Below are 57,671 nucleotides of genomic sequence, written 5' to 3' on the forward strand. Positions count from 1 at the left end.
TCCAGCCAGACTTTCAGCTGACCCAAGATCGGCAGGCTCTTTTCCTGGCGGGCGATAAACCTCTGTTCATCACTGGCTACCTTGAGTTCACGCTCGATTCCATACAGTTTGTTAATCATCGTCAGCGCGATATCCGCACGTCCCGTCTTGCCCTTGGGTTGCACTTTTTGCGCGTCCACGAACTTACGTCGTGCATGGGCCATGCACGCCAAGCGTTCCACGCCCGGCTGCAACGCCAAGGCGTTATAGCCAGCGTAATCATCGGTCATGACATAGCCACGATAACTTTCCAGCAAACGCAACGGCACCTCCTGCGCACGGCTGGACGTGTAATCAAATAGCACGACTTTTCGATCCGGCGGACCACTGGTTTGCACCCACATCCAGGATTGACTGGTCGGGTCTCGATCCGGCTCTTTCAACACCTGGACGCGGGTTTCATCGCAATGGATCACCGGACTTTCCAGTAATCGGTCGCGCATCAAATTCAACAGTGGCTGAAAGTGCTCGCTGCACTGGATGATCCAGCGCGCGAGAGTCTGGCGCGGAATATCAATGCCATGTCGGCTTAGCACCGTTTCAAACCGGTGCAACGGCAAGCCATCAACATATTTGGTGGTCAGCAACATCGCCAACACGCTGGGGCTGGCCATGCTTTTTTCGATCAACCGGGCCGGTTTGTCGACGGTGACCGGTGCAGTTTCGCAGCCTCGGCAAGCGTAGATCTTGCGGATATGTTTGATGACGCGGATCTGCATCGGCACGATATCCAGTTGCTCGCTGGTTTCCTCGCCAATGGCATGTTTGCGGCAACCACAGGCACAGGTCAGCTCGTGTTCGGGCAGTTCATGGATAACTTCGATACGCGGCAGCTCAGCCGACAACGGCTTGCGTTTGCCACGGCGAGGTGTCGGTGCAACGACTTCTTCATCAGCGTCGCCAACTAGCGGCATGGGTTCGCTTTCAGGCTCGTTGAACAAGGCCAATTGCGGCGTGTTGGGCTCAACGGTTTGCTCGGACTTGCGCCCAAATAGACGGTCGCGCAACAGCTTGATCTGTTCTTTCAGGTCGACAATGTGGGTCTGATAAGCTTGCGCCGATTCTTCCTGGCGGCTGAGTGCCTCAAGCAGCAATTGCTTGAGCAAAACAGGATCATCAGGAAGGTCGTCGGGTAGAGAAATCATGGCCCGGATTATACCGAGTCACGCCACGTAGCGCGGCGTCAAAACTTGATGAGGACGGTTGCGCCAGAGATCAAAACCGTCGAGCAGCCAGTTCAGCTCCTGGACGCTGAGGATAATCGCCTCGTCCGTGGCATCGGGCGACGTTTTGAAGCGCTCGGATTCCAAGCGCTTGAGCCAAAGACAGAAGCCGTTGCGCTCCCAGTACAAGATCTTCACGCGGTTGCGGGACTTGTTGAGAAAGACGAAAAGCACCGGATCGAACACGGCCACTTTTATATCCAGTTCGACCAATGCGGCTAGGCCGTCGATGGATTTTCGAAAGTCCACCGGCTTGGGGTAGAGGTACACTTTTTCGACTTTGGCGTCGGGTCGCATCATGGCGGGGCTGGCTCCAGAAAGAGATCGGGAGCGAAGCATCGGGGATCAAATGCGGGCTTGGAATGTGGGGATCATGGATCACTTACGAATAGCCTTGTAGCAATCCCCGGTATCACAGTTAGGCCATCGAGCACGCTGTAGGTACTGGGGTAGGGGCCAGTAAGAAGTGTAGCACGTCAACTCCCTGTTCCAGGCGGCATCTGTCTTTTGCTACATTCATTTGTTACTCCCCGGCACGCCCAGACAAAAGGTTAACGGATCGCCCCATGTTGCCGATCCGTTCAGAATGTCAGTCGACAGGATAAATCATTTGATGAACAACTTCGAGAAATGCAGAGTACATCTCATCAAATACCGGCGAGACTTCAGAGGCGCCTTCTAAGATCCGCTCATGCTCGTCTATGAGTACGTTTAGTCCGCGAAGTGAAAAGCAGCTCTCAATATTAGTAATTGTTGATATTATATTGGGTGAATAACTAATGTGTTCGATGAGGCGCCATTGAATACTGATTCCTTGTTCTTCAATCATTAGATAAACACCAGAGACCAAAGCGTTCTCAAAGCTGAGAAGGTCGCTGCCACAACCGCAGTGACACAATAGCGGGCGATATTCTTGGCCAAAAGTCTTGGTTTTTATAGTCTTTCTGAACAAGCTTTGATGTACGGAGAATGACACGTCCACCATGTTTTCAAAAATAGATAGTCCGTCAAAAATAATATATTCGACTCCATCCACCTCCAAGCTTTCAGAAAGAGACTCGCTTCCAGATGTTGAATAAAAGCCAATAAATTTCTGAGCTCCATGCTGTGTTAATCTGTCAAGGATTGAACACTCGTCTCCAGCATAAACCGGTCGCTGGGATCGGGAGAAATGCTTGCAACTAACTAAGTACGTTACATTATCTAATTGAGCGATCAGATCTTTTCCTTGATCTGGGCCCACTGATGGGTGCTCTAATACTGTGTACCCTTGACTGCTTAAGTAGTAGTTCGCGAAATATTCCCATTGGTGAGAACTAAGTTGGCTGAAGATATTCATCAAAATTCCTCAGCTTGTAGGAAGAAGCCAGCATTGACAGATCGCATACGCTGCAATATTCTCGAAGTGAAGAGTCGCTTGTGGTTATGATACTCACTCAAATCAAGACTTGGATTGTCAACTAGGTAGTTCTGGAGTTGAGCATTCCAGGAGTTGAACTGATCAGGGTGCAATATTTGATTGATTTCAAGCCAGCCGCACGAAGTGTTGTCTTCGCAAACTTTGAATATACAATCCTTGAATCCATATATGAAATACAGTTTGCCTTGCGCAAGATGGACAAAAGCAGCTGATCTGCCTATTGTATGAGGGCCTTCCAGTGTGTCCTTCTTACATCCACACATACAATGAAGTGGTTTATAGTCCGCTTTGGTCGATTTATTGAAGTAGTAATTCCAACTCCACTTCCAGTCAGGGTCTCTATCACCAAAGAATCGATCAATAAAGCAAGAGCTGGAATATGGCAGCAGTACTGATATTTGGACGCCGCTCACTAACACTGCGTGGCTGCTCAAAACCTTGATGCGCTCCTGCAGGCTGGTCGTAAAATCCCCGGAATAAAAACCAATAAATCCCTCTGCATCGGCACGTCGCATGCGCGAAACTAAATCTTTTTCAATACCAGTGCCAATGGGACCACTTTTAATGTTGTGCCTGAAACTTACGAGAAACCTTTTTCCCTCAATGCTGAATACATCAAAATCAGATACCCAATCACGATCCCATCCAGCCTGCTGAAGAAATTCCAGACCAAATTCACGCCATTTGTCATCAGACCAATACGCTATGCTTTGTAGATAATTCATCCCTGTGTCCCTTTCTTCATAGCCTACATAAAATTATGTCAGATGCTTCTGTCGTACTGCGTCCGGGCAGACGTTCATCGGCGTAATGCTAGCCTAGCCCCCGAATTTAGGAGTAGGGAGCTGAGCATGGGGCATGGCGTGCAATGCGCTTAGCGATGAATAATTGCTTACCTCGCCACCCTACCGAAGACTAACAGCTTGTTAGTGATTTCGGAATGACATCAGTTTCCAGGTTTGGCTTCCTCAGAGGTGGACCTGTCGCAGGGATCGTTGGGGGGAGCTAATCGAGTTGCTCTGGCATAACCCGCATGTCATCGCTGCATGGTTTAAACCAATCAAAGTGCTTTCAGGTGTTACAAGTCCTGTACCAACCAGTGTCACAAACCGTTAGCCAACGCCTGCTCACCTCGTTACGATGCAGCTACCTGACTCCTTGAAAATCTGTCACTGAAGGAAGCGGACGGCACGGGTTTCCCCCAGCAGCAACCCCTGATTCAACTCCGTCACTTCCCGAATGTAATCCCACAACACCGTAATCCGCTTGAGCTTCCTCAGATCCTCGCGGCAGTACATCCAGAACTGCCGAACAATCTCCACTTCCTCCACCAGCACCGGCACCAGCCGCGGATCCTGTGACGCCAGAAAGCACGGCAGAATTGCCAGTGCGCGGCCTTGCAGGGCGGCGGTGTATTGGGCGATGACGCTGGTGCTGCGCAGTTGCGCCTGGGCGTTGGGGAGCAGGTTGCTGAGGTAGAGCAGTTCGGAGCTGAAGGCCAGGTCGTCAACGTAGCTGATGAACGGATGCTGGCTCAGGTCTTCCTTGCGCTGGATCGGCGGGTGGTTGTCCAGATAGTCCTGGGTGGCGTACAGGCGCAGGCTGTAATCGCAGAGTTTGCAGCACACATATGGGCCGTGTTCCGGGCGTTCCAGGGCGATGACGATGTCGGCTTCGCGTTTGGACAGGCTGATGAAATGCGGCAGCGGCAGGATGTCGACCGAGATGTTGGGGTAGGCGTCGAGGAAGTGGCTCAGTTGCGGGGTGATGAAAAAGCTGCCGAAGCCTTCGGTGCAGCCCATGCGGATGTGCCCGGACAGCGCCACGCTGGAGCCGGAAACCTGTTCGCAGGCCAGGTGCAGCGTGCTTTCGATGGACTCGGCATAGCCCAGCAGGCGCTGCCCTTCGGCGGTCATGATGAAGCCGTTGTTGCGGGACTTTTCGAACAGCAGCGTGCCCAGCGAGTTTTCCAGCGAGGTGATGCGTCGCGACACGGTGGTGTAGTCCACCGCGAGACGTTTTGCAGCGCTGCTGACTTTTCGGGTGCGTGCCACTTCAAGGAAAAACTTCAGGTCATCCCAGTTCAACAGCCCCAGGGATGTGATGTTTTTTTGCATGTTGAGCCTGCTTTTATGTGCGTTCTTGTTAGAAGTTTGCACATCTATACTCCAAAGCACGCCCTCTGACCATCCGACAACAACGCTGTCAGGGAGGCCGTGACAGCCGCACATCGAGTGCCCGGCGAGTCCGGTTTGCCTGAAGGGAGAACGGTTGAAAATGAATGCCTCACTGAACAAGAACAATACGGCCGTGGCTCGCGTGAAACTGCTCATCGACGGTGAATGGGTCGATTCGCAAAGTAGCGAGTGGCAGGACATCGTCAATCCGGCGACGCAGGAAGTATTGGCTCAAGTGCCGTTCGCCACGCCGAGCGAAGTGAACGCGGCCGTGGCTGCCGCGCACAAGGCGTATCGCACCTGGCGAGACACGCCAATCGGCGCCCGCATGCGGATCATGCTCAAGTTGCAGGCGTTGATCCGCGAGCATTCCAAACGCATCGCGGCGGTGCTCAGTGCCGAGCAGGGCAAGACCGTAGCCGATGCTGAGGGCGATATCTTTCGTGGCCTGGAAGTGGTCGAGCATGCCTGTTCGATCGGCACATTGCAGATGGGCGAGTTTGCCGAGAATGTGGCCAGTGGCGTCGATACCTACACGCTGCGCCAGCCCATCGGTGTTTGCGCTGGCATCACCCCGTTCAACTTCCCGGCGATGATCCCGCTGTGGATGTTCCCGATGGCCATCGCCTGCGGCAATACTTTTGTACTCAAGCCTTCCGAGCAGGATCCGCTGTCGACCCTGCTGCTCGTGGAACTGGCGGTCGAGGCGGGCATTCCGGCCGGGGTGCTCAATGTCGTGCATGGCGGCAAGGAGGTCGTTGACGCCATCTGCACGCATCCGGACATCAAAGCCATTTCCTTCGTCGGCTCGACGGCGGTCGGCACCCATGTGTATGACTTGGCGGGGCGGCACGGCAAGCGCGTGCAGGCCATGATGGGCGCCAAGAACCACGCGGTCGTGCTGCCTGACGCCAACCGCGAGCAGACCCTCAATGCGCTGGTGGGCGCAGGCTTTGGGGCGGCCGGTCAGCGCTGCATGGCAACTTCGGTGGTGGTGCTGGTTGGCGCCTCGAAGCAATGGCTGCCGGACCTCAAGGCGCTGGCGCAGAAGCTTAAGGTCAATGCCGGTCATGAGCCTGACACTGACATCGGTCCGGTGATTTCCCGACGCGCCCGACAGCGCATCGTCGACCTGATCGAAAGCGGCGTGCGTGAAGGCGCGACGCTGGAACTGGACGGCCGGGACGTTTCGGTGCCGGGCTATGAGGGTGGCAATTTCATCGGGCCGACGCTGTTTTCCGGCGTCACCACCGACATGCAGATTTACACCCAGGAAATCTTCGGCCCAGTGCTGGTGGTGATCGAAGTGAATACGCTGGATGAGGCCATCGCGCTGGTGAACGCTAACCCGTTCGGCAACGGCACCGGCCTGTTCACCCAAAGCGGCGCGGCGGCGCGCAAGTTCCAGAGTGAAATCGACGTCGGTCAGGTGGGTATCAATATTCCGATTCCGGTGCCGGTGCCGTTTTTCAGCTTCACCGGATCAAGGGGGTCCAAGCTGGGCGACCTGGGGCCATACGGCAAACAAGTGGTGCAGTTCTACACTCAGACCAAGACCGTCACCAGCCGCTGGTTCGATGACGACAGCATGAACGACGGCGTCAACACCACCATTAATCTGCGCTGAGCCTGAAGCAGTCCCGCGAAGGAGAATAACAATGAATATCGCATTCATCGGTCTGGGCAACATGGGCGCACCGATGGCCCGCAACCTGATCAACGCCGGGCACTCGTTGCAGCTGTTTGATCTGAACAAAACCGTGCTGGCGGAATTTGCCGAACTGGGTGCGCACATCAGCGATTCACCTAGGCAAGCGGCTGAGGGCAGTGAGCTGGTCATCACCATGCTGCCTGCCGCAGCCCACGTGCGCAGCGTGTACCTGAATGACGACGGCGTGCTGAAAGGCATCGCACCGGGCACGCCTGCAGTGGATTGCAGCACCATTGATCCGCAGACCATCCGTGACATCGCCGCTGTCGCTGCGCAGCAAGGCGTGGTGCTGGGCGACGCGCCGGTATCCGGCGGTACGGGCGGCGCGCAGGCGGGCACCCTGACGTTCATGGTCGGCGGTTCACCTGAACATTTCGCAACGCTCAAGCCAGTATTGGAGCAGATGGGCCGCAACATCGTGCATTGCGGTGACGTCGGCACCGGGCAGATCGCCAAAATCTGCAATAACATGCTGTTGGCGATCTCGATGATCGGCGTGTCGGAATCGATGGCGTTGGGCAATGCGCTGGGTATCGACACGCAGGTCTTAGCCAATATCATCAACACCTCGACCGGCCGCTGCTGGAGCTCGGAAGCCTACAACCCGTGGCCCGGCGTGGTCGAAACCGCTCCGGCATCGCGCGGTTATACCGGCGGGTTCGGTGCCGAACTGATGCTCAAGGATTTGGGGCTTGCGACCGAGGCGGCGAGGTCGGTCCATCAGCCGGTGATTCTGGGGGCGGTTGCGCACCAGTTGTATGAGGCCATGAGCTTGCGTGGCGAGGGTGGCAAAGACTTCTCGGCGATCATTGAGGGGTATCGCAGAAAGGGGTGAGGTCAGCGCAGGCCAACGCACGTTCCCGCGCAAGGCGCTTTGGCGTGCGTTTGGTCTTTTGCGCTAGGTAAACGCGTCAGGACCCGCTACTTTGATCAGGTTCGACCACCGCAAGGACGCAGGTACGCCTTGGGGAGGTGGTGCAGCGCCAGGGCCCTTCACATGGGCAGTGGCTGTCAAACGTCCCGGATTCAGGAAGAAGAGACTGCTCATGAAGTTCGAACCCCTCGCCAGATCGCTGATTGCGACGGCACTGATTGTTGTGTATTCCCCCACATTCGCTGCATCACAAGCCCCGGTTGCCGCCGAAAACGGCATGGTCGTGACGGCCCAGCATCTGGCCACGCACGTGGGTGTCGATGTGCTCAAGGATGGCGGCAATGCCGTTGATGCTGCGGTTGCAGTCGGTTACGCGTTGGCGGTGGTATACCCCGCAGCCGGTAACCTGGGCGGCGGCGGTTTCATGACCGTCCAGCTGGCCGATGGCCGCAAGACCTTCATCGACTTCCGCGAAAAGGCGCCGCTGGCCGCCACGGCCAACATGTACCTGGACAAGGATGGCAATGTCATTCCCGACCTGAGCGCCAAGGGCCATTTGGCCGTCGGCGTGCCCGGCACCGTGTCCGGCATGGAGCTGGCGCTGAGCAAATACGGCACCCGCAAGCGCGAAGACGTGATCGCTCCGGCCATCAAACTGGCGGAAGACGGGTTCACCCTGCGCCAGGGCGACATCGACATGCTGCACACCGCAACCGACGTGTTCAAGGCGGACATGGCCGATTCCGGTTCGATCTTCCTCGACAAGGGCCAGCCGATGCAGGTTGGCCAGAAGCTGGTGCAGAAAGACCTGGCCAAAACCCTGCGTGAAGTGTCCGAAAAGGGCAGCGACGGTTTCTACAAAGGCTGGGTCGCCAAGGCGCTGGTCGATTCCAGTCAGGCGGGCAAGGGCATCATCACCCAAGCCGACCTCGACCATTACAAGACGCGCGAACTGACCCCCATCGAGTGCGACTACCGTGGCTACCACGTGGTGTCGGCACCGCCACCGAGCTCCGGCGGGGTGGTCATCTGCCAGATCCTGAACATCCTGCAAGGCTACCCGATGAAAGAGCTGGGCTTCCGCTCGGCGCAGGGCACGCACTATCAGATCGAAGCCATGCGCCACGCCTATGTGGACCGCAACAGCTATCTGGGCGACCCGGATTTCGTCAAGAACCCCACCGAACATTTGCTGGACCCTGCCTACGCCGACAAACTGCGTGCGGCCATTGATCCGCATAAAGCCGGTGATTCGAACAAAATCAAACCAGGCGTTGCGCCGCATGAAGGCAGCAACACCACGCATTACTCGATTGTCGACAAATGGGGCAATGCGGTGTCGGTGACTTACACCTTGAACAACTGGTTCGGTGCTGGCGTCATGGCCAGCAAGACCGGCGTCATCCTTAACGACGAGATGGACGATTTCACGGTCAAACCCGGCGTGCCGAACATGTACGGTCTGGTGCAGGGCGAAGCGAATGCCATCGCGCCGGGCAAGACGCCGCTGTCGTCGATGAGCCCGACCATCGTCACCAAGGACGGCAAAACCGTGATGGTCGTCGGCACGCCAGGCGGCAGCCGCATCATCACCGCAACCCTGCTGACCATGCTCAACGTCATCGACTACGGCATGAACATTCAGGAAGCGGTCGATGCACCTCGTTTCCACCAACAGTGGCAGCCGGACACGACCAATCTGGACACCTTCGCGGTCAGCCCGGACACGTTGAAGATCCTCGAAAGCTGGGGCCACAAGTTTGCAGGTCCGCAGCCCATGAACCATGTGGCGGCGATTCTGGTGGGCGCACCGTCGCTGGACGGCAAACCGGTCGGCAACAACCGTTTCTACGGTGCCAATGACCCGCGTCGTAACACAGGGTTGTCGTTGGGGTATTGAGTCCAGAGGGCTCGCGGCGAGCAGGTGATTGTGTCTGCGCATCCGACACAGCGCCTGCTACCCGCGATCACTTGATTGTTGGAGGCCCCAGCTAGCGCTGTCTCGCAGCAAACTTGGTGGGAGCGGGTTTGTCCGCGAATCCAGAATTGCAGCCGCTGCATCTGCGTCGGATGTACCGACCTTTCGCGGACAAGTCCGCTCCCACAAAATTGCGTTTCTTCAGTAGGTTCCGCGTATCTCTGGTGATCAGCCACGCACCCACCGCTGACGGCTCCAGCTGCTTAGTGCATCCACCGCAAACACCAGCACCAGCATCGCAAGGATGACGGTGCTCGCTTGGGCTTCCTGGAACAGGCTGAGGCTGACATACAGCATCTGTCCCAGACCGCCCGCGCCAACGAACCCAAGAATGCTCGCCATGCGAATGTTGTTCTCCCAGCGATACAGGGTGTACGCCAGCAGCTGCGGCCAAAGGTTGGGCAGCGTGCCGTAGTAGAACGCTTGCCACGCGCTGCCACCTTGCAGACGAATCGCAGCAGCAGGTTCAGGAGGCGTGTTTTCCAGTGCTTCGGCAAACAACCGACCCAACACGCCCGTGGTGTGCAACGCCAGCGCCAGCGTGCCGGCGTTCGGTCCAAGTCCGGCGGCCAACACCATCAGCACTGCCCATACCAACTCCGGAATGGCCCGTAGCGCATTGAGCAGCAGACGGCTCAGGCTGCGCAGCGGCCAGCCCAGGCGACCGGCAGCAGGCAGGGCGAGCAATAACCCGCCGATCACCGACAGCAGCGTGCCGAGCGCCGACATCGCCAGGGTTTCCAGCGCGCCCTTGCCGATGGCCTGCAAGTGATCGGCGCTCAAGTCCGGGCTCATGAAGCGCAAGGCGTAGCGGCCCATTTGCGTCAGGCTGTCCTGGCTGCTCAGGCTGAAAAGGTCCATGCCCAGATAAACGAAAGAGCCAATCACCGCCGCAACAATCGCGATCAGCAACAGCCAGTTGCCCGCCCGTTTCATGTGAACCTCCCGCGCAGCAGACGGCTCAACTGATCGGCGAGCAGCACCAGCACCAGAAAGGTCAGCAGCATGCTCGCCACTTCGGCCCCGGCGAACATGCGCATCGACAGGTCGATCTGTTGGCCCAGCCCACCCGCGCCGACGAAGCCCATCACCACCGACGCGCGCACCGCGCATTCCCAGCGGTACACCGTGTACGACGTCAGTTCGGCAGCGGCATTGGGCAGGATACCGTAGGCCAGCGCTGCGAATCGTCCAGCACCTGCCTGCATCAGGGCATGGGCCGGACGTTGATCGACGGACTCGAAGATCTCGGCGTAGACCTTGCCCAGCATGCCTGCGTAGGTAATGGCGATGGCCAGCACACCCGCCGTCGGCCCCAACCCGACGGCGCGCACGAACAGCAGCGCCCAGACGATCTCCGGGACGCTGCGCAGGAAGATCAGCAGGCCGCGCACCGGCCAGCGCACGCATTGACCCAGCCAGCCGGGCTGGCCTGCACGCGAGGCGGCCGACAGAGACAGCGCCGAGCTCGCCAACAGGCCTGCCGGTATCGCCAGCACCAACGCCAGCGCCATGCCCGCCGTGGCAATCGCCAGCGTTTGCAGGGTGGCCTCGATCAGCAGCGAGAGAAACTCGGGGTCGTGGGCGGGCGGCCAAAAACCGGCCACAAAGCTGCCCATCGTCCGGGCGTTTTCCGGTTGCAGTAAAACGGTGGGATCAAGCTCCGCCAGGCGGATGCCCGGCCAGAGCAGTGCGACGGCCAGCAGCGCCAATAACACACGCGGCAGGGCAGCCGGGTCGCGGCGATCGCGACTCAGCATCGCGGCGTCCAGGGTGCTGCGGCGGGTGCTTCGGTGCTGGGCGGTGTGCTCAACTGTTCGTTGGCGTACAGCGTCTCAAGGTGTTCACGGCTGACGTCAGTGGCGCTCAGGTCGAAATGAATCTGCCCGTCACGCACGCCGATGATGCGAGGGAAGTGCGTCAAGGCCAGCTCCACCGCATGCAGGCTGGCGACCAGCGTTACGCCATGCTCAACGGCATGCTGGCACAGCAAAGACAGCGTATGGTCCGCCAGACGCGGGTCCATCGCCGACACCGGCTCGTCCGCCAGCATCACCTCCGGTGCCTGATACAAGGCGCGGGCGATGCCGACCCGTTGCAGTTGCCCGCCCGACAATTGCTGACAGCGCACGAACAGCTTGTCCGCCAGGTCCAGGCGCGTCAGCACGTTGCGTGCGCCCGGCACGTCGAGTGGATGCAACAGGTTCAGCAACGACTTGCCCAATCCCCACTCACCGAGCTTGCCAGCCAGCACAGCCGTCACCACGCGCTGACGCGGCGGCAGAGGCGGGGCCTGATGGATCAGCGCAATACGACGGCGCAATTGCTGACGCTGCCGACTGGAAAGCTGCCAGGGACTGCTCCCCAGTATTTCCAGTTGCCCCGCGCTGGGCGGCAGGGCGCTGGCCAGCAGGTTGAGCAACGTGGTCTTGCCTGCCCCGGACGGACCGATGATCGCCACCCGCTCGCCTTGCGCAATGCTCAATTCCAGGCCGCGCAGTGCCAGCGTGCCGTTGCTGTGGCGCAGGTCTATCCCTGACAGGCGCAGCGTCATTTCAGCAGGTCGGCAGCGCGGGCAGCCTCTTCGATGCCCTTGTAGTTTTCCGGCTTGGTCTCGATGAAGCGGCTGGCGGCCTGCAGATCAAGAATCGCTTTCTGCTCCGGGTTGGCCGGGTCCAGGTCCAGGAATGCCTGCTTGATCTTCGCCGCCAGGCCTTTGTCCAGCGTGCCGCGCACGGTCCAGTTGTAATCGAAGTAGGTTGGCGTGGTCGCGAAGACGCGCACCTTGCTGGTGTCGACCTTGCCGTTGGCGACCAGCTTGTCCCACACGCTGGCATTCAACACACCCGCGTCGACCTTGCCCGCCTGAACCCAGGCAGCGGTGGCGTCATGCGCGCCCGAATAGGCCACACGGCTAAAGAAGGTTTCCGGCTTGATGTCTTCCTTGAGCATGAAGTAGCGCGGCATCAGGCTGCCGGACGTGGACGACACGGAGCCGAAGGCGAAGGTCTTGCCTTTCAGGTCGGCCAGGCTCTTCACGTTCGGGTCGGAAGTGATGAATTTGCTGGTGAACTGAGCGTCCTGCTCACGCTGCACCAAAGGCACGGCGTTGCCGGTCTTGAGGTTGACCTGCACGAAGGTGAAGCCGCCCAGCCAGGCCATGTCCAGACGGTCGGTCGCCAGTGCTTCGACCACGGCCGGGTAGTCAGCGACCGGAACGAACTCGACTTTCATGCCCAGTCGCTGCTCCAGGTAGGCACCCAGCGGCTTGAACTTGCGCAGCAGTTCGGTCGGTGCTTCGTCGGGAATGGCCGACACGCGCAGCACATCCGCCGCGTGGCTGGTCAGGGCGGAAAAGGACAGGGCAAGGCCGGCGGCGAGCGCCAGGGTACGCTTGAGCATGGGAGTTCTCCGGTTCAATGGCGGAAAAAACGATAAGGCAAAGCGACTCTGGACAAGCAGGCACGCCTCGATGGATTCGGTACTGGAGCGCGCGATTATAAGAGGCGCGGCGAGAAAGGCCAGTTCGGCGGGCGCATCGTTCTGATGGCATGACCGAACGGCGACGTCGTTTGCGCTCAAACCGCAACAGACCCTAGACTCCGCAGCCTGTTTCCCCGTTACCGAGAGTGTCGCGATGAGTGAGCCAATCCGCCTGACCCAGTACAGTCATGGAGCTGGGTGTGGCTGCAAGATTTCCCCCAAGGTGCTGGACGTGATCCTGGCCGGCAGCGGCGCGCAGAACCTGGACCCGAACCTTTGGGTCGGCAACGCCTCGCGTGACGATGCCGCTGTCTACGCGCTGGACGATGAGCGCGGTGTGGTATCGACCACCGACTTTTTCATGCCCATCGTCGACGATCCGTTCGATTTCGGCCGCATCGCGGCGACCAATGCGATCAGCGACATCTATGCGATGGGCGGCGATCCGCTGATGGCCATCGCCATCCTCGGCTGGCCGGTCAATGTGCTGCCGCCTGAAGTGGCCCGCGAAGTGATCCGTGGCGGCCGTGCGGTCTGCGATGCGGCGGGTATTCCGTTGGCGGGCGGACACTCCATTGACGCGCCGGAGCCGATCTTCGGTCTGGCCGTGACCGGTGTCGTACAAAAGAAACACATGAAGCGCAACGACACCGCCCAAGCCGGTTGCACGCTTTACCTGACCAAACCCTTGGGCATCGGCATCCTCACTACTGCCGAGAAGAAGGCCAAACTGCGCGAGCAGGACGTCGGTCTGGCGCGTGACTGGATGTGTACCCTGAACAAGCCCGGCAGCCGCTTCGGCAAGCTGGCGGGGGTGATGGCGATGACGGACGTCACCGGTTTCGGTCTGTTGGGCCATCTGGTCGAAATGGCCGATGGTGCAGGGCTGACGGCGCGTCTGGATTACGCTGCCGTGCCGCGTCTGCCGGGTGTCGAACATTACATCGCCGAAGGCTGCGTGCCGGGCGGTACGTTGCGCAACTTCGAAAGCTACGGTGACAAAATAGCCTCGCTGAGTGACGCCCAGCGCGACCTGTTATGCGACCCGCAGACCAGTGGAGGCTTGCTGGTAGCGGTCACCCCGGAAGGCGAAGCGGAGTTTCTGGCCGTGGCTGCCGAACTGAGGCTGCAACTGAACCCGATCGGTACATTGCTCGAGCGACAGACCCACGCCGTCGAGGTGTTCTGATGGCCGACAACAGCAGTGATTACCGCGCTCTGTTTCTCAACGATGTGCCGATGATGGACGCCCGGGCGCCGGTGGAGTTTTCCAAGGGCGCGTTTCCGGGCGTGATCAACCTGCCTTTGATGAACGACATCGAACGGCAGAAGGTCGGCACCTGCTACAAGCAGCATGGGCAGGAAGCGGCGATCAAGCTGGGCCACCAACTGGTCTGCGGGCCGGTCAAGGATGAGCGCGTCGAGGCCTGGCTGGCGTTCGCCAAAGCCAACCCGAATGGCTACCTGTATTGCTTCCGTGGCGGGCTGCGTTCGCAAACGGTGCAACGCTGGTTGCAGGAGGCGGGCGTCGATTATCCGCGCATCCTCGGCGGCTACAAGGCGATGCGTACTTTCCTGCTCGACACCCTGCACGACGCGGTGACCGGTTGTGATGTCGTGGTGCTCGGCGGGATGACCGGCACGGGGAAGACCGAGGTGCTGACCCAGCTTGCCAACAGCCTCGATCTGGAAGGCATCGCCAACCACCGGGGTTCCAGCTTCGGCAAACGGGCCACCGGCCAGCCAGCGCAGATCGATTTCGAGAACCGCTTGGCCATCGACCTGCTCAAGAAGCGCGCCGCCGGTATCGAGCAGTTCGTGCTGGAAGACGAAAGCCGTCTGGTCGGCAGCTGTAACGTGCCGCTGGAACTGCACCAGACCATGCAGGAGTGTTCGATGGTGTGGCTGGAGGACAGCTTCGACAACCGGGTCGAGCGTATTCTTCGCGATTACGTGACCGACCTGTGCGCCGAGTTCATCAGCCTTAATGGCGTGGAAACCGGTTTCGACCTGTTCGCCGAGCGTCTGCTGCAAAGCCTGAAAAACATCCACAAACGCCTGGGTGGCGAGCGGTTACAGCGGCTGCAAACCATCATGCAGGATGCGCTGGACGAACAGCGACGCAGCGGCAGCGTCGAACTGCACCGCGGCTGGATAGAAGGCCTGCTCGGCGAATACTACGACCCGATGTACGCCTACCAGCGCGAACACAAGGCCTCGCGTATCGAGTTTGCCGGGACCCAGGATGAAGTGGTTGCCTACCTGCGTGAGCGCAAGGCAAGAACGCTTTAGTTATCGCTCAAGGCACTTGATCGTTCCCTCACTCGGGACTGCCTCGAGAGCTCCACGCGGAGCAAGGGCACGATCGGCGTCCTTGAGATCCGCTCGTTCCCGCGCTCTAGCGTGGCAACGCCTCTGAGGACGCTCCGCGTCCGCTTTGGATGTGAAGCGGTAGCATCAGCGTTGCTGCCCCAGCGCATCCAGCAACGCCCTGGCATAACCGGGCAGGGCATTGAAGTCGGCGGCGCAGAGCAGCAGTTTACGGTCGGCCCAGGCATCGCTCAGGCGCACGGCGGCAATGCGCAGTGGGCGAGGTGCGCGGTCCACGGCTGCTTGCGGCACGATCCCCAAACCTGCGCCGTGGGCAACCATACGCAACACGCCGTCGAACCCTTCGGCGCGCACCCGGATGCGCAAGCGTCTACCGGCATGCAACGCCTGTTCTTCGATATGAATGCCCAACGCGCTGTTGACCGACAGTCCGACAAATTCTTCGTCCAGTGCCTGAGCGAGGCTGACACGGTTTAGCCCGCTTAACGGATGATCAAGTGGCATGACCAGGGTCAGCGGATCATCACGAAAGGGAAGGGTTTGCAGGTCGCTGGCGTCAACGGCGTCGGAAACGATCCCGATGTCCGCCGTCCCATGACGCAGCGCATGCAGGATGCGCAGGCTGGTCTGTTCTTGCAGGTCAACGTCGATGTTGGGGTGCGCCACCAGAAAATCAGCCAGTCGTTCCGGCAGGTGCTCGCTCAGGGTCGAGGTGTTGCACAGCAGCCGAACCTGACCTTTGAAACCCTTGGCGTAATCAGCCAGGTCGAACTGCATGCGCTCGACCTGTTGCAGGATCACCCTGGCATGCTGCGCCAGCGCCTTGCCCGCAGGCGTCGGTGTCACGCCGCGTCGGCCCCGTTCAAGCAGGGGCGCGTGCAACGACGCCTCCATTGCCCGAACGCGTGCGCTGGCCGATGCCAACGACAGGTGGCTGCGTGTTGCAGCGGCAGTGAGGCTGCCAGTCTCCATTACGTGTTGAAAAAGACGCAGGTCGATAAGGTCAAAATGCATGCACTCAACACCTTTAGATGATCAGCCTCTGCCTATGCCTGAGGCTGGCTCAGTATAAGCCAGATATTCACCCGGCCGCGTCAGGCCCAGAATGACGTCATGAACGCACTCTTCGATATACCTCAAACGCTCGGTATTGGCCTAATCTCTCTGGTATTCGGCACCTTTCTGCTGGCGGGTGCCGTCAAGGGCGTGATCGGCCTCGGCCTGCCAACCGTCGCAATGGGGCTGCTGGGTCTGGCTATGTTTCCGACACAGGCTGCCGCGTTGTTGATCGTCCCGTCCATCGTGACCAACTTCTGGCAACTGGCAACGGGTGGGCACCTGGGGCTGTTGATCCGGCGGCTTTGGCCAATGCTGGCGATGGTGTTCATTGGCACCTGCGCCGGGTCGTACTGGCTCGGCATGAACAGCGCTCACTCAATGACGCGAGCCTTGGGCGGGGCGCTGTTGCTCTATGCACTGAGCGGACTGTTTCTGCCATCGTTCACGGTGGCTTCAAGCACGGAGCGCTGGCTGGGCCCAGTGTGCGGCTTGATTACCGGTATCGTTACGTCGGCGACGGGCGTGTTCGTGATTCCTGCCGTGCCCTATCTGCAAGCGCTGGGGTTGGAGCGCCATCAACTGGTGCAGGCCTTGGGTCTGTCGTTCACGGTGTCGACATTGGCGCTGGCCATCGGTCTGTCCTCGACCGGCGCGCTTGGGCGCTTTGAGCTGGGCGCTTCGTTGCTGGCGCTGATTCCCGCTCTGCTGGGCATGCTGCTCGGGCAGTGGTTGCGAGCGCGGATCAGTGCCGTGGTCTTCAAGCGAACATTCTTTATCGGGATGGCGATGCTGGGGCTGCACTTGCTGATGAAGGGCTGAGCATGTCGATGCGGCGAATCTCGAAGTCGCTGACCAGGTAGTCCATACGTTTCTTGGCGAACGCCACCATGTGCGGTTGCGCGGAATGAACGTCCAGATCCTCTTTCGAGGCCCATATTTCGAAGAAGATGAACAGCGTCGGGTCCTCCTGGTCGCGCAGCATGTGGTACTCGATACAGCCGGGCTCGCTGCGGCTCTGCGCAACGTAGGAACTGAATAGCGCTTCGAATTCCGCTGACTTTTCCGGGCGGGTGTGGGCGTGAAGTATGAAGCCGTGTTGCTCGCTCATCTCGGTGGTCCTCTGTTGAAGGTGAGCGCATTCTAAATCAACAATGACGCGTTCATTCGTGATGTACAGGCAAAAGTGATTTGCCCATCATTGCCTTATTCACACGCCACTTCGTCTTTATTCTTGCTGCCAACGATTAACGATTAATGACTGGCCCAGCCGAACCATGAGGCAGGGCCGAGACATCCAGAGGTCTTGCATGAAAAAGGTAGTGTTTCTTAATGGCGGTAAACAGTTCGCTCACTCCGACGGCCGCTACAACGCGACGCTGCACGAAGCCGGAGTGGCGTTTATGGACCGCGCCGGTTACGACGTGAAGGAAACCTTCATCGACGGTGGCTACGACGTGGCTGAAGAAGTGCAGAAGTTTCTGTGGGCCGACGTCATCGTCTGGCAAATGCCGGGCTGGTGGATGGGTGCGCCCTGGACCGTGAAGAAGTACATCGACGAAGTGTTCACCGAAGGGCACGGCAGTCTGTACGCCAACGATGGCCGCACCCGTTCCGATGCCTCGCAGAAATACGGCAGCGGCGGTTTATTGCACGGTAAGCAGTACATGATTTCCGCGACCTGGAACGCACCGCAGCAAGCCTTCGATGATCCATCGGACTTCTTTGAAGCCAAAGGCGTCGATGCCGTGTACTTCCCGTTTCACAAGGCCAATCAGTTTCTGGGCATGACCGGCCTGCCGACCTTTCTGGCGGTGGACGTGATGAAGATGCCAAACATCGAAGGTGATGTGAAACGGTACGAAGCGCATCTGGCCAAGGTGTTTGGCGTTTGAAGTGATCGTCATACACAGGTCTGCCCCTAGGCAATGATCGTGTCCACTCATGCGCGTGGAAACGATCAGCAGCACTCACACCTTTGCTTGAAATAAAGCTAATATCCCCAGACTTTTGAGCAGGGGACAACAGTGAAGGCCAGGTCCGATGAGTTGCAGGTGTTCGTTTCGGTCATCGAATGCGGTTCCATTTCCGCTGCAGCCGAGAAGATGGGGCAGACGCCTTCCGGGATCAGCCGCACCTTGTCGCGGCTTGAAGCCAAGCTGGAAACCACCCTGATCAACCGCACCACCCGGCGCATGGACCTGACCGAAGAGGGCAAGTTCTTCCTGACTCGGGCGCGGGCTATCCTTGAGCAGATGGAAAGTCTGGAAGAACACCTGACGTCTTCGCGCCAGACACCGGCCGGGCGCCTGCGTGTCAATGCCGCATCGCCCTTCATGCTGCACTCGGTGGTGCCGCACGTGGCGGAGTTTCGACAGCGCTACCCGGCTATCCAGCTGGAGCTGGACAGCGATGACTGGTTCATCGACCTGCTGGAACAGAACACCGATATCGCGATCCGCATCGGTACATTGCCGGATTCAACCCTGCATGCCCGTTCGTTGGGCAGTTGCCTGCTGAATATCGTCGCCAGCCCTGCGTATCTGGAACGTCACGGCACGCCACAGACCGTCGAAGACCTGACGCATCACACGTTGGTGGGTTTCAATCAGGTAGAGGTGCTCAATCGCTGGCCGTTACGCCATGCCGGGGGGGATCGTTTTTTGATCAGGCCGGCGGTTGCAGCATCCAGTGGCGACACCTTGCGTCATCTGGCGCTGGAAGGGGTGGGGATTGCCTGTCTGTCCGACTTCATGACCCACGAAGACCTGCGTGACGGGCGATTGGTCGGGATCCTGCAAACCGCCAACAGCGGCTATCGTCAGCCGATCAATGCGGTGTACTACCGCAACTCGCAGCTGGCGCTGAGGATTCAGTGTTTTCTGGATTTCATGCAGGAAAAGCTGAAGGGGTATGCGCAGTGATCGTGTGGAGCGTTACACAATACTCACTGATAAACGCAGAACGTGCGGGAGCGAGCTTGCTCGCGAAGAGGCCATTACAGTAACCCTGAAGCAAGGCACCTGAACAATGGCTTTCGTGAGCAGGCTCACTCCTACAGAGGTCGCAGCTCGTAGCGGCGGCCGATCAATGATGCTCGCGGGTGGCGCGGAATTTCACGTCGGGCCAGCGCTCTTCCATCAGCGCCAGGTTTACGCGGGTCGGGGCCAGGTAGGTGAGGTGGCCGCCGCCGTCCAGCGCCAGGTTTTCCACCGCCTTGGTTTCAAACTCTTCGAGCTTCTTCTTGTCGGCGCATTCGATCCAGCGGGCTGACCACACGGTGATTGGCTCGTAGGCGCATTCGACCTTGTACTCCTCCTTCAAGCGGCTGGCGACCACGTCAAACTGCAGCACACCCACGGCGCCGAGAATGATGTCGTTGCTGCGCTGCGGGAAGAACACCTGCGTGGCGCCTTCTTCGGCCAATTGCTGCAGACCCTGACGCAGTTGCTTGGACTTGAGCGGATCCTTCAGGCGCACGCGGCGGAACAGTTCAGGTGCGAAGTGCGGGATGCCGGTAAAGCCCAGGCCTTCGCCTTCGGTGAAGGTGTCGCCGATCTGGATGGTGCCGTGGTTGTGCAGGCCGATGATGTCCCCTGCGTAGGCCTCTTCAAGCTGCTCGCGTTCCGAGGAGAAGAAGGTCAGGGCATCGCCGATCCGCACGTCCTTGCCCAAGCGTACATGGCGCATTTTCATGCCCTTGTCGTAGCGGCCCGAACAGATGCGCATAAACGCGATACGGTCGCGGTGCTTGGGGTCCATGTTTGCCTGGATCTTGAACACGAAGCCGCTAAATTTCTCTTCTTCCGGCTCCACCGTACGTTCGTTGGCGACACGGGCCAGCGGCATCGGTGCCCAGTTGACCACGGCATCTAGCACGTGATCGACACCGAAGTTGCCCAATGCGGTACCGAAGAACACCGGGGTCAGCTGACCGTCGATGAACTCCTGCTGGTTGAATTCATGGCAGGCACCCTGCACCAGTTCCAGTTGCTCGACGAAGCGGTCGTACTCGTCGCCCAGGTGGGCGCGGGCTTCGTCGGAGTCCAGGTGCTGGATGATCTTGGTTTCGGTGCGCTCATGCCCGTGGCCAGCGGTGTAGACGATGATGTAGTCGTCGGCCAGGTGGTACACACCCTTGAAGTCGCGGTAGCAACCGATCGGCCAGGTGATCGGCGCGGCTTTGATCTTGAGGACGGCTTCGATTTCGTCCAGCAGTTCGATCGGGTCGCGAATGTCACGGTCCAGCTTGTTGATGAAGCTCACGATCGGCGTGTCGCGCAGGCGGCAAACGTCCATCAGGGCGATGGTGCGCGGCTCGACACCCTTACCGCCGTCCAGAACCATCAGAGCCGAGTCGACTGCTGTCAGGGTGCGGTAGGTGTCTTCGGAGAAGTCCTCGTGGCCCGGGGTGTCCAGCAGGTTGATCATGTGATCGCGATACGGGAACTGCATGACGGACGTGGTGATGGAGATGCCGCGCTGTTTCTCCATCTCCATCCAGTCGGATGTGGCGTGACGGTCGGACTTGCGCGATTTGACCGTACCGGCGACGGAAATGGCCTTGCCCATCAGCAGCAGTTTTTCCGTGATGGTGGTTTTACCGGCGTCGGGGTGGGAAATAATGGCGAAAGTGCGGCGTTTCGCGACTTCGGCGGCCTGTTGGGTCATGGGAAATCGCCTGGACGGGATTGAAAAAGGGCGCAGATTATAGCTCAAATCTGGCCAATAACCGAACCGTTCAGTCAATAAGGAGTGGCCAGATAATGTCTCACAGGGGAACCTTTCAGGCCGTCGAGACGTCCACTCCCCCGTCAAGGCCAGTACCGAGGCCAACTTCAGGGGCTGAATCATCAGCATGTTGGCTTGACGAAGCTGCGCTCATGGCTTGTGTTATCGCCGAGGTCAAACCCTCTATGGCGACCCACCCGCTGCTCTTCGCGAACGTTATTGCTGGCGTCCTCACGGTCGTCCAAGTCAACGCGTTCGCCGACTGAAATAAGGAGTCCGCCCGTGGCAAATCGCTATGGCAAGGGGCTATTGGGAGGCGCGGTTGTTATTGCGCTCCTGGCCCTGCTGGTCCACTGGATCGGCATCAGTACTATCAAGCAATACCAGGATGACCTGCTGTTCTATCTTCAGGCTCACCTGATTCTGGTTCTGTTTTCAATGCTCGCGGCTTTGGTGGTCGGCATCCCGGCAGGTATCGCCCTCAGCCGCCCCGGCATGGTTGGCCGCGCTGAACGCTTCATGCAGATCTTCAACATCGGCAACACCGTCCCACCTCTCGCCGTTCTGGCCATCGCTCTCGGGATTCTCGGGATCGGCAGTGGTCCGGCCATCTTCGCGCTGTTCCTCGCCTCGCTGTTGCCCATCGTGCGCAACACCTACGAAGGCTTGAAGAATGTGCAGGGTTCTCTGAAGGAAGCTGCCGTCGGCATCGGCATGACGCCGCGTCAGGTGCTGTGGCGTGTCGAATTGCCCAACGCGGTGCCAATCATCGTCGGTGGTGTGCGGGTTGCGCTGGCGATCAACGTTGGTACTGCGCCGCTGGCTTTTCTCATCGGTGCCAACAGCCTCGGCAGCCTGATCTTCCCCGGCATCGCCTTGAACAATCAGCCGCAACTGGTGCTGGGCGCTGCCTGTACCGCTCTGCTGGCGTTGCTGCTCGATGGTCTGGTGATTCTCGCCAGTCGCCTGTGGCTTGAACGCGGCCTGACTCGCTGAGCGAAGGAAATACCATGAAGAAGTTATGTTTGTTTTTAGGCTTTGCCCTGCTGTTCCCGGCATTGGCCCAGGCGGCGGACAAGCCGTTGCTGCGCGTCGGCGCACGCGTGTTCACCGAGCAGACGCTGCTGGCTGAACTGACCGCGCAATACCTGCGTACCAAGAACTACGACGTACAGATCACTGGCGGTCTGGGCAGTAACCTGGCGCGCAGCGCTCAGGAAAGCGGCCAGTTGGACCTGTTATGGGAATACACCGGCGTGTCGCTGGTGGCTTACAACCATATCGATGAAAAACTCGACAGCGAGCAGACCTACGCCCGTGTGAAAGAAGTCGACGCCAAGAAGGGCCTGGTCTGGCTTTCACCGTCGAAATTCAACAACACCTACGCGTTGGCGCTGCCGCAGAAGGTTGCGGACAAGTACCCACAGGTCAACACCATGACCGACCTGACCAAGGTCCTCAAGGATGAAGCCAAAGAGGGTCATGTCGTAGCGCTGGACACCGAATTCGCCAACCGTTCCGACGGGTTGATCGGCATGGTCAAGCATTACGACATGAATCTCGGTCGTGAAAATACGCGGCAAATGGATGCTGGGCTGGTCTACACCGCGCTGCGCAACGGCCAGGTGTTTGCGGGCCTTGTCTACACCACCGACGGGCGCCTGAACGCGTTCAAGCTCAAGGTGCTGGAAGACGACAAGCGCTACTTCCCGGACTACACCGCCGCGCCGGTGATTCGTCAGGAGTTTCTGGATAAACATCCAGACATCGCCACGTTGCTCAAGCCGCTGGCTGACCTGCTGGACAACCAGACCATGATCGACCTCAACGCCCGCGTCGATGTCGGCCATGAAAGTCCATCCTCGGTTGCCGCAGATTTCCTGCGTCAGCACCCCCTGAATTAAGGAAGGAGACGATATGAGTTTCTTGAGCGCCTTCTCCCATCTGGACTGGGTTCAGGTCCTGCAACTGACCGGGCAGCACATCACGCTGGTCGGCATCGCCGTGACCCTGGCCATCGTTGTCGGTGTGCCGCTGGGCGTGCTGATGACGCGCTTTCCGGCGCTGGCAGGTCCCCTGCAGGCCAGCGCGACCGTGCTGCTGACTGTGCCATCGATTGCCCTGTTCGGCCTGCTGCTGCCGTTCTATTCCAAGTTCGGTCAGGGCCTTGGCCCGATGCCGGCCATCACGGCCGTGTTCCTCTATTCCCTGCTGCCGATCATGCGCAATACCTACCTGGCCCTGACGGGCGTTGAACCGGGTATTCGCGAAGCCGCCAAGGGCATCGGCATGACCTTCGGCCAGCGCCTGCGCATGGTCGAGCTGCCGATTGCCGTGCCCGTCATCCTCGCCGGTGTGCGCACCGCCGTGGTGATGAATATCGGTGTCATGACCATCGCCGCCACCATCGGCGCCGGTGGTCTGGGTGTACTCATTCTCGCTTCAATCAGCCGCAGCGATATGTCGATGCTGATCGTCGGCGCGGTACTGGTCAGCATTCTGGCCATCATCGCCGACCTTCTCCTGCAATGGCTGCAACGCACGCTGACTCCAAAAGGGCTCCTAAAATGATCGAACTCCAGAACCTCTCCAAGACTTTCCAGAGCAACGGCAAAGAAGTGAAGGCTGTCGACTCGGTCAGCCTTACCGTCAACGAAGGCGAGATCTGTGTCTTCCTCGGCCCGTCGGGCTGCGGCAAGAGCACCACGCTGAAAATGATCAACCGCCTGATCATGCCGACCTCCGGCAAGGTGCTGATCAACGGCGAAGACACCACGGGCCTGGACGAAGTGACCCTGCGTCGCAACATCGGTTACGTGATCCAGCAGATCGGCCTGTTCCCGAACATGACCATCGAAGAGAACATCGTGGTCGTGCCCAAGCTGTTGGGCTGGGACAAACAGCGTTGCCACGACCGCGCTCGCGAGTTGATGAGCATGATCAAGCTGGAACCCAAGCAGTACCTGCATCGCTACCCGCGTGAACTGTCCGGTGGTCAGCAGCAGCGTATCGGTGTGATCCGTGCCTTGGCGGCCGACGCGCCGTTGCTGCTGATGGACGAACCGTTCGGTGCGGTCGACCCGATCAACCGCGAAATGATCCAGAACGAGTTCTTCGAGATGCAGCGCGCGCTGAACAAGACCGTGATCATGGTCAGCCACGACATCGACGAGGCGATCAAGCTGGGCGACAAGATCGCGATCTTCCGTGGTGGCAAGCTGTTGCAGATCGATCACCCGGACACCTTGCTGGCGCACCCTGCGGACGACTTCGTCAGCAGTTTCGTTGGCCAGGACAGCACCCTCAAACGCCTGCTGTTGGTTAAAGCCGAAGACGCCGCCGACAACGCGCCATCGGTCAGCCCGGAAACACCGGTGGCCGATGCGCTGGAAGTGATGGACGAAAACGACCGTCGTTACATTGTCGTCACCGACAGCGAAAACAAGGCAATGGGCTATGTCCGCCGTCGCGACCTGCACCGCCAGCAGGGCACCTGCGCTCAGTTCCTGCGTGAATTCAACGGCACGGCTGCGTACGACGAACATTTGCGCATCCTGCTGTCGCGCATGTATGAGTTCAACCGCTCGTGGCTGCCGGTGCTGGATGCCGAAAACGTCTTCCTGGGTGAAGTGACCCAGGAGTCGATTGCTGCCTACCTGAGCTCGGGTCGTTCGCGTGGCATGAAGACCAGTATCGTGTCGCCCGCTGATCTAGTGGTCTGATTGTCGCTGCCGGCGAGGTTCATGCCTCGCCATTCGGGCGGCTTCGGCCGCCCGTTCCTTATGCGTTTGCCGACAGTGAAGCGCATCTCTGTTCCTGCCTCAATGAACATCAGCCTGTCATCAGGGTCGGTTATAACGGCGATCATTGCCAACCGTCTGCCGAGAACGTGCAAAAACGCGACATTTTTTGTTGATCTCAGCCCCCTCACGCCCTAAAGTTCGCGCCGAACGTCCATGCTGGAAACGATCCATCCGGCTCAAGTACTGACGACGAGACAGCAAGGCCAGGAAGGCAAGCCCTTCAGTGGCCTTTTTGCTTTCGGCGACATGCCTTGGGAAGTAGGCGAACCAAAGTGGGGATACGGAGGACGTTCATTTGCACCCATTTACCAATTCCGTTTGCCAGATAGGAGTTCCAGCAGTATGACGATCAATGTCGAAGACTACTACGCAGCCGAAACCTTCAAGAAAATGAAGGCGTTCGCTGACAAGCAAGAAACGCCTTTCGTGGTCATTGATACCGCAATCATCAGCAAGGCCTATGACGACCTGCGCGCGGGCTTTGAATTTGCCAAGGTCTACTACGCGGTCAAGGCCAACCCTGCCGTAGAAGTCATCAATCTGCTCAAGGACAAAGGTTCGAGCTTCGACATCGCATCGATCTATGAGCTGGACAAGGTTCTGAGCTGCGGCGTTACACCAGACCGCATGAGCTACGGCAACACCATCAAGAAGTCCAAAGACATTCGCTACTTCTACGACAAGGGCGTGCGACTGTTCGCAACCGACTCCGAAGCTGACCTGCGCAACATCGCAAAGGCGGCTCCTGGCTCGAAAGTTTATGTGCGCATCCTGACCGAAGGTTCGACCACGGCTGACTGGCCGCTGTCGCGCAAGTTCGGCTGCCAGACCGACATGGCGATGGACCTGCTGATTCTCGCCCGTGACCTGGGCCTGGTGCCTTATGGCATTTCGTTCCACGTGGGTTCTCAACAGCGCGACATCAGCGTCTGGGACGCGGCCATCGCTAAGGTCAAAGTGATCTTCGAGCGCCTGAAGGAAGAAGATGGCATCGTTCTCAAGCTGATCAACATGGGTGGCGGCTTCCCGGCCAACTACATCACCCGTACCAACAGCCTGGAAACCTACGCCGAGGAAATCATCCGCTTCCTGAAGGAAGATTTCGGTGATGATCTGCCGGAAATCATTCTGGAGCCAGGCCGTTCGCTGATTTCCAACGCCGGTATTCTGGTCAGCGAAGTGGTGCTGGTTGCGCGCAAGTCGCGTACCGCCGTCGAGCGTTGGGTGTATACCGATGTGGGCAAGTTCTCCGGCCTGATCGAAACAATGGACGAAGCCATCAAGTTTCCGATCTGGACTGAGAAGAAAGGCGAGATGGAAGAAGTCGTCATCGCGGGTCCCACCTGCGACAGCGCCGACATCATGTACGAAAACTACAAGTACGGCCTGCCGCTGAACCTGGCCATCGGTGATCGCATGTACTGGTTGTCGACCGGTGCCTACACCACCAGCTACAGCGCTGTGGAATTCAATGGCTTTCCGCCGCTGAAGTCGTTCTACCTGTAAACTGAGCGCGTCAAGAAAACCCATGAGCAATCATGGGTTTTTTTATGGGCGTTAAAAAATAATTAAATATACGTTCGGGCTCAGTTGATGTTGTAAGTCTGCGTTAAGTATTTATGTGCTCGCTATAAAGCGTACCGGTTTGCTGCTTATTCCTACATGTTCGATCCGCTTCGTTCGCTGTTTCAGCCGAGAAGGCCCTGTTAATTTTTAAAGCGTCTTCATGCGACGCTTCAGTTCGTACGGACAGCGAATATTAATAATAAGGAGTTAAACATGTCATCTGCAGCCGTCTCGAACCTTACGGATGGAAAACCGCATTCGGTCGAAGAGGTCAGTCAGGTCACCGGATCGCTTCTGGATATTGTGGCAGGACGTACCCCTGATGTCGGGCGTGCGCCCGGATTATTGATTACCAATGAGGATGTTCGTCGAATAAGACGTTACGTCAGCACAGGTCTGGCACTGCCCACGCAACTGGAGGAGGTCAGGCACCTGCTGGGTAATCAGAACATCGACATTCCCGGGCTGCAACCCCAGGCCATTGTCAGGCTGTACACCGATATCTTCGAGCATGCCAAAAGCTGGTCGGAGCTTGAAACCGACATGCGGAAGGTGGGCAGCGATCTGTACGTCTTCGCCGGTAATCTGATCACCATCGCAGAAAGCATGGTTGAGTTCATCAAGGGGATGGACGCGTACCAGACCCTGCAGATCAGCGACCTCACCGCAGAACAGCTGCTGGCCATGCCTCCTGTCGAACTGGTCGAGGGTGATCGCAAGAGAATTCCGGGCCTGCTGTCGCTGGTCGATGATCTGAAAGTTCACATTAAAGATCACAGTGCCAGCACCACGCGCACCCGAGTGGGTGTCAGCGCATTCAGCCGTAAGCTCAAGGATCAGGTTGCGCCTGCTGTTGCGTTGAAGATCAGGCTGGCCGGTTCGCTGAACACTGACGAAAAGAAAACGAAGCTCACGGAGGAAGTCAGCCGCCTCAATGAGCTGATCAATCAGAAGGTCGCCGAGTACGAAGAGTACTGCGACTACAAGTGGATCGGTTTCTGGTGGGGGGCGGTGGGCGGCGTGATCAGTTTGTCGATCTACGGACCCAAGGCCACGGCAGCGCTCGAGGAAAAAGACCGCTTGATTGCACAAAAACAGCAGGCAGAGAAAACGATTCAACAGCTCGACAAACTGTTGAGCGAATTCATGGCGTTTGAAACCAGTCTGCAGGATTTGAAAACGCGCATTGATGGGGCTTCCAGCAGCGTCAGCAATATTGAAAGTCTCTGGGTATTGCTGGAAGAACTGATCGACTCTTCTTACGACCGTATAAGGAACACCCACAACGGCCTGTATCTGGTCAGTCTGGTGTCTCGTTTTCAGACGCTCATTTCCAGTTGGCAGCAAGTCAGGACGCAAGCATTTGATTTGCTGACGGCCTTCAATAAAGCCCTGGAAGAGCCAGCGGCCTAATCATCACAACTTCAAGATTCACGGAAATCTTCTAATGAATGTTTATGTACTTGATGTACCTTTTTCACTGCCTCGCCCCGACCTGGAAGTTGTGGCCGACAGCCGCCTATCGATACAGCGGCAGGCTGAAGCCCTCGGCGACCTTTATCTGCCGGTGCTGACAGAATCGCTTGGCAGTCTGCTCAAAGAGTTGAGTCATGCCGACAGGCAGTTTCTGGATATCCTGACGCTTGTTCCACATGGTATGGACAGTGAGGATATTCAACCTTTCATGGACGCGATCACGCAGCTGAAGGCGAAGCCTGAAGACGCTGAAACCAGGGCGGCGCTTGCCGAGTTCAATGCGGAAATCGACACGCTTCTGCAAGGCAAGCTCATGTCTCTGTCCGAGGCCGTTAGCACGCTCGATAACGCTCTGGTCAATCTTGATGCCGTTCATTTCAACGACGTGGCCCATCTGGCAGGCTCGCTGGACAAGGAAGTGGTCGATGCGCGGGCACTGCTTTCCAGCGAAGAGACATCCCTGACCCATCTGCAGGAGAAAGAAGCGGCGGCGGGGGCCTTGATCACCGAGCTTGAAGGTCTCAGCTTTCTCGACAAGCTCAAGCCGCTGGTGGTGTCACTGGAAAAGCTGGCTGAGATCGATCCTGCGAGTCCCAGTCTTGGTTCAATCAAGGCAGGTATTGCAGGTGTGGCGAATATTCTGAACCTGATCGACGGCTCGCTCAAATACGACCAATTGCTCGATCACCGCAGCAAGCTTCACGCGCAAGTGGCCGAACAGCGTGAGAAGGTTGAGCAGGCAAATGCTCGGCTGAAGGCGCAAACCGACAATCAGGACCAGCTCGCCGTGCTTCAGTCCATTGATGGTTCAAGAGAGCGCTATGTGCTTGAAGCTGGCAAGTTGCGTCAGGCCCTGCAGCATTTTCTGGACACGGAACGTCAGGCCGCGGCGTCTGAAATCGAAGCCCGTGCAGAAGGTTTTGCCCGCCGTATTCGACAACTGATCGATTACCTGAATGACCTGCGTCGTCAATGGCGTAACTGAGGCTCAAGGTCCGCGCAATCCGCGCGCCAGCCAGCGTTTCATGAACGATGCTAATCCAGTCGAAGTTCCGCCCTGCTGGCGTTACGATGCGCCACCGAATACAGGCAGCCGTACTGCAATGCAGAGAAGGCGTTCGAGGGTTGCGAGTGGTGAAGAAGGTACTGTTTCAATTGCACTGGTTCTTCGGAATCACGGCAGGGCTTGTGCTGAGCCTGATGGGCATTACAGGCGCGCTGTATTCGTTCGAGAACGAAATTGTCGATGCGCTCGACCCACAGGTGATGCTGGTCGAACCGCGAGGTGCAACGCTGCCACCTGTCGACCTGGTGCGCAGGCTGGAAGCGGCGACCGGGCTGACGGTCGCCAACCTGCGTGTCGAAACTGTCGGCAATCGGGTCGCTCAGGTCTATTTCACACCTGAGCCCGGCGAACGTAAGGGTCCCAAGCGTAACTTCGATCCGTATACGGGCGAGCTGAAGGCTGATGGCCTTGGGGAGGACTTCTTCGAGTTCATCCTCAGACTGCACCGTTTTCTGACCATAGGCGAAGTGGGCAAGCAGATTACGGGAGCCTGTACGCTGATTCTGGTGTTCTTCTGCCTGTCGGGCCTTTATCTGCGCTGGCCTCGTAATGCATCGAACTGGCGAGCCTGGCTGACACTGGACTGGGCGAAGAAAGGCCGCAGCTTCAATTGGGATTTGCATTCGGTTTTCGGGACCTGGTGCCTGCTGTTCTATCTGCTGTTCGCGATTACCGGCCTGACCTGGTCTTATGACTGGGTCAGTAACGGCCTGGACAGACTGATCGGCGATACGCCTGCCGATCAGCGCAAAGGCGTGGCCGGGCGTGGCGTAAATGCCGACGGCAAGGTGCAGGCGCCAGCGCCTCTGGTGGTGGACTACGTGGCGATCTGGGACAGCTTGCAGAAGACCGCCGGGCCTGGCCTGAGCGCTTACAACCTGCGTCTGCCGCCAGCGGGCAATCAACAGGCCAGGGTGTCCTATCTGCTCATGGATTCGCCTCATCCGTGGGCGTTGAACAACATGACTCTGGATCCGGCCAACGGCAAGGTCAGCATGGTCTCGCGATATGCAGAGCACACGTTTGGCACGCAGTTGCTGATCAGTAACTATGCGCTGCATGTCGGCAGCTATTTCGGCATTGTGGGGCGTCTGCTCATGACTGCTGCGGCCTTGACGATGCCGTTGTTCTTCATCACGGGCTGGTTGCTGTATCTGGATCGGCGACGCAAGAAGCGCGACGTCAGGGCGGCACGTCTTGATGTATCGGCCAGCGCTGCGCCTGATGCGTCCTCATGGTTGATTGGCTTCGCCAGCCAGAGCGGTTTTGCCGAACAACTGGCGTGGCAGACAGCGGGGCAGTTGCAGGCTGCGGGTGTGTCGGTGCGGGTGCAGCGGCTTGGCGACCTGACCGAGCAGGACGTGAGTGAAAGCCGCAACGCCCTGTTCGTGGTCAGTACCTTCGGCGATGGTGAAGCGCCAGACAGTGCGCGTGGTTTCGAGCGCAAGCTGCTGGGCCGTCCGCTGTCGCTGGAGGCGCTCAATTATGCCGTGCTGGCCCTGGGTGACCGGCAGTATCCACATTTCTGTGGTTTTGCCCGTCGTCTGCATGACTGGCTGGCCGTATGTGGCGGCAGCACGTTGTTTACCCCGGTCGAGGTTGACCGTGCAGACCCGGTCGCGCTGCAACACTGGCAACACCATGTGGGGCTGCTGACCGGCAGTCAGCCGGCGGCGCTCTGGCAGGCCCCGGTGTTCGAGAACTGGACGCTGACCCGACGAGAACACCTGAACCCTGGCAGCAGTGGCTCGGGTGTCTATCTGCTGGATCTGGTCGGCGCTGGCGCGATGGCTTGGCAGGCAGGTGATCTGGTCGAGGTCTTGCCGCGCAACAGCGATGACACCGTACGGCACTTCCTGAGCGGGCTGGGGATCGATCCGGCTACTCAGGTCAACATAGAAGGTTTGCAGGAACCGATTGCGCAGGCGCTGGCGACTCGTCAATTGCCACAACATCGGGCGCATTTGGTGGGGCTGCATGCCCAGGCGCTGATCGATGCGCTGGTGCCACTGTCCGCGCGAGAATACTCCATCGCTTCCATTGCGGAAGACGGCTGTCTGCAACTCATCGTGCGTCAGGAAATTCATCCGGATGGCAGTCTTGGGCTGGGTTCCGGCTGGCTGACCCAGCATGCGGCATCAGGCGGTGCAATCAGCCTGCGTCTGCGCCGCAACAGCAGTTTCCACCTGCCTGCCGAGCCGGTCCCCCTGATCCTGTTGGGCAACGGCACCGGGCTCGCGGGGCTGCGCAGCCTATTGAAAGCGCGCATCGCCCAAGGCCGGACGCGCAACTGGCTGCTGTTCGGCGAGCGTAACCGAGCGCATGATTTCCACTGTGGCGCAGAGCTGCAAGGCTGGTTGGATTCGGGTGACCTGACACGACTGGATCTGGCGTTCTCGCGGGATCAGGCAGAGAAAGTCTACGTGCAGGACCTGCTACGCGAGTCTGCCCAAGCGCTGCGAGCATGGCTGGATGAAGGCGCAGCGATTTACATTTGCGGCAGCTTGCAAGGCATGGCGGCGGGCGTGGATCAGGTGTTGAACGATGTACTCGGCGAACGGGCCGTCAGCGAGCTGGTGGAGCAGGGGCGGTATCGGCGGGATGTGTATTGAGGTCTGCTGGTTGATACAGAACCTGTGGGAGGCACCACCACGTCTTCGACGTAGCCCGGTCCGCTCCCACAAAATCGCGTTCCTTCAGTGGTTACAGGTTGTTTGATAAGAGGCGGCTTGCCGGCGATAGCGCCAGGTCAGTCACTGACGGGGTGACTGAAATAACGCATCGCCGGCAAGCCGCCTCCCACAGGGCGTGTATTTATCCAGTGATACTTGGGTAAAACGATGGGCCCAGAGCATGGGCATCATCTTTACAAGGCAGAATCACGCTGCGACGAACTGCTCCGCGTAGTGGCAGGCCACTTGGCGGTTGTCCACCAGGCGCAGCTCCGGCACGTCTATGGCGCAGCGCTCGGTCGCGTACGGGCAGCGCTTGTGGAACGCGCAGCCGCTGGGTGGGTTGAGCGGATTGGGCAGCTCCCCGACGATCTTGATCTTGGGTTTCAGCGGATCAGGATGGATGGTCGGGGTCGCTGACAGCAACGCCTGGGTGTACGGGTGCAGCGGACGGTTGTAGATCTCTTCCTTGGGACCCATTTCCGCAGGCCGGCCCAGGTACATCACCAGCACGGTGTCGGCCACATGACGCACCACCGACAGGTTGTGCGAGATGAACACGTAGGCCGTGTTGAATTCCTGCTGCAGGTCCATGAACAGGTTCAGCACCTGTGCCTGAATCGACACGTCCAGCGCCGACGTCGGCTCATCCGCCACCAGCACCTTAGGCTGCAACATCATCGCCCGAGCCAGCGCGATACGCTGACGCTGACCACCGGAGAACATGTGCGGGTAGCGCTGATAATGCTCAGGACGCAAGCCGACCTGAGCCATCATCGCCTGCACTTTCTCGCGGCGTTCTGCGGCGGACAGTTTGGTGTTGATCAGCAGTGGTTCGCCGAGCTGATCACCCACCTTCTGCCGAGGGTTCAGCGACGCGTACGGACTTTGAAACACCATCTGCACATCTTTACGCAATTGCTTGCGCTCGGACTTGCTGGCGCCCGCCACTTCCTGGCCAGCGATTTTAAGGGATCCGGACGACGGCTCTTCGATCAGTGTCAGCGCGCGTGCCAACGTGGACTTGCCACAACCGGATTCGCCCACCACGGCCAGGGTCTTGCCCGCTTCGAGTTCGAACGACACGCCGTTGAGGGCGCGTACCAGTGCCGTGCCTTTGAACAGTCCGCGAGAGACTTCGTAGTGACGGGTAAGGTCACGGGCGGTAAGTACGACGCTCATCACGCCACCTCCTGATTCAAGGGATAGAAGCAACGCGCAAGGCTATGGGCCTTGGGGTCCAGCGCCGGACGCTGCACGCGGCAGTTGTCCTGCACGTAAGGGCAGCGTGGCGACAGCAGGCAGCCTTGCGGACGGTCATAACGGCCCGGAACCATGCCAGGCAGGGTCGCCAGACGCTCGGCACCCATGCTGTGCTCCGGAATCGCCGCCAGCAGCGCTTCGCTGTAAGGATGCGCCGGAACGTCGAACAGGCCAGGCACCTGACCCACTTCAACGGCCTGACCTGCGTACATCACGCAGACCCGCTGAGCGGTTTCAGCCACAACCGCCAAGTCGTGGGTGATCAGAACCAGTGCCATGTCCTGCTCTTTCTGCAGGCTCAGCAGCAATTCCATGATCTGCGCCTGGATGGTTACGTCCAGTGCCGTGGTCGGTTCGTCGGCGATCAGCAGTTTCGGCTCGCCGGCAATCGCCATCGCAATCGCGACGCGCTGGCTCATGCCGCCCGACAATTGATGCGGGTAGGCATTCAGGCGCGCAGCGGCGCCCGGGATCTCGACCTTTTCCAGCAGCTCCAGCGCACGCTGACGTGCAGCCTTGCCGGACATGCCCAAGTGCTGACGAAGCACTTCTTCGATCTGGAAACCCACGGTGTAGCTGGGGTTCAGTGCGGTCATCGGGTCCTGGAATACCATCGCCAGGTCTTTGCCGATGATGCGACGACGCTGGCGGGCACTGAGCTTGGTCAGGTCCTTGCCGTCGAAGTTGAGTGCGTCGGCCGTGATGATGCCAGGTGCGTCGATCAGGCCCATCAGCGCCATCATGGTCACGGATTTACCCGAACCCGACTCGCCTACGATGGCCAGCACTTCGCCTTTATCGACACTCAGGGACAGGCCATCCACGACGGGGACAGCCTTTTCGTCGCCGAAGCGGACGTTGAGATTCTTGATTTCAAGCAGTGACATACGAATCTCCTCAGGCGGCGTTCTTGAGTTTCGGGTCCAGCGCGTCGCGCAGGCCGTCGCCCATCAGGTTGATTGCCAGCACGCTGAGCAAAATGGTCAGGCCGGGCAGGCTCACGACCCACCAGGCACGTTCGATGTAGTCGCGAGCCGAAGCGAGCATGGTGCCCCACTCAGGCGTCGGTGGTTGTACGCCAAGGCCCAGGAAGCCCAGTGCCGCGGCATCGAGAATCGCCGACGAGAAGCTCAGGGTGGCCTGAACGATCAGCGGTGCCATGCAATTGGGCAGCACGGTGATGAACATCAGGCGCGGCAGGGTTGCACCGGCCAGGCGGGCAGCGGTCACGTAGTCGCGGTTCAGTTCGCCCATCACCGCAGCACGGGTCAGGCGGACATAGGACGGCAGCGACACGATCGCGATGGCGATCACGGTGTTGATCAGGCCAGGGCCGAGGATCGCCACAATGGCCACTGCCAGCAGCAGCGAGGGCAGGGCGAGCATGATGTCCATCAGGCGCATCACCGACGGGCCCAGAATGCGCGGGAAGAAACCCGCCAACAGGCCCAGCAGGATGCCTGGGATCAGCGACATCACCACCGAAGACAGGCCGATCAGCAGCGACAGGCGCGAGCCCTGAATCAGACGCGACAGCAGATCGCGGCCCAGTTCGTCGGTGCCGAGGATGAACTGCCACTGGCCGCCTTCCAGCCAGACTGGCGGGGTCAGCAGGAAGTCGCGGTATTGCTCGCTCGGATCATGCGGCGCAACCCAAGGGGCGAACAGCGCGCAGAACACGATGATGATCATGAAGATCAGGCCGGCAACGGCACCTTTGTTCTTGGAGAACGCTTGCCAGAACTCTTTGTACGGGGACGGATAAAGCAGGCTTTGATCGACTGCTACCGAAGGAGTAGGTGTGCTCATATCGATGATCTCAGCGCTGGTGACGGATGCGTGGGTTGGCAAAGCCGTAGAGGATGTCCACCACGAAATTGACCAGGATCACCAGGCAGGCGATCAGCAGGATGCCGTTCTGCACGACCGGATAATCCCGGGCGCCGATGGCTTCGATCAGCCACTTGCCGATACCCGGCCAGGAGAAAATCGTTTCGGTCAGAACCGCACCGGCCAGCAACGTACCGATCTGCAGGCCGAACACGGTCAGGACCGGAATCAGTGCGTTGCGCAGGCCGTGAACGAACACCACGCGTGCGGGCGACAGGCCCTTGGCCCTGGCGGTACGGACGTAGTCTTCACGCAGCACTTCGAGCATCGAGGAGCGGGTCATCCGGGCGATCACCGCCAGCGGAATGGTGCCCAGCACGATGGCCGGAAGAATCAGGTGATGCAGGGCATCGAGAAACGCGCCTTGCTCATCGCTAAGCAGGGTGTCAATCAGCATGAAGCCGGTCACTGGCGGAATGTCGTAGAGCAAATCGATCCGCCCCGACACTGGCGTCCAGCCCAGCGACACCGAGAAGAACATGATGAGGATCAGGCCCCACCAGAAGATCGGCATGGAATAACCCGCCAGGGAAATCCCCATGACCCCGTGGTCGAACAGGGACCCTCGTTTGAGTGCCGCGATCACCCCGGCCAGAAGCCCCAGGATGCCCGCGAAAATCAGCGCGGCCAGCGACAACTCCAGGGTTGCCGGGAACAGCGAGGTGAATTCGGTCCAGACACTGGTGCGCGTACGCAGCGATTCACCGAGGTCGCCCTGGGCGAGCTTGCCGATGTAATCGATGTACTGGGCATAGAGCGGCTTGTTCAGACCAAGGCGCTCCATTGCTTGGGCGTGCATTTCCGGGTCGACCCGGCGCTCGCCCATCATGACTTCTACAGGGTCGCCCGGAATCAGGCGAATCAGCGCAAACGTCAGCAGGGTAATGCCGAAGAAGGTAGGGATCAGTAACCCCACCCGGCGGGCAATAAAACTAAACATCTTGTGGTGTACCTCATCAGCCGGTCAGGCGTACCGCCCTTGCTCTTGTGGAGCGCAGGCGGTGGTTTTTTCTACTTCACCCCGGTCGTGGTGAAGTTGTTATTGGTCAGCGGGCTGATATGAAAGCCTTCGACATTTTTGCGCATTGCCACGAACAGCTTCGGATAAGCCAGGCTGATCCAGGGCTGTTCCTGATTGAACACTTTTTGAGCCTGCTTATAGAGGGCAGCCCGTTCGCTCGGTTCGGTAATTTTCCGAGCCTGGGTGATTGCCTCTTCAAACTCCTTGTTGCACCAGCGGGCATAGTTCTCGCCATTCTTCGCTGCGTCGCAGCTCAGGTTGGGGGTCAGGAAGTTGTCCGGGTCGCCGTTGTCGCCCGCCCATCCTGCGAAGACCATGTCATGTTCGCCTTTCTTGGCGCGCTTGAGCATTTCGCCCCATTCCATGATGCGAATGTCGATCTTGATGCCCACCTTGGCCAGATCCGATTGCAGCATCTGCGCCCCCACCATCGGGTTGGGGTTGGTGACTGCGCCGCCGTTGCGGGCGAATAGGGTAAACACTTGACCCTCGGGTACGCCAGCTTCCTTGAGCAGGGCGCGGGCCTTTTCCGGGTCGTAAGGCATGGCCTGGCTGTCGGTGTCATAGCCCATCATGGTCGGTGGGTAAGGACCCACGCCTTCAGTGGCTTTGCCTTCACCGAACAGTGCCCGGATGTAGGACTTCTTGTCGAAGGCCAGGTTGATCGCCTGCCGTACGCGCGCATCGCTCAGGTATTTGTGCGAGGTGTTGATCGCGACATAGCTGGTCATCATGGACTCCATCTCGTCGATCTTGAGATTGGGGTCCGCTTTAATGTTGGCAATATCGTCAGGTTTTGGGTAAAGCGCAACCTGGCATTCGTTGGCCTTGAGCTTTTGCAGACGCGTGTTGTTGTCCAGGGTGATCGCGAAAATCAGCGCTTCACTCGGGACTTTGCCCTTCCAGTAGTCCGGGTTGGCTTTATAACGGACCTGAGCATCTTTGGCATAGCGCGTCAGGATGAACGGCCCTGTGCCGATGGGCTTGCTGTTGAATTCGCCGGTCTTGTTGCTCTTGAGCAACTGGTCGGCATACTCGGCGGAATAGATCGAGGTGAACGGCATGGCCAGATCACGCAGGAATGGCGACTCGGGGCGCGTCAGGGTGAATTTCACCGTGGAATCGTCGACTTTCTCGACGCTCTTGAGCAGGTTCTGGAAGTCCATGCTCTCGAAATAAGGGTAACCGACCAGCGAGAGTGCGTGCCACGGGTGCTTGGGGTCCAGCTGGCGCTGGAAGCTCCAGACCACGTCGTCGGCGTTCATGTCGCGGGTGGGTTTGAAGTAGTCGGTGGTCTGGAACTTCACACCTTTGCGCAGCTTGAAGGTGTAAGTCAGGCCATCTTCGCTGATGTCCCAGCTCTCGGCGAGACCTGGAACGGTGTCGGTGGTGCCGGGAGTGAAGGCGACCAGGCGTTCGAGGATGGTTTCTGCCGAGGCGTCTGCCGTGACGGCGGTCGTGTACTGCGCGATATCGAAACCTTCAGGGCTGGCCTCTGTGCAAACCACCAGCGGCTTGGCCGAGACGGATGCAGCAGCGCTAAGCAGCGCAATGGCGATCGAAGCGCGGAGCGATAGCAGTTTCAATAGAAGCCTCCTTGATGCAATGCGAAAGGGCGGCAGACGTCAGGTCGGCCGCCCTTTCATCATCATTTACAGAATGTTGAACGGAATGGTGGTCACCAGACGGAACTCGTTGATGTTGCCATCAGCCTGGTTCTCGCTGGCGCGGTGAGTGGTGTAGGTCGCACGAATCGCGGTGGCCTTGAGTGGGCCGGATTGCACGGAGTACGAGGTGCCGATGCCGTACTCGTAGTGGGTTTCGCCGTCCATTGCCAGCACGTCGGTGTAGCCGGTGCCTTTGTAATGAGTACCGTCGATGTCCCAGCCGCGAGCCTGGTAGATGTTGAACTTCAGGCCCGGCACGCCGTAGCTGGCCATGTTCAGCACGTAGGCGATCTGGAGGGACTTCTCGTTCGGGCCGTTGAAGTCCGAAAGCAGCGAGTTGGCCAGGAAGATGGCGTTGGTGTCGTGTGCGTAGTCGAAGTATTCGTTACCGGCGACTTCCTGATAAGCGATGCTCACGCTGTGGGCATTGTGCGTACCGGTGAACGACAAGCTGTAGGTGTCGTTGTCGATCGCGCCCAGTTTGCTCTGGCCGGCATCTTTGGTCTTGTAGTAGTTCAGGTTGCTGCTCAAGGCAAACACCTTGCTGTCACCCAGTTCATGGGTCAGGCCCACGTAGTACTGATGCCAGAAGTCTTCCAGATTGGAGGCATAGAAACTGGCGGTCAGCGCTTCGGTCGGCTTGTAGTCGGCACCGAACATGTCCAGACGATCAGCGGTCTTGGTGCGATCACCGTACTCGGAGCGGAACTTGTCCAGGCTCTGTTCCATACGGGGCGAGACGCGGTCGAAGCTGCCAGCCTGCAAGGACAGGTTGTTGAACTCATCGCTCTGTACGGCAAAACCCTGGAAGCTGGAAGGCAGCGCACGGTTACCGATGAAGGCGATGACCGGGGTGTTCACCGATTGGCGACCCATCGTCAGTACTGTGTTGGACACACGAGCCTTGACGTTGCCCAGACCCATTTTGCTCCACTGGCCTACCGCATCGCCATCGCTATCAGCCAGGGTGCGGTTGGATCTCGGGACGAAATCGTCGATGTCACGCTCCAGCGCGACGGCGTTGTACAGCGCCAGTTCGGTGGAGAAGCCAACCGTGCCCTGAGTGAACCCCGAGGTGTAATTGACGATAGTGCCCTGCTGCCAGTTGATACGACGTGGCGTCTGCTTAGCCACACCGTCTTTGGTGTAGGAGAACGTGCTGTCGCGGCGACGCAGTTCATTGGCGTACCAGTTACGTGTCGTACCGGTCAGGTGTTGGTCTTCAAGAAAGCCATTGGCTTCGGCCTGTGCATTCTTGGTGCTCAGCCCGGTAGGCACAAAGGCTTGACTGACAGGCTCCGCCTGAACCATCGCGCCGAACGACGAGAGGGATAGAGCCAGTAATGCAGTGCTGGTTGTTTTCACGATGTACAGCTCCCTTTACTACTTTTATAAATGCCAGTTTTTTGAGTTCTGGCTTTGGTGATGCAGGGTTTAAGGCCCCGCCTTGTTATATGTTCTGGGCACAGACGGATCGCTCGCCGCCAGAGTTGGCGGTGAGCGATATCGCTGTTTACGGGTTACTCGGCGACGCTGACGCCCGAGAAGTTGTTACGGCCGAACGGGCTGACGTGGAACCCTTCCACTTCCTTGCGCAACGGTTGATTGACCGTCGAGTGGGCTATGGGGGTAATCGGCACCTGTTCTTTCAGGTAGCGCTGAGCCTGCTTGTAGAGGTCGGTGCGCTGTTCACGGTCGGTGGTGGCGATGGCCGCCTTGATGAGCGCGTCATATTTCTCGTCGCACCACATGGAGTAGTTGTTGCCACCGATGGCTGCGCAGCTGTACAGCGTGCCGAGCCAGTTGTCCGGGTCACCGTTGTCGCCGGTCCAGCCAATCAGCGAAATATCGTGTTCGCCGTTCTTGGTGCGCTTGAGGTATTCGCCCCACTCATAGCTGACGATCCGAACCTTGATGCCGACCTTCGCCCAGTCGGACTGAAGCATCTCGGCCATCAGCTTGGCGTTGGGGTTGTAAGGGCGCTGCACGGGCATGGCCCACAGCGTCAGCTCGGTGCCTTCCTTGATGCCCGCATCGCGCAGCATCTGCTTCGCTTTCTCCGGGTCGTAGGCGGCGTCCTTGATGGTGTCGTCATAGGACCACTGGGTCGGCGGCATGGCGTTGACGGCCAGTTGCCCTGCGCCCTGATACACCGCGCTGATGATGGCTTTCTTGTTGACGGCCATGTCCAGTGCCTTGCGCACCTGAAGGTTGCCCAGCGGTTCGTGGCGGACGTTGTAAGAGATGTAGCCCAGGTTGAAGCCCGGACGCTCCATGACGGTCAACTGCTTGTCGCTCCTGAGTGCTTCCAGGTCGGCCGGGCGTGGGTTCAGCGTCACTTGGCATTCGTTCTTGCGCAGCTTTTGCACACGCACCGAGGCGTCGGTGTTGATGGCGAAAATCAGTTGATCGATTTTCACCCGGCTCGGGTCCCAGTATTCCTTGTTGCCGCGATAACGAATCTGCGAGTCCTTCTGGTAACGCTGGAACACGAACGGCCCCGTTCCGATGGGCTGCTGGTTGATGTCGCGTGCATTGCCGCTGGCCATCAATTGTTCGGCGTATTCGGCGGACAGAATGCCGGCGAAGTTCATCGCGATGTTCTGGATGAATGCCGCGTCGACGGTATTCAGGGTAAAGACCACGGTCAGCGGATCGGTCTTCTCGACCGACTTGATCTTCTTGTTCAACCCCATCCCGGTGAAGTACGGGAACTCGGTGGGGTAGGCCACGCGAAACGGGTGATCGGCCTTGAGCATGCGGTTGAACGTGAACAGCACGTCATCGGCATTGAAGTCGCGGCTGGGCTTGAAATCCTTGTTGCTGTGAAACTTCACACCTTGGCGCAGATGGAAGGTGTAGACCAGGCCATCCGGGGAGACATCCCACGAGGTTGCCAGCCCTGGCACCACGGTAGTGTCGCCCTGTTTGAATTCGGTGAGGCGGTTGTAAATAGGCTCGGAGGCATCGTTATCGGTGGCCGAGGTGTACTGAGCACTGTCGAAACCCGCAGGGCTCGCTTCGGAGCAGAACACCAGGTTGCTCGCCACGCTGGTCATCGGAGTCAGTGCAAGCAGACCCAGACTCAGGCATGACGTCATCGCAAGAGTTTTACGCATGATGATGATCCCTATCCTTCAAGGACGAGCACTCAGGCTCGATAACAGACTCGTAGGCAATAACGTGAATACACACAATGCTTGCAGTTCCCGGGCCAGTTGATGGCGGGCTTCCTGCCTAAGCCATCACCTTGCGACGGTATGTCGCTGAAGGCATCTGGTAAATAGGCAAATAGGCTGCAAGATGCGTAGGAAAACTCTTCCGGAAAGCTGGCTAAGTGCCTTTAGTTGCACTTGTTCAACTAACCGGACGAGTTTTTTCATTCCGCTAGAGCGATGACTGCGCCGCGTGAACAGCACAGTCGTGTCGCGTTACTTCACGCTTACACCATAGAAGGAATTCAGGCCGAACGGGCTGATCTTGAAGTCCTGTACGTTGGTGCGCATGGGCTGATAGACCGTCGAGTGCGCGATAGGCGTCATCGGCACTGCATCCTTGAGGAGGTGTTGCGCCTGTTTGTACAGTTCGGTGCGCTTGGCCTGATCAGGTGTCGCCTTGGCCTGCTTGATGATGGCGTCGTAAGGCTTGTCGCACCATTTGGCAAAGTTGTTGCCATTAAGGGCGTCGCAGCCAAACAGGGTGCCGAGCCAGTTGTCCGGGTCACCATTGTCACCGCTCCAGCCAATCAGCATGGCGCCGTTTTCACCATTCTTGGCGCGCTTGATGTACTCGCCCCACTCATAGCTGACGATGCGCGCGTTGATACCGATCTTCTTCCAGTCGGACTGGAGCATCTCGGCCATCAGTTTGGCGTTCGGGTTATACGGACGCTGAACCGGCATGGCCCACAGCGTAATCTCGGTGCCTTCCTTGATGCCGGCTTCCTTGAGCAGGGCCTTGGCTTTCTCGGGATCGTACTTGGCATCCTTGATCGTGGTGTCGTAAGACCACTGGGTCGGCGGCATGGCATTGACGGCCAGTTGGCCTGCGCCCTGGTAAACCGAATCGATGATTTGCTGCTTGTTGACCGCCATGTCCAGAGCCTGACGAACCTTGAGCTGGGACAGCGGGTTTTCGCGGTCTTCGCCCTTGATCTTGTCCATTACGTTGTAGGCGATGTAACCCAGGTTGAAGCCAGCCTGATCAGGCATTTTCAGATTCTTGTCGGCCTTGAGCGGCTCGAGATCCGCCGGACGTGGATAGGCCGTGATCTGACATTCGTTCTTCTTGAGCTTCTGCATGCGCACCGACGGATCGGTGGTGATGGCGAAGATCAGGTTGTCGATCTTGACGTCTTCAGGCTTCCAGTAATCCTTGTTGCCGGTGAAGCGGATGTTGGAGTCCTTCTGGTAGCTCTTGAACACGAACGGGCCAGTACCGACAGGCTTCTGGTTGATGTCGGCAGCTTTGCCTTCCTTAAGAAGCTGGTCGGCGTATTCGGCAGACTGGATCGAGGCAAAGCTCATGGCCAGGTTCTGGATGAAGGCCGCATCGACCGTGTTCAGCACGAACTTGACGGTGTAATCGTCGACCTTCTCGATCTTGGCGATGTTGGTGTCCATCGCCATGTCGGTGAAGTAAGGGAATTCGGTCGGAGCCGCTTTGCGGAACGGCATGTCCTTGTCGATCATGCGGTTGAACGTGAACAGCACGTCATCGGCATTGAATTCGCGGGTTGGCTTGAAGTACGAGGTGGTGTGGAACTTGACGCCCTTGCGCAGATGGAAGGTGTACGTCAGCACGTCGTCGGAGATATCCCAGCTGGTGGCCAGGCCCGGCTGCACGGCGGTGCCGCCACGTTCGAACTGGGCCAGACGGTTGAACATGGTTTCTGCCGATGCGTCGAAATCGGTACCGGTGGTGTACTGGGCAGGGTCAAAGCCCGCGGGGCTGCCTTCGGAGCAAAACACCAGATTCGATGCTGCGTGAGCGAAAGGTGCACTTGCGAGCAGGGTGGCGCCGACTAGAAACGGAATGACCGCGTGTTTGAGCATGGTGGCCTCAGTTGTTGTCATTTTTGATTAGAGGAACCGACCTCGTGAGCCGATCCGTCCGATACTTATGCAGGGGCCATACCCAAAGCAAGATGCTGACGCCAAAGAAGCCACAAAGAGTGGCACGATCGTACAGGAATGTCGCGAAAGTGTAATTTTTGCAAGATTTGATCGTTTGCGCGCCCTGTTTCGAAACAACGGGCGCACCAATAAAGCGCAACCGGGTGGGATCAATGCACCCGGTTGGGGCTACGTTGTTACCTTAATGGCTCAGGCTGACCCCATAAAAGGGTGTCAGGCCGAAGGGGCTGATCTTGAAGTCCTGCACTTCCTTGCGCATTGGCTGGAACACCTTGGAGTTGGCGATCGGGGTGATCGGCACCTGGGCCTTCAGGATGTGCTGGGCCTGCTGATACAGCTTGATGCGTTCATCTCGATTCGTCGTGAGCTTGGCCTGCTGCACCAGCTTGTCGTAAGCCGGGTCACACCATTTGGCGTAGTTGCTGCCTTTGACGGCGGCACAGCTGTACAGCACGCCTAGCCAGTTGTCGGGATCACCGTTATCGCCGGTCCAGCCGTAGATCATCGCGTCGTGTTCGCCGGCCTTGGCGCGCTTGATGTATTCGCCCCACTCATAGCTGACGATATTGGCTTTGATGCCGATCTTGTCCCAGTCGGACTGGATCATCTGCGCCGACATGCGCGCGTTGGGGTTGGAGGCGCGCTGAACGGTCATGGCCCACAGGTCGATTTTCGTGCCCGGCGCCACGCCTGCTTCCTTGAGCAACTGCTTGGCCTTGGTCAGGTCGCGAGGGGCGTCCTTGATCGTCGGGTCATAACTCCACTGGCCCGGCGGCAGGGCGTTTTCGGCCAGTTGCCCGGCGCTCTGGTAAACAGCCTTGATGATGGCCGGCTTGTCGATGGCCATGTCCAGCGCCTGGCGAACCTTGAGCTGGTCGAGCGGCGGATGGGTCACGTTGTACGCCAGAAAACCCAGATTGAAGCCCGGCTGGCTCAGTACCTTGAGTTTGGGGTCCTTCTGCACTTCTTCGATGTCCTGCGGGCGCGGGTAACCGCTGACCTGGCATTCACCGGCCTTGAGCTTCTGCAGGCGCACCGCGGCATCACTGTTGATCGAGAAAATCAGGTTATCGATTTTCACGTCTTCGGGTTTCCAATACTCGGTGTTACCGGCGTAACGGATTTGCGAGTCCTTCTGGTAACGCTTGAACACGAAGGGCCCGGTGCCGATCGGCTTCTGGTTCAGGTCCGATGCGTTGCCTTCCTTAAGCAGTTGATCGGCGTACTCGGCCGATTGGATCGAGGCAAAGCTCATGGCCAGGTTTTGCACGAACGCGGCATCAATGTTGTTGAGCGTGAATTTGACCGTGTTGGCGTCGACTTTCTCGACTTGCTTGATCGTGGTGTTCAGGCCCATGTCGGTGAAGTACGGCGATTCGGACGGGTAGGCTTTGCGGAACGGGTGGTTGGGGTCCAGCAGGCGGTTGAAGGTGAAGAGCACGTCATCGGCGTTGAACGTGCGGGTCGGTTTGAAATAATCCGTGGTGTGGAATTTCACGCCTTCACGCAGATGAAAGGTGTAAGTCAGGCCGTCAGCAGAAACGTCCCATTTCGTGGCAAGGCCTGGTTCCACCTCGGTGCCGCCGCGCTTGAACTGGGTCAGACGGTTGAAGACGGTTTCAGCAGACGCATCGAAATCGGTGCCGCTGGTGTACTGGCTGGGGTCAAAGCCTGCCGGGCTCGCTTCGGAGCAATACACCAGGGTTGTGGCTGCCTGAGCGAAAGGTACGCAGCCCAGTAACGCGGTGGTCAGGAGCAGCGGTTTGAAAATGTGGTGTCCCATGAAGCCCTCGCGAATGTCGGCAATATCGGTGCTGAGTGTCGGCACATGAAGTGTCGACAAGCGGATGGCGTCGATAGTGCCGCACTTGGCGAGGCTCGGACAAATCTTACTTGGCGGTTAACCGGTTATACGCATGGGCCGATGCGCTGAAGCGCAGACCGCTCACGCGCTATGCCGGGCTGAAGAAACGCCATTTCAGTGTATGAGCGCGTTTGCTCGCGATTCGATTTCCAGGCCACTGGTGGGCGACCGTACAAATGCCATCGCGGGCAAGCGCGCCTTTGCGCACTCATTTCCAATACGAAACAGCGGGCTACCCGAGTTACGGAACCGCCACCTCAATCACCCCATCCGCTGCCACACTCACCTGGCTGGTGCCCGCTTCGACGTCAGGCGTTGGCGCTGCGTCTTCGCGTGAGGACTTCATCATCATGGCCGCCATCGGAGCGCGCAGATAAGGCTGCGGGTAGCCGGAGGTGTTGAGGTTCAGGTTGACCAGTTTGTAGCCGGTGCCGCCCAGCGCTTCGGTGACCAGTTGAGCGCGGGCCTTGAAAGCGGTCACGGCGTCCTTGAGCAGGGCGTCTTCGCTGGTCTTGCGCGTGGCTGGCGAGATCGAGAAGTCCATGCCGCCCATTTTCAGATCGCCCAGCAACTCGCCGGTCAGCTTGGACAGCACGGCGAAGTCGGCGCTTTCCAGGCGAACTTCGGCGCGCTCGCGCCAGCCGGTGATCTTCTGACCTTTGTCGTCGTAGATCGGATAACTGTTGCGGCTGCCCTGACGAATCTTCACATCCTTGGTCTGGCGTGCCTGACCCAACGCCTTGTTCAGGGTTTCGGTGACCTGTGCCGCCAGCTTGGCGGGGTCGCTGTCCTGCGCCTCTGTGTACAGGGTCACCATCATCAGGTCACGCTGAACCTCCTGATTGACTTCGGCACGCAGAGAAATCTGGTTATAACGTGCCTCTTCGGCCAAGGCTGGCAGGCTGGTGAGGGTGACGGCGGCCAGGGCGAACAGGGTGGCGGCAGGGCGGAGAGTGAACATGAGAACTCCTTGTTATAAGACGGCCCCCAACCACTGTCGGACGGCACAGAACCATGAGACTCTAGCCTTCGATTCAGGTTCCTGCGCAGCCGACGCGTCCGACGATGCGGCGCGTTGACGCACTTTTCCAGTTTTGCGCCGTGCTTGGTTATACTCGTCGCGATCCGCCTGGAGCGCTCATCAGGAGAGCTCATGCTCGCCCCCGTTCAAATGCTTTCAGCTACGCGTCAGAACCTGTGGCGCCTGACGTTCATCCGTATCCTTGTACTGGCCGCCCAGGCCGGTTCAGTGGGTATCGCCTGGCTGTTCGACTTTCTTCCGCTGCCGTGGCTGCAATTGTCGATCACCCTGGGCTGTTCGCTGATCCTGTGCGTGCTGACCGCCATACGCTTGCGCACCTCGTTGCCGCTGACAGAGCTTGAGTACGCGTTGCAACTGGCGCTGGATCTGCTGATTCATAGCGCCTTGCTGTATTACTCGGGCGGCTCGACCAACCCGTTCGTTTCCTATTACCTGGTGCCGCTCACCATTGCCGCAGCCACTCTGCCGTGGCGGTATTCGCTGATCCTGTCCGGCTTTGCGCTGGGGCTCTACACCTTTCTGATGGTGCAGTCCTATCCGCTGGAAACCTACCCCATCGCCCGTGAAAACATGCAGGTCTACGGCATGTGGTTGAGCTTCGTGCTGGCCGCAGGGGTCATCACGTTCTTTGCGGCGAAGATGGCTGAAGAACTGCGTCGACAGGAGCAACTGCGCGCCGAGCGACGAGAAGAGGGCTTGCGTGATCAGCAACTGCTTGCGGTGGCGACACAGGCCGCAGGTGCCGCCCACGAGCTGGGTACGCCGTTGGCGACCATGAGCGTGCTGCTCAAGGAGATGCGTCAGGACCACAGCGACCCGGCGTTGCAGGAAGACCTGTCTGTGCTGCAGGAGCAGGTTAAGCAGTGCAAACAGACCCTTCAGCAACTGGTGCGTGCCGCCGAGGCGAACCGGCGCATGGCGGTGGAGTATCAGCCTGCGACGCAGTGGCTGGACGAGTCGCTCAATCGCTGGCACCTGATGCGCCCGGAAGTGAGCTATCGCTTCCTGAAACTGGGCAAGGACGCGGTGCCCATGCTCGCGCCGCCACCGGACCTGACCCAGGCGCTGCTCAACCTGCTCAACAACGCCGCCGATGCCTGTCCCGAGGGGCTGGAGGTCAATCTGGACTGGGACAGCGCCGAAGTCTGCATCAGTATTCGCGACCACGGCGCCGGTGTGCCGCTGGCCATTGCCGAGCAGATCGGCAAACCATTCTTTACTACCAAGGGCAAAGGCTTCGGCCTGGGTCTGTTTCTGAGCAAGGCCAGCGTCACCCGCGCGGGTGGCTCGGTAAAGCTCTACAGTCATGAAGAAGGCGGTACGCTCACCGAGCTGCGACTGCCCCGTGACACGCGAGGAGATGAAGCATGAGTGACGAAGAGATCCAGGTCGAAGGCGAAGAGCTGCCTCACCTGCTGCTGGTCGACGACGACGCAACCTTCACTCGGGTCATGGCCCGCGCCATGAGCCGTCGCGGCTTTCGGGTCAGCACCGCAGGTTCGGCCGAGGAAGGCCTGATACTGGCGCAGCAGGACATTCCCGAATACGCTGCGCTGGACCTGAAAATGGATGGCGACTCCGGCTTGGTGCTGCTGCCCAAGCTGTTGGAGCTGGACCCTGACATGCGCGTGGTGATCCTCACCGGCTATTCGAGCATCGCCACCGCCGTGGAGGCCATCAAGCGCGGCGCCTGCAACTACCTGTGCAAGCCTGCCGACGCCGACGACGTGCTGGCAGCCCTGCTGTCCGAGCATGCCAACCTCGACACGCTGGTGCCTGAAAACCCCATGTCGGTGGATCGCTTGCAGTGGGAACATATTCAGCGTGTGCTGACCGAGCATGAAGGGAACATTTCGGCGACCGCCAGGGCGCTGGGCATGCATCGCCGCACTCTGCAGCGCAAATTGCAGAAGCGCCCTGTGCGACGTTAATGAAGGTTTCTTCATAGAGGTCGCCCCGGCGTTTTTTTGCTTCATTGTGACCAGGCATCGTTCTTTTACAGACAGCGAGCCTGAATTACATGAAACGCAATGCCGAATACACCGTCGTCAACGACACCGTCAAAGGGGCGTTCTTTCCCCGGGCCTGGAGGCTGATTACGCCGTATTGGCGCAGTGAAGACAAAACATTGGCCTGGGTGCTTCTGGTTTCCGTGATCGCCCTGTCACTGTTCAGCGTGCAGATGTCAGTGATGTTCAACAGCTGGTACCGCGAGTTTTACAACGCGCTGCAGAGCAAGGACACCGGGGCGTTTACGCACCTGATCCTGTATTTCAGCGGTCTTGCCGCCATCGCCATTTTCGCTGCGGTGTATCGCCTTTACCTCACCCAAATGCTCACCATCCGCTGGCGTCGCTGGCTGACCGAACAGCATTTTGCGCGCTGGCTGGCACACAAAAATTACTACCATCTGGAGCAGGGCGGCTACACCGACAACCCGGACCAGCGCCTGTCCGAAGACCTCAACGAGTTCACCACCAGTACCCTGCACCTTGGGCTGGGGCTGATGAGCGCGGTGGTCAGTCTGGTGTCGTTCTCGGTCATTCTGTGGGGCGTGTCGGGCAGCGTCGAACTGTTTGGCATCACTGTTCATGGCTACATGTTTTGGGCAGCCATGCTCTACGCCATCGTTGGCAGCTTTCTGACCCACTGGATCGGTCGGCGCCTCATTCCCCTGAACAACCAGCAGGAACGTTACGAAGCCGATCTTCGTTATGCGTTGGTGCGGGTGCGGGAAAATGCCGAAAGCATTGCGCTGTCCGACGGCGAAACGAACGAAAACCAGCGGTTGAGCGGCCGGTTCTCGATGATCTGGCACAACGTGCTGACCTCGATGAAGGTGCAGAAACGACTGACGTTTTTCACCTCGGGTTACGGCCAGATCGCGATCATCTTTCCGTTCGTGGTCGCAGCGCCTCGTTACTTCGCAGGCAAAATCGAGCTGGGTGATCTGATGCAGATCAACTCTGCGTTCGGCAACGTGCAAGAGAATTTCAGTTGGTTCATCAGTGCGTACGACACGCTGGCGTCCTGGCGTGCGACCAGTGATCGCCTGCTGAGCTTTCGTCAGGCCATGACCGATCGTGAAGCCCAGGCTCCGGCCATCGAGCGGGTGTGCACCGATGATGCGCTGAACGTACACAACCTGGGGCTTACGCTTGCAAGCGGCCGCAAGCTGCTCAGTAATTCATTTCTTCATATCGAGACGGGCGAGCGGGTCATGCTCAGCGGACGCTCGGGCAGTGGCAAGAGCTCCTTGCTCAGAGCGATCGGCGGGTTATGGCCACAAGGTGCTGGCAGGATCGGCCTGCCTGCGGGGCAAGCGCTGTTTCTGCCGCAGCGGCCTTATCTGCCCATCGGGACGTTGCGTGACGCCCTGAGTTATCCACATCCGGCCGACAAATACCCGGCTCAACGATACGTCGATGTGCTGCACACGTGCCGCCTCGAACCGCTGGTGTCGCGACTGGACGAGAGTGACCACTGGCAACGCGTTCTGTCACCCGGCGAGCAGCAGCGGGTTGCCTTCGCGCGCGCGCTGCTGTTGGCTCCGCAATGGCTGTATATGGATGAAGCGACGTCTGCGATGGATGAAGAGGACGAGGCGGCGATGCATAACGCGATCATCGGTCAGATTCCGGGCCTGACCCTGCTCAGCGTGGGGCATCGCAGCAGCCTCAAGCGTTTTCATGGCAGGCATGTGCGGGTTGAAGAGGGGCAATTGGTCGAGCGGCGCGAGCCTGAATCCGCCTGATGTCGCTTTTGGACTGCGGGGCCGAGCTTTTGGGGTGTGATCATACAACCGCTGAGCTATGATTGGCGCTTGTTTAACTGTCCAGAGATCGATGTTGGATATGGAAAATCAAAGCGCTCCGCCCCGCGCCCGCAGAAAACACCGCAGCCTTGCGCAGGAGCTGGTGACTGAACTGTCCGAGCGTATCCGCAGCGGACAGCTCAAGCGCGGCGATAAATTGCCTACCGAGTCCGCGATCATGGAAGAGCAGGGCGTCAGTCGCACTGTGGTCCGTGAAGCGATTTCGCGCCTGCAGGCGTCGGGTCTGGTGGAAACACGCCACGGAATCGGCACCTTCGTACTGGACACGCCGAGCCCGAGCGGCTTCCGGATCGATCCGGCCACCATCGTCACCTTGCGCGATGTGCTTGCGATTCTGGAATTGCGTATCAGCCTGGAGGTGGAGTCCGCGGGGCTGGCCGCACAGCGTCGCAGCCCCGAGGAACTCGCCGCCATGCGTGCTGCTCTAGACGCGCTGAATGAAAGCGCTGCTCACGCCACCGATGCCGTGGCGTCCGACTTCCAGTTTCACCTGCAGATTGCGCTGTCGACCGGTAATCGCTACTTCACCGACATCATGACCCACCTGGGCACCAGCATCATTCCGCGCACGCGGCTGAATTCTGCGCGCCTGGCCCATGACGATCAGCAGCACTATATGGATCGGCTCAGCCGCGAGCACGAGGAAATCTACGAGGCCATCGCTCGTCAGGATTCCGACGCGGCCCGCGCCGCCATGCGTCTGCACCTGACCAACAGCCGCGAACGCCTGCGCCACGCCCATGAAGAGGCTGAATCGCAGCGGGCTTGACGATGCGGAATGTGGGAGCGGACTTGTCCGCGAATACAGCGTCCAGCCGGTGCATCTTCGTCAGATGCACCGGCTTTCGCGGACAAGTCTGCTACCACGGCATGGAGTGCGCGCGCGTCATGGCGACCCTTCGATCACGCCTCAATCCGCAGTTATCGTATAACCTTCCGCAATCCCGAATCCCGTCATAGCCCCGCCCGCCGAGGCCTGTAACCCCATTCATCGCGACGAATCACAAAAACCCGTAAATCCCTGTTGAGGGAATGTATTTTCAGTTGTACGATGACTTACGACATCGGCACTGCCCCGGTGATCCATTCACAATTTATGTCCCACAGGGTGTTCGAATAATGAATCCACAAGAACTGAAGTCCATCCTCTCTTCCGGCCTGCTGTCCTTCCCGGTTACCGATTTCAATGCTCAGGGCGACTTCCATCGCGCTGGCTATATCAAGCGTCTCGAGTGGCTGGCCCCGTATGGCGCCAGCGCTCTGTTCGCCGCAGGTGGCACAGGTGAGTTCTTCTCCCTGGCCGCGAGCGAATACTCCGAAATCATCAAGACTGCCGTCGATACCTGCGCCACTAGCGTGCCGATCCTCGCTGGCGTAGGCGGTCCTACTCGCCAGGCCATCGAGTACGCTCAAGAAGCCGAGCGTCTGGGCGCCAAAGGCCTGCTGTTGCTGCCGCATTACCTGACCGAAGCCAGCCAGGACGGCGTTGCCGCCCACGTTGAAGCGGTCTGCAAGTCGGTCAAGATCGGTGTGGTTGTTTACAACCGTAACGTCTGCCGCCTGAACGCTTCGCTGCTGGAAAAACTGGCCGAGCGCTGCCCGAACCTGATCGGCTACAAGGATGGCCTGGGCGATATTGAACTGATGGTGTCGATCCGCCGCCGTCTGGGCGACCGTTTCTCCTACCTGGGTGGTCTGCCGACCGCAGAAGTCTACGCAGCGGCCTACAAGGCTCTGGGCGTTCCGGTCTACTCCTCGGCAGTGTTCAACTTCGTCCCGAAACTGGCGATGGATTTCTACCACGCCATTTCTCGCGACGACCACGAAGCCGTCGGCAAATACATCGATGACTTCTTCCTGCCTTACCTGGAAATCCGTAACCGCAAAGCGGGCTACGCCGTGAGTATCGTGAAAGCCGGTGCGAAAATCGCAGGCTATGACGCAGGTCCGGTCCGCGCGCCGCTGACCGACCTGACGCCAGAAGAGTGCGACATGCTCGCAGCGCTGATGGACAAGCAAGGCAAGCAGTAACACCTCTAAAGACCGAACCGCTGAGCGATCAGCGGTTTTGTCGTTGGAACGCATGACCCGTACAGGTAGAAGCTGGCGTCGCCGCGACACTTCTAAGGGGCCTGTAGCGCTGCACCCAAAAACAGATTTACCCGCGTAAAAAAATAACTAGTGGGAGTTCAACCGATGCATACGTCCAAGCCGACGCACGTCCGCTATTTGATCCTGCTGATGCTGTTTCTGGTCACCACGATCAACTACGCCGACCGTGCCACCATCGCTATCGCCGGTTCAAGCATCCAGAAAGACCTGGGCATCAGTGCCGTCACTCTGGGCTACATTTTCTCTGCATTCGGCTGGGCCTACGTGGCCGGTCAGATACCCGGTGGCTGGCTGCTCGACCGTTTCGGTTCGAAGAAAGTCTACGCCCTGAGCATTTTCACCTGGTCGCTGTTCACCCTGCTGCAAGGCTATGTGGGCGAGTTCGGCATCTCCACCGCCATCGTCGCGCTGTTCATGCTGCGCTTCCTGGTGGGCCTGGCCGAAGCGCCATCCTTCCCCGGCAACGCACGTATCGTCGCAGCCTGGTTCCCGACCGCCGAACGCGGCACGGCATCCGCCATCTTCAACTCCGCGCAGTACTTCGCCACGGTTCTGTTTGCGCCGCTGATGGGCTGGATCGTCTACACCTACGGCTGGCAGCACGTGTTCATCGTGATGGGCGCGGCAGGCATCGTTTTCTCCGCCATCTGGATGAAAGTCATCTACAGCCCGCGCAACCACCCGCGCATCAACCAGGCCGAGATCGATCACATCGCCAATAACGGCGGCATGGTCGACATGGATCAGGACAAATCGAAGTCGAAGAAAGACGGCAGCAGCGGTCCGAAATGGGACTACATCAAGCAGTTGCTGACCAACCGCATGATGCTGGGCATCTACCTGAGCCAGTACTGCATCAACGGCATCACCTACTTCTTCCTGACCTGGTTCCCGGTGTACCTGGTCCAGGAACGCGGCATGACCATCCTCAAGGCAGGCATCATCGCGTCCCTGCCAGCCATCTGTGGTTTCATCGGCGGCGTGCTGGGCGGGATCATCTCCGACTACCTGCTGCGCAAGGGCCACTCGCTGACCTTTGCCCGCAAGGCACCGATCATTGGCGGTCTGCTGCTGTCGACCTCCATCGTGACCTGCAACTATGTCGATATCGAATGGATGGTCGTGGGCTTCATGGCCCTGGCATTTTTCGGCAAAGGCGTGGGCGCACTGGGCTGGGCTGTCATGTCCGACGTATCGCCCAAGCAGATCGCCGGTTTGAGCGGCGGCCTGTTCAACACCTTCGGTAACATTGCATCGATCACCACCCCGATCGTGATTGGTTACATCATCAGCACCACCGGCTCGTTCAAATGGGCACTGGTGTTCGTCGGCGCCAACGCGCTGCTGGCGGTGATCAGTTACATTTTCATCGTGGGTGAAATCAAGCGTGTGGAATTGATAGAGCCGCCTGTAAAGGGGCCATTGCCGACCGATCCGGCCAGCAACCTTTCCGAAGCAAAATCCTGAGGAAACCGTGATGAACCTGATTCAACATGCCGATTCTCCACGTTACATCCGGCTGCATGCGCTGGATAACGTGGTGGTCGTGGTCAACGACCAGGGTGTGCCGGCCGGAACCGAATTCGATAACGGCCTGGTGACTGTCGATAACGTACCGCAGAGCCATAAGGTCAGCACCGTTGACCTGGCCGAGGGTGACGCCGTGATTCGTTACGGCCACACCATCGGCTATGCCCTGCAACCGATACCGCGTGGCAGTTGGGTCAGGGAAGACCAGTTGCGCATGCCGTCAGCGCCTGCGCTCGACAGCCTGCCGATGTCCGATGCCGTGCCTGCCAAGGGCGAGCCACTGGAAGGCTACACCTTCGAAGGCTATCGCAACGCCGATGGCACCGTGGGCACTCGTAACATTCTGGGCATCACCACGACCGTGCAGTGCGTGACCGGCGTGCTCGACTTTGCCGTCAAGCGCATCCGCGACGAGTTGCTGCCCAAATACCCGAACGTCGATGACGTGGTGGCCCTGACCCACAGCTATGGCTGCGGCGTGGCCATCACCGCCACCGATGCCTATATCCCGATTCGTACCGTGCGCAACCTGGCGCGCAATCCGAACCTGGGGGGCGAGGCATTGGTGATCAGCCTGGGCTGTGAAAAGCTGCAGGCCGGTCAGGTGATGCACGAGGGCGATAGCTCGGTGGATCTCAGCGAGCCGTGGCTCTACAAACTTCAGGATTCCAGCCACGGCTTCAATGAAATGGTCGAGCAGATCATGGAGCTGGCCGAGGTGCGCCTGAAGAAGCTGGACGCGCGTCGTCGCGAGACGGTGCCAGCCTCCGAACTGATTCTGGGCATGCAGTGCGGCGGCAGCGATGCGTTTTCCGGCATCACGGCCAATCCGGCGCTGGGTTATGCGTCGGATCTGTTGCTGCGTGCGGGCGCGACGGTGATGTTCTCCGAAGTGACCGAAGTGCGCGATGCCATTTATCTGCTGACCTCCCGTGCGCAAGACCAAGACGTCGCTCAGGCGCTTGTGCGCGAAATGGACTGGTACGACCGTTACCTGGCCAAAGGCGAGGCGGATCGCAGCGCCAACACCACGCCAGGCAACAAGAAGGGTGGGTTGTCGAACATTGTCGAGAAGTCCCTCGGGTCCATCGTCAAGTCCGGCAGCAGCGCCATTAACGGTGTGCTCGGCCCTGGCGAGCGGGTCAATGGCAAAGGGCTGATCTTCTGCGCCACCCCGGCCAGTGACTTCGTGTGCGGCACGCTGCAACTGGCCGCCGGGATGAACCTGCATGTGTTCACCACCGGGCGCGGCACGCCGTACGGTCTGGCGATGGCTCCGGTGGTCAAGGTCTCGACCCGCACCGAACTGGCCCAGCGCTGGCCGGACCTGATCGACATCGATGCCGGGCGCATCGCTACCGGACGCGCGAGCATCGAGGACTTGGGTTGGGAGCTGTTCCACTACTACCTGGAAGTGGCCAGCGGCAAGAAAAAGACCTGGACCGAGCACTACCGCCTCCACAACGACATCACCCTGTTCAACCCCGCACCGATTACCTGATCGGTCGGGGGGCGACGGCACGCTGCAGGGTGAACCGGGACAGACCTGCAGCCCGCTGCTTCGGGCCTTACTGAGGTAACGGTTGTCTATCCGGCAGCTTTGCGCAGGCATTCACACTGGCCTCGTCAATACGGCAGCCCATGCGGTTGCCGTACTCCCGCAAGTATGTCGTTCGATGCGGACCCACCAGACGATGCCGTGCGAACGCCCAACCTTCACAGTGCGCAACAGCCCAACCTTGCCCTGCCGGGCCATTTTCTCTATTTGATTGAAAGTGTTAGCGAAATTAACGGCTTCTTTTGTCGCAACAAAGGGGTCAGTATCCGCTGCAGCGATGTCGCCTGTTCGGCACATCCGGCCATACCCAATGGCCATCCCACTTTTGATACTGGCCTGCTCACTGTTGGCCAAGGAGACCTTTCTTGTCTTTCAAACAACCGATGTCCTGGGCTTCTGCGGCCTTGATGGTTGCACTCGGTAGCCAGGCTGTTCAGGCTGCGACCCCCGCCAAGCTTCCAGAAGACAAACCCGTGGGGAAAATCGAACAGGTCTTCGCGTTCCATGACGCCATGCCGACAGGCGTCAGCGTCACTGAAAAAGGCCGCATTTTTGTCAACTTCCCGCGGTGGGGCGACAAAGTGCCGTTCACGGTCGGGGAAGTACGCGACGGCAAGGTGGTGCCTTATCCTGACAGTGCCTTGAACCAGGCGGACCCGCAGCATCCCGAGAAGGGATTCATCAGCGTTCAGAGCGTCGTGGCAGACGGCTTGGGCTATCTATGGATACTCGATACCGCTGCACCTGAATTTTCTAAACCGGTCGCTGGCGGCGCAAAACTGGTGGCCATTGACCTCAAGACCAACAAAGTCGCCAAGACGTTGGTTTTTCCTGAGAACGTCATTCTGCCCAGCACCTATGTCAACGACATGCGCTTTGACTTCAGTGCTGGCAAAGAGGGTGTGGTCTATATCACCGACTCTTCTGTCAGTGGCCCCGGCGCAATCATTGTCCTGGACATTGCCACCGGCAACGCCGTACGGCGTTTGAGTGGTGCCGCTTCGACGTCGGCAGATCCGGCCTTCGTGCCAAGGGTTGAAGGTCACATACTGAAAATGCGTAAGGCCGATGGCAGCAGCACGCCTTTCGCGGTGGCGTCCGACGGCATTGCGTTGTCCGCAGACCGCCAGACACTTTACTTCTCGCCGCTGTCCAGCCGACACCTGTATGCAGTGCCTGCCAGGCTGCTGCGCGATCCAGCCGTCACTGAAGATCAGCTCGTCGCCGCAGTGCAGGATCTCGGTGAAAAAGGGCCGTCGGATGGATTGGAGGCCGACAGTGAAGGTGCGATCTACGCGGGCGATTACGAAGACAACAGTATTCGTAAACGTCTTGCCGATGGGACCTGGCAAACCGTCGCTCACGATCCCCGGATGCTGTGGCCGGATACATTGTCGGTAAGCGCTGATGGCTACCTCTATTTCATTGCCAACCAGTTGCATCGCCAGGCGTTGTTTCATGGCGGCAAAGACCTTCGGGAAAAGCCCTACAGCCTGTTTCGAGTGAAGATCGACGCGACGCCGGTCAAGACGCGCTGAGATTGAGATCGTCCAGTTGCGCAGACCTCGTGGGAGCTCTCGTAGGTTACGACGGCAACGGTGGGCTGCGCAGCGGCCCCAGGCTGCATCTGACACACCGCATGTGCAGGTTTTGCTAACGGCTCCTGGCAGATCGCCAGCAAGCAGCCTCCCACAGCCCGGTGTCTGCTGCGCGACAGCGCTTGGCCCCGCCAGGCCTGCATTGATCCTGCGTTAGCCACCCGGCCCTTCCCCCAGCACGTTGCGTACGTAGTCAGGCGTCAGCACGTTGTACCAAAGCAATATCACCGACACCAGAATCGTCACCAGTACCAGAACACCCACTGCCCAGACAGCGGCCGCGTAGAGCGGGGCGGTGCCGGGTGGCAGGCGCATGAAAGTGCGGATACCGATGATCAATAGAAACGTCGAGTGGATCGCTGCCAGGCCCAGGATCAGAATCATCAGCCAGCGAGCCGGGTAGAGCCCCGCAATGCCTGCAATGAAAAACGGTGTGATGGTGTAGGTGGCGAAGCCAATGCACTGATTCAGCGAGGGGCGTGCTTCCGAGGTTCGCGAAAGCCAGCGAACGAACACGCCCATCAGTGCCGTGCCGATCACTGTAGCGACATAAAGCAGTGCGCATAACTGCAAGGCACTCTTGGCGCTCAGCCATACGCGGTCCTGCAGGGTCATGCTCCAGCCGACCTGAGTGGTGCCAATGTACAGGCAGACCGCAGGGATCAGTCCGAGCAGTACAAGATGGGGGATGTATTGGCGTGGGCTGTGTTCTTCCTCTTCGCGAATGTCTCGCCACGCATGGGCGGGTCGGGTGAACAGTTTGACGATGAATGCATTCATGGCGCTTCCCTCCGAGGGGCAACGGGTTTCGCAGGTCCTCGCGAACCCTCTTCGGGTTGGATGCATCACGACGTAATGGTTTCGCCGTATGGGACCGACGGCGGCCGACCCTCTGAAAAACGGCTGATTTTTCCTACTTCTCTGAACTTTAAGGTGCTCTCAAGCCTCTTCTACAGTAGGGGCGCCGGTCTGGCAGCCTTCGTTGAATGTGCAGGAGATTTCAAATGCCTTGGATATCGGAAAATCATTTGTGGCTGTTTGCGGCAATCACCGCGTTGATCGTGATTTCGGATATATGGGCGGTGATGCGCGTTCGTAAGAGCGTCACAGAGTCCAGTAACAAACTGATGTGGATCATCGTCATCGTAGCCGTGCCGATTCTGGGTGTCCTGGCACTGTTGATCGCAGGTCCGCGCCATGTAGACACGCCTGCCAAACCTGAGCAGCAGAGCACCAAGTACTGATCCGGTTCAGGAATACTTCGCCGAATGGTGAGGGTAATTGACCAGGCGCGCGCCAATGACCATTTCGCTGATCCAGTTTGTCAGCATCGAGCTGTAGACGCTCTGGCTGATATCACTGCTCAGCGCATGGTCGGCGCCGTCCACCAGCCGGTAGGTCAGCGAGTGCGCCAGTTCGAACGCACTGCGATAACTCATCAGCGTGGCATGCGGTACGTAATCGTCACGCTCTGACTCGATCAACAGCACGTCCCCCCTGAATTCCTTGCAGGCCGCCAATGCGCGGTTATCGGCGGCAGTCACGGCCGA

49 protein-coding genes (1 of these 49 running past the window's edge) are annotated in these 57,671 nt (G+C 59.0%); 25 read left to right on the plus strand and 24 right to left on the minus strand.

Annotated features, from left to right (window positions below; genetic code table 11):
- The 5 genes from tnpC to ALP40_RS11915 form a co-directional block, all read right to left on the minus strand.
- A partial coding sequence (gene tnpC, locus ALP40_RS11895; protein ID WP_122208569.1) for an IS66 family transposase occupies positions 1-1,184 on the minus strand: 1,184 nt, incomplete at its 3' end.
- A gap of 18 nt (positions 1,185-1,202) precedes the next feature.
- Positions 1,203-1,562: an IS66 family insertion sequence element accessory protein TnpB gene (gene tnpB, locus ALP40_RS11900; RefSeq protein WP_244651899.1), complete on the minus strand. Its 360-nt coding sequence runs from the start codon at positions 1,560-1,562 to the stop codon at positions 1,203-1,205.
- A gap of 289 nt (positions 1,563-1,851) precedes the next feature.
- Positions 1,852-2,601 carry a restriction endonuclease gene (locus tag ALP40_RS11905; RefSeq protein WP_122208470.1) on the minus strand — a complete coding sequence of 250 codons (750 nt, stop codon included), beginning with the start codon at positions 2,599-2,601 and terminating at the stop codon, positions 1,852-1,854.
- Positions 2,601-3,407, minus strand: a complete 807-nt coding sequence (locus tag ALP40_RS11910) for a hypothetical protein (protein ID WP_122208471.1) — start codon at positions 3,405-3,407, stop codon at positions 2,601-2,603. The genes ALP40_RS11905 and ALP40_RS11910 overlap by 1 nt, the downstream gene beginning before the upstream one ends.
- A 444-nt stretch (positions 3,408-3,851) precedes the next feature.
- Complete coding sequence (locus ALP40_RS11915; RefSeq protein WP_122208472.1) at positions 3,852-4,799, minus strand: LysR family transcriptional regulator; 948 nt, start codon at positions 4,797-4,799, stop codon at positions 3,852-3,854.
- A 160-nt stretch (positions 4,800-4,959) separates the two neighbouring features.
- Here ALP40_RS11915 and ALP40_RS11920 point away from each other — a divergent pair, with 160 nt between their 5' ends.
- From ALP40_RS11920 to ggt, 3 genes are all read left to right on the plus strand, one after another.
- Positions 4,960-6,486 (plus strand): CoA-acylating methylmalonate-semialdehyde dehydrogenase, encoded by a 1,527-nt coding sequence (locus tag ALP40_RS11920; RefSeq protein WP_122208473.1) that lies wholly within the window; start codon positions 4,960-4,962, stop codon positions 6,484-6,486.
- A 31-nt stretch (positions 6,487-6,517) separates the two neighbouring features.
- Entirely contained in the window at positions 6,518-7,405 is an 888-nt protein-coding gene (gene mmsB, locus ALP40_RS11925; protein ID WP_122208474.1) for a 3-hydroxyisobutyrate dehydrogenase, read from the plus strand.
- Between the two features lie 211 nt (positions 7,406-7,616).
- Positions 7,617-9,344, plus strand: a complete 1,728-nt coding sequence (ggt, locus tag ALP40_RS11930) for a gamma-glutamyltransferase (protein ID WP_122208475.1) — start codon at positions 7,617-7,619, stop codon at positions 9,342-9,344.
- 246 nt (positions 9,345-9,590) lie between these two features.
- Here the strand turns inward: ggt and phnE are convergent, their stop codons facing one another.
- The 4 genes from phnE to ALP40_RS11950 are packed head-to-tail and all read right to left on the minus strand — an operon-like array spanning position 9,591 to position 12,824.
- Positions 9,591-10,358 carry a phosphonate ABC transporter, permease protein PhnE gene (gene phnE / locus ALP40_RS11935; RefSeq protein ID WP_122208476.1) on the minus strand — a complete coding sequence of 256 codons (768 nt, stop codon included), beginning with the start codon at positions 10,356-10,358 and terminating at the stop codon, positions 9,591-9,593.
- Positions 10,355-11,182: an ABC transporter permease gene (locus tag ALP40_RS11940; protein ID WP_122208477.1), complete on the minus strand. Its 828-nt coding sequence runs from the start codon at positions 11,180-11,182 to the stop codon at positions 10,355-10,357. Before ALP40_RS11940 ends, phnE begins: the two co-directional genes overlap by 4 nt.
- The gene (locus tag ALP40_RS11945; protein WP_122208478.1) at positions 11,176-11,976 is read right to left on the minus strand and encodes a phosphonate ABC transporter ATP-binding protein; all 801 of its coding nucleotides are present in this window, start codon (positions 11,974-11,976) and stop codon (positions 11,176-11,178) included. The genes ALP40_RS11940 and ALP40_RS11945 overlap by 7 nt, the downstream gene beginning before the upstream one ends.
- Positions 11,973-12,824: a putative selenate ABC transporter substrate-binding protein gene (locus ALP40_RS11950; protein ID WP_122208479.1), complete on the minus strand. Its 852-nt coding sequence runs from the start codon at positions 12,822-12,824 to the stop codon at positions 11,973-11,975. The genes ALP40_RS11945 and ALP40_RS11950 overlap by 4 nt, the downstream gene beginning before the upstream one ends.
- 235 nt (positions 12,825-13,059) lie before the next feature.
- Here ALP40_RS11950 and selD point away from each other — a divergent pair, with 235 nt between their 5' ends.
- Complete coding sequence (gene selD / locus ALP40_RS11955; protein ID WP_122208480.1) at positions 13,060-14,094, plus strand: selenide, water dikinase SelD; 1,035 nt, start codon at positions 13,060-13,062, stop codon at positions 14,092-14,094.
- A complete protein-coding gene (mnmH, locus tag ALP40_RS11960) occupies positions 14,094-15,197 on the plus strand; it encodes a tRNA 2-selenouridine(34) synthase MnmH (RefSeq protein ID WP_122208481.1) in 1,104 nt (367 codons plus the stop codon). Before selD ends, mnmH begins: the two co-directional genes overlap by 1 nt.
- 165 nt (positions 15,198-15,362) lie before the next feature.
- On the opposite strand, the gene ALP40_RS11965 is transcribed toward mnmH, so the two are convergent.
- A complete protein-coding gene (locus tag ALP40_RS11965) occupies positions 15,363-16,250 on the minus strand; it encodes a LysR family transcriptional regulator (RefSeq protein WP_122208482.1) in 888 nt (295 codons plus the stop codon).
- Between the two features lie 99 nt (positions 16,251-16,349).
- On the opposite strand from ALP40_RS11965, the gene ALP40_RS11970 reads away from it, so the two are divergent.
- Positions 16,350-17,114, plus strand: coding sequence for a sulfite exporter TauE/SafE family protein (locus tag ALP40_RS11970; RefSeq protein WP_122208483.1), 765 nt, complete (start codon positions 16,350-16,352; stop codon positions 17,112-17,114).
- Here ALP40_RS11970 and ALP40_RS11975 read toward each other — a convergent pair.
- Positions 17,068-17,403, minus strand: coding sequence for a putative quinol monooxygenase (locus ALP40_RS11975; RefSeq protein WP_122208484.1), 336 nt, complete (start codon positions 17,401-17,403; stop codon positions 17,068-17,070). The two genes, ALP40_RS11970 and ALP40_RS11975, sit on opposite strands and share 47 nt — an antisense overlap.
- A gap of 199 nt (positions 17,404-17,602) precedes the next feature.
- Between ALP40_RS11975 and ALP40_RS11980 the strand changes: the two genes are divergently transcribed.
- Together ALP40_RS11980 and ALP40_RS11985 are read left to right on the plus strand one after the other, a co-directional pair.
- Positions 17,603-18,187, plus strand: a complete 585-nt coding sequence (locus tag ALP40_RS11980) for an NAD(P)H-dependent oxidoreductase (RefSeq protein WP_122208485.1) — start codon at positions 17,603-17,605, stop codon at positions 18,185-18,187.
- A gap of 132 nt (positions 18,188-18,319) precedes the next feature.
- Entirely contained in the window at positions 18,320-19,216 is an 897-nt protein-coding gene (locus ALP40_RS11985; protein ID WP_122208486.1) for a LysR family transcriptional regulator, read from the plus strand.
- Positions 19,217-19,379: 163 nt separating this feature from the next.
- On the opposite strand, the gene ALP40_RS11990 is transcribed toward ALP40_RS11985, so the two are convergent.
- A complete protein-coding gene (locus tag ALP40_RS11990; RefSeq protein WP_122208487.1) occupies positions 19,380-20,963 on the minus strand; it encodes a peptide chain release factor 3 in 1,584 nt (527 codons plus the stop codon).
- Positions 20,964-21,305: 342 nt separating this feature from the next.
- Here ALP40_RS11990 and ALP40_RS12000 point away from each other — a divergent pair, with 342 nt between their 5' ends.
- The 8 genes from ALP40_RS12000 (at position 21,306) to ALP40_RS12035 (ending at position 31,546) form a co-directional block, all read left to right on the plus strand.
- Positions 21,306-22,019 (plus strand): ABC transporter permease, encoded by a 714-nt coding sequence (locus ALP40_RS12000; RefSeq protein WP_122208489.1) that lies wholly within the window; start codon positions 21,306-21,308, stop codon positions 22,017-22,019.
- A 14-nt stretch (positions 22,020-22,033) separates the two neighbouring features.
- Positions 22,034-22,927, plus strand: a complete 894-nt coding sequence (locus ALP40_RS12005; protein WP_122208490.1) for a glycine betaine ABC transporter substrate-binding protein — start codon at positions 22,034-22,036, stop codon at positions 22,925-22,927.
- Between the two features lie 13 nt (positions 22,928-22,940).
- Positions 22,941-23,594 carry an ABC transporter permease gene (locus ALP40_RS12010; protein ID WP_122208491.1) on the plus strand — a complete coding sequence of 218 codons (654 nt, stop codon included), beginning with the start codon at positions 22,941-22,943 and terminating at the stop codon, positions 23,592-23,594.
- Positions 23,591-24,745 (plus strand): betaine/proline/choline family ABC transporter ATP-binding protein, encoded by a 1,155-nt coding sequence (locus ALP40_RS12015; protein ID WP_122208492.1) that lies wholly within the window; start codon positions 23,591-23,593, stop codon positions 24,743-24,745. The genes ALP40_RS12010 and ALP40_RS12015 overlap by 4 nt, the downstream gene beginning before the upstream one ends.
- A 423-nt stretch (positions 24,746-25,168) precedes the next feature.
- On the plus strand, positions 25,169-26,332 hold the full coding sequence (locus ALP40_RS12020; protein ID WP_122208493.1) for a type III PLP-dependent enzyme: 1,164 nt from the start codon (positions 25,169-25,171) through the stop codon (positions 26,330-26,332).
- A gap of 273 nt (positions 26,333-26,605) precedes the next feature.
- Complete coding sequence (locus ALP40_RS12025) at positions 26,606-27,805, plus strand: alpha-xenorhabdolysin family binary toxin subunit A (protein WP_122208494.1); 1,200 nt, start codon at positions 26,606-26,608, stop codon at positions 27,803-27,805.
- Between the two features lie 34 nt (positions 27,806-27,839).
- Positions 27,840-28,853, plus strand: coding sequence for an alpha-xenorhabdolysin family binary toxin subunit B (locus ALP40_RS12030; protein WP_122208495.1), 1,014 nt, complete (start codon positions 27,840-27,842; stop codon positions 28,851-28,853).
- Between the two features lie 149 nt (positions 28,854-29,002).
- Positions 29,003-31,546 carry a sulfite reductase flavoprotein subunit alpha gene (locus ALP40_RS12035; RefSeq protein WP_122208571.1) on the plus strand — a complete coding sequence of 848 codons (2,544 nt, stop codon included), beginning with the start codon at positions 29,003-29,005 and terminating at the stop codon, positions 31,544-31,546.
- 267 nt (positions 31,547-31,813) lie between these two features.
- Here ALP40_RS12035 and ALP40_RS12040 read toward each other — a convergent pair whose 3' ends face one another.
- The 10 genes from ALP40_RS12040 to ALP40_RS12085 all read right to left on the minus strand — a co-directional run bounded on the left by ALP40_RS12040 (position 31,814) and on the right by ALP40_RS12085 (position 45,407).
- The gene (locus ALP40_RS12040; protein WP_122208496.1) at positions 31,814-32,788 is read right to left on the minus strand and encodes a peptide ABC transporter ATP-binding protein; all 975 of its coding nucleotides are present in this window, start codon (positions 32,786-32,788) and stop codon (positions 31,814-31,816) included.
- A complete protein-coding gene (locus tag ALP40_RS12045) occupies positions 32,788-33,756 on the minus strand; it encodes an ABC transporter ATP-binding protein (RefSeq protein ID WP_122208497.1) in 969 nt (322 codons plus the stop codon). The genes ALP40_RS12040 and ALP40_RS12045 overlap by 1 nt, the downstream gene beginning before the upstream one ends.
- Positions 33,757-33,766: 10 nt before the next feature.
- A complete protein-coding gene (locus tag ALP40_RS12050) occupies positions 33,767-34,678 on the minus strand; it encodes an ABC transporter permease subunit (RefSeq protein ID WP_024687674.1) in 912 nt (303 codons plus the stop codon).
- Between the two features lie 10 nt (positions 34,679-34,688).
- On the minus strand, positions 34,689-35,699 hold the full coding sequence (locus ALP40_RS12055) for an ABC transporter permease subunit (protein WP_122208498.1): 1,011 nt from the start codon (positions 35,697-35,699) through the stop codon (positions 34,689-34,691).
- A 71-nt stretch (positions 35,700-35,770) separates the two neighbouring features.
- Positions 35,771-37,366, minus strand: a complete 1,596-nt coding sequence (locus tag ALP40_RS12060) for an ABC transporter substrate-binding protein (RefSeq protein WP_122208499.1) — start codon at positions 37,364-37,366, stop codon at positions 35,771-35,773.
- Between the two features lie 66 nt (positions 37,367-37,432).
- Positions 37,433-38,812, minus strand: coding sequence for an OprD family porin (locus tag ALP40_RS12065; protein ID WP_122208500.1), 1,380 nt, complete (start codon positions 38,810-38,812; stop codon positions 37,433-37,435).
- Positions 38,813-38,967: 155 nt separating this feature from the next.
- A complete protein-coding gene (locus tag ALP40_RS12070) occupies positions 38,968-40,566 on the minus strand; it encodes an ABC transporter substrate-binding protein (protein WP_122208501.1) in 1,599 nt (532 codons plus the stop codon).
- 312 nt (positions 40,567-40,878) lie between these two features.
- Positions 40,879-42,501 carry an ABC transporter substrate-binding protein gene (locus tag ALP40_RS12075; protein ID WP_122208502.1) on the minus strand — a complete coding sequence of 541 codons (1,623 nt, stop codon included), beginning with the start codon at positions 42,499-42,501 and terminating at the stop codon, positions 40,879-40,881.
- Between the two features lie 262 nt (positions 42,502-42,763).
- Positions 42,764-44,365: an ABC transporter substrate-binding protein gene (locus tag ALP40_RS12080; protein ID WP_122208572.1), complete on the minus strand. Its 1,602-nt coding sequence runs from the start codon at positions 44,363-44,365 to the stop codon at positions 42,764-42,766.
- Between the two features lie 322 nt (positions 44,366-44,687).
- Entirely contained in the window at positions 44,688-45,407 is a 720-nt protein-coding gene (locus ALP40_RS12085; RefSeq protein WP_122208503.1) for an SIMPL domain-containing protein, read from the minus strand.
- A gap of 192 nt (positions 45,408-45,599) precedes the next feature.
- On the opposite strand from ALP40_RS12085, the gene ALP40_RS12090 reads away from it, so the two are divergent.
- From ALP40_RS12090 to ALP40_RS12130, 8 genes are all read left to right on the plus strand, one after another.
- Positions 45,600-46,859, plus strand: coding sequence for an ATP-binding protein (locus ALP40_RS12090; RefSeq protein ID WP_122208504.1), 1,260 nt, complete (start codon positions 45,600-45,602; stop codon positions 46,857-46,859).
- Entirely contained in the window at positions 46,856-47,419 is a 564-nt protein-coding gene (locus ALP40_RS12095) for a response regulator transcription factor (RefSeq protein WP_122208505.1), read from the plus strand. Before ALP40_RS12090 ends, ALP40_RS12095 begins: the two co-directional genes overlap by 4 nt.
- Before the next feature lie 89 nt (positions 47,420-47,508).
- Positions 47,509-49,242, plus strand: coding sequence for an ABC transporter ATP-binding protein/permease (locus tag ALP40_RS12100; protein ID WP_122208506.1), 1,734 nt, complete (start codon positions 47,509-47,511; stop codon positions 49,240-49,242).
- A gap of 100 nt (positions 49,243-49,342) precedes the next feature.
- Complete coding sequence (locus ALP40_RS12105; RefSeq protein WP_122208573.1) at positions 49,343-50,092, plus strand: FadR/GntR family transcriptional regulator; 750 nt, start codon at positions 49,343-49,345, stop codon at positions 50,090-50,092.
- 350 nt (positions 50,093-50,442) lie between these two features.
- A complete protein-coding gene (gene kdgD, locus ALP40_RS12110; RefSeq protein ID WP_099226695.1) occupies positions 50,443-51,354 on the plus strand; it encodes a 5-dehydro-4-deoxyglucarate dehydratase in 912 nt (303 codons plus the stop codon).
- Between the two features lie 165 nt (positions 51,355-51,519).
- Positions 51,520-52,902, plus strand: coding sequence for an MFS transporter (locus ALP40_RS12115; RefSeq protein WP_122208507.1), 1,383 nt, complete (start codon positions 51,520-51,522; stop codon positions 52,900-52,902).
- A gap of 10 nt (positions 52,903-52,912) precedes the next feature.
- Complete coding sequence (gene garD / locus ALP40_RS12120) at positions 52,913-54,466, plus strand: galactarate dehydratase (protein ID WP_122208508.1); 1,554 nt, start codon at positions 52,913-52,915, stop codon at positions 54,464-54,466.
- Positions 54,467-54,906: 440 nt separating this feature from the next.
- Positions 54,907-56,061, plus strand: coding sequence for an L-dopachrome tautomerase-related protein (locus ALP40_RS12130; RefSeq protein WP_409077519.1), 1,155 nt, complete (start codon positions 54,907-54,909; stop codon positions 56,059-56,061).
- A 213-nt stretch (positions 56,062-56,274) separates the two neighbouring features.
- On the opposite strand, the gene ALP40_RS12135 is transcribed toward ALP40_RS12130, so the two are convergent.
- Positions 56,275-56,901, minus strand: a complete 627-nt coding sequence (locus ALP40_RS12135) for a Yip1 family protein (protein WP_122208511.1) — start codon at positions 56,899-56,901, stop codon at positions 56,275-56,277.
- 224 nt (positions 56,902-57,125) lie between these two features.
- Between ALP40_RS12135 and ALP40_RS12140 the strand changes: the two genes are divergently transcribed.
- The gene (locus ALP40_RS12140) at positions 57,126-57,365 is read left to right on the plus strand and encodes a PLD nuclease N-terminal domain-containing protein (RefSeq protein WP_122208512.1); all 240 of its coding nucleotides are present in this window, start codon (positions 57,126-57,128) and stop codon (positions 57,363-57,365) included.
- A 6-nt stretch (positions 57,366-57,371) separates the two neighbouring features.
- Here ALP40_RS12140 and ALP40_RS12145 read toward each other — a convergent pair whose 3' ends face one another.
- Positions 57,372-57,671: the end of a S9 family peptidase gene (locus ALP40_RS12145; RefSeq protein ID WP_122208513.1), read on the minus strand. Its footprint extends 471 nt past the window's final position; the window shows 300 of its 771 coding nt (coding positions 472-771); the start codon falls outside the window, past its right edge; the stop codon is at positions 57,372-57,374.

Source organism: Pseudomonas viridiflava (assembly GCF_003702045.1).
Taxonomy (GTDB): Bacteria; Pseudomonadota; Gammaproteobacteria; order Pseudomonadales; family Pseudomonadaceae; genus Aquipseudomonas; species Aquipseudomonas viridiflava_C.

What these genes read in the sequence shown, in the direction of transcription:
- ALP40_RS11920 (WP_122208473.1), top strand. Translation starts at nt 4,960, where the DNA reads ATGAATGCCTCACTGAACAAGAACAATACGGCCGTGGCTCGCGTGAAA.
- ALP40_RS12090 (WP_122208504.1), top strand. Translation starts at nt 45,600, where the DNA reads ATGCTCGCCCCCGTTCAAATGCTTTCAGCTACGCGTCAGAACCTGTGG.
- ALP40_RS12100 (WP_122208506.1), top strand. Translation starts at nt 47,509, where the DNA reads ATGAAACGCAATGCCGAATACACCGTCGTCAACGACACCGTCAAAGGG.
- mmsB (WP_122208474.1), top strand. Translation starts at nt 6,518, where the DNA reads ATGAATATCGCATTCATCGGTCTGGGCAACATGGGCGCACCGATGGCC.
- ALP40_RS12105 (WP_122208573.1), top strand. Translation starts at nt 49,343, where the DNA reads ATGGAAAATCAAAGCGCTCCGCCCCGCGCCCGCAGAAAACACCGCAGC.
- ALP40_RS12040 (WP_122208496.1), bottom strand. Translation starts at nt 32,788, where the DNA reads ATGAGCGTCGTACTTACCGCCCGTGACCTTACCCGTCACTACGAAGTC.
- ALP40_RS11965 (WP_122208482.1), bottom strand. Translation starts at nt 16,250, where the DNA reads ATGCATTTTGACCTTATCGACCTGCGTCTTTTTCAACACGTAATGGAG.
- ALP40_RS12055 (WP_122208498.1), bottom strand. Translation starts at nt 35,699, where the DNA reads ATGTTTAGTTTTATTGCCCGCCGGGTGGGGTTACTGATCCCTACCTTC.
- ALP40_RS12045 (WP_122208497.1), bottom strand. Translation starts at nt 33,756, where the DNA reads ATGTCACTGCTTGAAATCAAGAATCTCAACGTCCGCTTCGGCGACGAA.
- ALP40_RS11980 (WP_122208485.1), top strand. Translation starts at nt 17,603, where the DNA reads ATGAAAAAGGTAGTGTTTCTTAATGGCGGTAAACAGTTCGCTCACTCC.
- ALP40_RS11950 (WP_122208479.1), bottom strand. Translation starts at nt 12,824, where the DNA reads ATGCTCAAGCGTACCCTGGCGCTCGCCGCCGGCCTTGCCCTGTCCTTT.
- ALP40_RS11905 (WP_122208470.1), bottom strand. Translation starts at nt 2,601, where the DNA reads ATGAATATCTTCAGCCAACTTAGTTCTCACCAATGGGAATATTTCGCG.
- ALP40_RS12005 (WP_122208490.1), top strand. Translation starts at nt 22,034, where the DNA reads ATGAAGAAGTTATGTTTGTTTTTAGGCTTTGCCCTGCTGTTCCCGGCA.
- ggt (WP_122208475.1), top strand. Translation starts at nt 7,617, where the DNA reads ATGAAGTTCGAACCCCTCGCCAGATCGCTGATTGCGACGGCACTGATT.
- ALP40_RS12015 (WP_122208492.1), top strand. Translation starts at nt 23,591, where the DNA reads ATGATCGAACTCCAGAACCTCTCCAAGACTTTCCAGAGCAACGGCAAA.
- ALP40_RS12010 (WP_122208491.1), top strand. Translation starts at nt 22,941, where the DNA reads ATGAGTTTCTTGAGCGCCTTCTCCCATCTGGACTGGGTTCAGGTCCTG.
- ALP40_RS12050 (WP_024687674.1), bottom strand. Translation starts at nt 34,678, where the DNA reads ATGAGCACACCTACTCCTTCGGTAGCAGTCGATCAAAGCCTGCTTTAT.
- kdgD (WP_099226695.1), top strand. Translation starts at nt 50,443, where the DNA reads ATGAATCCACAAGAACTGAAGTCCATCCTCTCTTCCGGCCTGCTGTCC.
- tnpB (WP_244651899.1), bottom strand. Translation starts at nt 1,562, where the DNA reads ATGATGCGACCCGACGCCAAAGTCGAAAAAGTGTACCTCTACCCCAAG.
- ALP40_RS12085 (WP_122208503.1), bottom strand. Translation starts at nt 45,407, where the DNA reads ATGTTCACTCTCCGCCCTGCCGCCACCCTGTTCGCCCTGGCCGCCGTC.
- ALP40_RS11975 (WP_122208484.1), bottom strand. Translation starts at nt 17,403, where the DNA reads ATGAGCGAGCAACACGGCTTCATACTTCACGCCCACACCCGCCCGGAA.
- ALP40_RS12070 (WP_122208501.1), bottom strand. Translation starts at nt 40,566, where the DNA reads ATGCGTAAAACTCTTGCGATGACGTCATGCCTGAGTCTGGGTCTGCTT.
- phnE (WP_122208476.1), bottom strand. Translation starts at nt 10,358, where the DNA reads ATGAAACGGGCGGGCAACTGGCTGTTGCTGATCGCGATTGTTGCGGCG.
- ALP40_RS12020 (WP_122208493.1), top strand. Translation starts at nt 25,169, where the DNA reads ATGACGATCAATGTCGAAGACTACTACGCAGCCGAAACCTTCAAGAAA.
- ALP40_RS11945 (WP_122208478.1), bottom strand. Translation starts at nt 11,976, where the DNA reads ATGACGCTGCGCCTGTCAGGGATAGACCTGCGCCACAGCAACGGCACG.
- ALP40_RS11915 (WP_122208472.1), bottom strand. Translation starts at nt 4,799, where the DNA reads ATGCAAAAAAACATCACATCCCTGGGGCTGTTGAACTGGGATGACCTG.
- mnmH (WP_122208481.1), top strand. Translation starts at nt 14,094, where the DNA reads ATGGCCGACAACAGCAGTGATTACCGCGCTCTGTTTCTCAACGATGTG.
- ALP40_RS12115 (WP_122208507.1), top strand. Translation starts at nt 51,520, where the DNA reads ATGCATACGTCCAAGCCGACGCACGTCCGCTATTTGATCCTGCTGATG.
- ALP40_RS12030 (WP_122208495.1), top strand. Translation starts at nt 27,840, where the DNA reads ATGAATGTTTATGTACTTGATGTACCTTTTTCACTGCCTCGCCCCGAC.
- ALP40_RS12075 (WP_122208502.1), bottom strand. Translation starts at nt 42,501, where the DNA reads ATGCTCAAACACGCGGTCATTCCGTTTCTAGTCGGCGCCACCCTGCTC.
- selD (WP_122208480.1), top strand. Translation starts at nt 13,060, where the DNA reads ATGAGTGAGCCAATCCGCCTGACCCAGTACAGTCATGGAGCTGGGTGT.
- ALP40_RS12140 (WP_122208512.1), top strand. Translation starts at nt 57,126, where the DNA reads ATGCCTTGGATATCGGAAAATCATTTGTGGCTGTTTGCGGCAATCACC.
- ALP40_RS11970 (WP_122208483.1), top strand. Translation starts at nt 16,350, where the DNA reads ATGAACGCACTCTTCGATATACCTCAAACGCTCGGTATTGGCCTAATC.
- ALP40_RS11990 (WP_122208487.1), bottom strand. Translation starts at nt 20,963, where the DNA reads ATGACCCAACAGGCCGCCGAAGTCGCGAAACGCCGCACTTTCGCCATT.
- ALP40_RS11910 (WP_122208471.1), bottom strand. Translation starts at nt 3,407, where the DNA reads ATGAATTATCTACAAAGCATAGCGTATTGGTCTGATGACAAATGGCGT.
- ALP40_RS12130 (WP_409077519.1), top strand. Translation starts at nt 54,907, where the DNA reads ATGTCCTGGGCTTCTGCGGCCTTGATGGTTGCACTCGGTAGCCAGGCT.
- ALP40_RS12095 (WP_122208505.1), top strand. Translation starts at nt 46,856, where the DNA reads ATGAGTGACGAAGAGATCCAGGTCGAAGGCGAAGAGCTGCCTCACCTG.
- ALP40_RS12025 (WP_122208494.1), top strand. Translation starts at nt 26,606, where the DNA reads ATGTCATCTGCAGCCGTCTCGAACCTTACGGATGGAAAACCGCATTCG.
- ALP40_RS11940 (WP_122208477.1), bottom strand. Translation starts at nt 11,182, where the DNA reads ATGCTGAGTCGCGATCGCCGCGACCCGGCTGCCCTGCCGCGTGTGTTA.
- garD (WP_122208508.1), top strand. Translation starts at nt 52,913, where the DNA reads ATGAACCTGATTCAACATGCCGATTCTCCACGTTACATCCGGCTGCAT.
- ALP40_RS12135 (WP_122208511.1), bottom strand. Translation starts at nt 56,901, where the DNA reads ATGAATGCATTCATCGTCAAACTGTTCACCCGACCCGCCCATGCGTGG.
- ALP40_RS12080 (WP_122208572.1), bottom strand. Translation starts at nt 44,365, where the DNA reads ATGGGACACCACATTTTCAAACCGCTGCTCCTGACCACCGCGTTACTG.